This is a genomic window from Rhodococcus sp. 5A-K4, assembly GCF_046097995.1.
GTDB classification, from domain to species: domain Bacteria; phylum Actinomycetota; class Actinomycetes; order Mycobacteriales; family Mycobacteriaceae; genus Rhodococcus_F; species Rhodococcus_F erythropolis.
Map to the genome: position 1 here is coordinate 1 of NZ_JBJURM010000038.1, position 49784 is coordinate 49784.

General features: G+C 60.7%; 40 protein-coding genes. 19 read left to right on the top strand and 21 right to left on the bottom strand.

From position 1 onward, the window contains the following. Positions 1-232: 232 nt before the first annotated feature. From ACKAMS_RS30525 to ACKAMS_RS30535, 3 genes are all read right to left on the bottom strand, one after another. A complete protein-coding gene (locus ACKAMS_RS30525) occupies positions 233-1219 on the bottom strand; it encodes a DUF4192 domain-containing protein (RefSeq protein WP_118606251.1) in 987 nt (328 codons plus the stop codon). A 194-nt stretch (positions 1220-1413) separates the two neighbouring features. Next, on the bottom strand, positions 1414-1770 hold the full coding sequence (locus ACKAMS_RS30530; RefSeq protein ID WP_118606254.1) for a hypothetical protein: 357 nt from the start codon (positions 1768-1770) through the stop codon (positions 1414-1416). Beyond that, positions 1767-2774 (bottom strand): DUF3560 domain-containing protein, encoded by a 1008-nt coding sequence (locus ACKAMS_RS30535; RefSeq protein WP_118606257.1) that lies wholly within the window; start codon positions 2772-2774, stop codon positions 1767-1769. Before ACKAMS_RS30535 ends, ACKAMS_RS30530 begins: the two co-directional genes overlap by 4 nt. A 205-nt stretch (positions 2775-2979) precedes the next feature. On the opposite strand from ACKAMS_RS30535, the gene ACKAMS_RS30540 reads away from it, so the two are divergent. After that, positions 2980-5787 carry a DUF4365 domain-containing protein gene (locus ACKAMS_RS30540; protein ID WP_118606260.1) on the top strand — a complete coding sequence of 936 codons (2808 nt, stop codon included), beginning with the start codon at positions 2980-2982 and terminating at the stop codon, positions 5785-5787. Positions 5788-5850: 63 nt separating this feature from the next. Here the strand turns inward: ACKAMS_RS30540 and ACKAMS_RS30545 are convergent, their stop codons facing one another. From ACKAMS_RS30545 to ACKAMS_RS30585, 9 genes are all read right to left on the bottom strand, one after another. After that, complete coding sequence (locus ACKAMS_RS30545; protein ID WP_372581646.1) at positions 5851-6426, bottom strand: hypothetical protein; 576 nt, start codon at positions 6424-6426, stop codon at positions 5851-5853. Then, entirely contained in the window at positions 6423-6557 is a 135-nt protein-coding gene (locus ACKAMS_RS30550) for a hypothetical protein (RefSeq protein ID WP_274542433.1), read from the bottom strand. The genes ACKAMS_RS30545 and ACKAMS_RS30550 overlap by 4 nt, the downstream gene beginning before the upstream one ends. A 21-nt stretch (positions 6558-6578) precedes the next feature. After that, entirely contained in the window at positions 6579-7211 is a 633-nt protein-coding gene (locus ACKAMS_RS30555; protein ID WP_118606266.1) for a helix-turn-helix domain-containing protein, read from the bottom strand. A 7-nt stretch (positions 7212-7218) separates the two neighbouring features. Further along, the gene (locus ACKAMS_RS30560; protein WP_118606269.1) at positions 7219-7950 is read right to left on the bottom strand and encodes a terminal protein; all 732 of its coding nucleotides are present in this window, start codon (positions 7948-7950) and stop codon (positions 7219-7221) included. Next, positions 7950-13259 (bottom strand): telomere-binding protein, encoded by a 5310-nt coding sequence (locus ACKAMS_RS30565; RefSeq protein ID WP_118606272.1) that lies wholly within the window; start codon positions 13257-13259, stop codon positions 7950-7952. Before ACKAMS_RS30565 ends, ACKAMS_RS30560 begins: the two co-directional genes overlap by 1 nt. Positions 13260-13457: 198 nt before the next feature. Beyond that, a complete protein-coding gene (locus ACKAMS_RS30570) occupies positions 13458-13694 on the bottom strand; it encodes a hypothetical protein (protein ID WP_238704812.1) in 237 nt (78 codons plus the stop codon). Between the two features lie 577 nt (positions 13695-14271). Then, a complete protein-coding gene (locus ACKAMS_RS30575; RefSeq protein WP_118603961.1) occupies positions 14272-15012 on the bottom strand; it encodes a hypothetical protein in 741 nt (246 codons plus the stop codon). Further along, positions 15009-15974 (bottom strand): ParA family protein, encoded by a 966-nt coding sequence (locus ACKAMS_RS30580; protein WP_003942441.1) that lies wholly within the window; start codon positions 15972-15974, stop codon positions 15009-15011. Before ACKAMS_RS30580 ends, ACKAMS_RS30575 begins: the two co-directional genes overlap by 4 nt. A 687-nt stretch (positions 15975-16661) precedes the next feature. Next, complete coding sequence (locus ACKAMS_RS30585) at positions 16662-17336, bottom strand: hypothetical protein (protein WP_118603967.1); 675 nt, start codon at positions 17334-17336, stop codon at positions 16662-16664. Between the two features lie 436 nt (positions 17337-17772). Between ACKAMS_RS30585 and ACKAMS_RS30590 the strand changes: the two genes are divergently transcribed. Further along, positions 17773-18456, top strand: a complete 684-nt coding sequence (locus tag ACKAMS_RS30590; RefSeq protein WP_238704736.1) for a hypothetical protein — start codon at positions 17773-17775, stop codon at positions 18454-18456. A 264-nt stretch (positions 18457-18720) separates the two neighbouring features. Here ACKAMS_RS30590 and ACKAMS_RS30595 read toward each other — a convergent pair whose 3' ends face one another. The 5 genes from ACKAMS_RS30595 to ACKAMS_RS30615 all read right to left on the bottom strand — a co-directional run bounded on the left by ACKAMS_RS30595 (position 18721) and on the right by ACKAMS_RS30615 (position 23083). Then, positions 18721-19245, bottom strand: a complete 525-nt coding sequence (locus ACKAMS_RS30595) for a hypothetical protein (RefSeq protein WP_238704737.1) — start codon at positions 19243-19245, stop codon at positions 18721-18723. Positions 19246-19604: 359 nt separating this feature from the next. Next, complete coding sequence (locus ACKAMS_RS30600; RefSeq protein WP_118603970.1) at positions 19605-21041, bottom strand: PIN domain-containing protein; 1437 nt, start codon at positions 21039-21041, stop codon at positions 19605-19607. Positions 21042-21327: 286 nt separating this feature from the next. Further along, on the bottom strand, positions 21328-21525 hold the full coding sequence (locus tag ACKAMS_RS30605) for a hypothetical protein (protein WP_118603973.1): 198 nt from the start codon (positions 21523-21525) through the stop codon (positions 21328-21330). A gap of 165 nt (positions 21526-21690) precedes the next feature. Further along, entirely contained in the window at positions 21691-21981 is a 291-nt protein-coding gene (locus ACKAMS_RS30610) for a hypothetical protein (RefSeq protein WP_118603976.1), read from the bottom strand. Positions 21982-22000: 19 nt separating this feature from the next. Beyond that, entirely contained in the window at positions 22001-23083 is a 1083-nt protein-coding gene (locus ACKAMS_RS30615) for a DUF6973 domain-containing protein (protein ID WP_147343753.1), read from the bottom strand. 298 nt (positions 23084-23381) lie between these two features. Here ACKAMS_RS30615 and ACKAMS_RS30620 point away from each other — a divergent pair, with 298 nt between their 5' ends. After that, a complete protein-coding gene (locus ACKAMS_RS30620) occupies positions 23382-23846 on the top strand; it encodes a DoxX family protein (RefSeq protein ID WP_118603985.1) in 465 nt (154 codons plus the stop codon). 242 nt (positions 23847-24088) lie between these two features. Here ACKAMS_RS30620 and ACKAMS_RS30625 read toward each other — a convergent pair whose 3' ends face one another. Genes ACKAMS_RS30625 through ACKAMS_RS30635 form a run of 3 tightly spaced genes read right to left on the bottom strand, consistent with a single transcriptional unit; the run spans position 24089 to position 27209 of the window. Continuing rightward, positions 24089-26089: a cutinase family protein gene (locus ACKAMS_RS30625; RefSeq protein WP_118603988.1), complete on the bottom strand. Its 2001-nt coding sequence runs from the start codon at positions 26087-26089 to the stop codon at positions 24089-24091. Positions 26090-26112: 23 nt separating this feature from the next. Further along, a complete protein-coding gene (locus tag ACKAMS_RS30630; protein ID WP_118603991.1) occupies positions 26113-26370 on the bottom strand; it encodes a hypothetical protein in 258 nt (85 codons plus the stop codon). Continuing rightward, positions 26370-27209 (bottom strand): sigma-70 family RNA polymerase sigma factor, encoded by an 840-nt coding sequence (locus tag ACKAMS_RS30635; RefSeq protein ID WP_181991956.1) that lies wholly within the window; start codon positions 27207-27209, stop codon positions 26370-26372. The genes ACKAMS_RS30630 and ACKAMS_RS30635 overlap by 1 nt, the downstream gene beginning before the upstream one ends. A 340-nt stretch (positions 27210-27549) precedes the next feature. Here ACKAMS_RS30635 and ACKAMS_RS30640 point away from each other — a divergent pair, with 340 nt between their 5' ends. From ACKAMS_RS30640 to ACKAMS_RS30675, 8 genes are all read left to right on the top strand, one after another. Further along, complete coding sequence (locus ACKAMS_RS30640; RefSeq protein ID WP_118603997.1) at positions 27550-27804, top strand: hypothetical protein; 255 nt, start codon at positions 27550-27552, stop codon at positions 27802-27804. Continuing rightward, complete coding sequence (locus ACKAMS_RS30645) at positions 27801-29000, top strand: conjugal transfer protein (RefSeq protein ID WP_118604000.1); 1200 nt, start codon at positions 27801-27803, stop codon at positions 28998-29000. The genes ACKAMS_RS30640 and ACKAMS_RS30645 overlap by 4 nt, the downstream gene beginning before the upstream one ends. A 26-nt stretch (positions 29001-29026) precedes the next feature. Next, a complete protein-coding gene (locus ACKAMS_RS30650; protein WP_118604003.1) occupies positions 29027-29347 on the top strand; it encodes a hypothetical protein in 321 nt (106 codons plus the stop codon). A gap of 139 nt (positions 29348-29486) precedes the next feature. Beyond that, positions 29487-30092 (top strand): hypothetical protein, encoded by a 606-nt coding sequence (locus tag ACKAMS_RS30655; RefSeq protein ID WP_118604006.1) that lies wholly within the window; start codon positions 29487-29489, stop codon positions 30090-30092. 37 nt (positions 30093-30129) lie between these two features. Then, positions 30130-32625, top strand: coding sequence for an ATP-binding protein (locus tag ACKAMS_RS30660; RefSeq protein WP_238704739.1), 2496 nt, complete (start codon positions 30130-30132; stop codon positions 32623-32625). Continuing rightward, positions 32622-34970 carry a hypothetical protein gene (locus ACKAMS_RS30665; protein ID WP_118604012.1) on the top strand — a complete coding sequence of 783 codons (2349 nt, stop codon included), beginning with the start codon at positions 32622-32624 and terminating at the stop codon, positions 34968-34970. Before ACKAMS_RS30660 ends, ACKAMS_RS30665 begins: the two co-directional genes overlap by 4 nt. Continuing rightward, positions 34970-36685 carry a peptidoglycan DD-metalloendopeptidase family protein gene (locus ACKAMS_RS30670; protein WP_118604015.1) on the top strand — a complete coding sequence of 572 codons (1716 nt, stop codon included), beginning with the start codon at positions 34970-34972 and terminating at the stop codon, positions 36683-36685. The genes ACKAMS_RS30665 and ACKAMS_RS30670 overlap by 1 nt, the downstream gene beginning before the upstream one ends. 11 nt (positions 36686-36696) lie before the next feature. Further along, positions 36697-37377 carry a hypothetical protein gene (locus ACKAMS_RS30675; protein ID WP_118604018.1) on the top strand — a complete coding sequence of 227 codons (681 nt, stop codon included), beginning with the start codon at positions 36697-36699 and terminating at the stop codon, positions 37375-37377. Between the two features lie 258 nt (positions 37378-37635). On the opposite strand, the gene ACKAMS_RS30680 is transcribed toward ACKAMS_RS30675, so the two are convergent. Then, positions 37636-38499 (bottom strand): hypothetical protein, encoded by an 864-nt coding sequence (locus tag ACKAMS_RS30680; protein ID WP_147343754.1) that lies wholly within the window; start codon positions 38497-38499, stop codon positions 37636-37638. Between the two features lie 556 nt (positions 38500-39055). On the opposite strand from ACKAMS_RS30680, the gene ACKAMS_RS30685 reads away from it, so the two are divergent. From ACKAMS_RS30685 to ACKAMS_RS30720, 8 genes are all read left to right on the top strand, one after another. Continuing rightward, positions 39056-39835, top strand: coding sequence for a TnsA-like heteromeric transposase endonuclease subunit (locus tag ACKAMS_RS30685; RefSeq protein WP_202975881.1), 780 nt, complete (start codon positions 39056-39058; stop codon positions 39833-39835). Further along, positions 39832-41925, top strand: coding sequence for a Mu transposase C-terminal domain-containing protein (locus tag ACKAMS_RS30690; RefSeq protein WP_238704740.1), 2094 nt, complete (start codon positions 39832-39834; stop codon positions 41923-41925). Before ACKAMS_RS30685 ends, ACKAMS_RS30690 begins: the two co-directional genes overlap by 4 nt. Before the next feature lie 5 nt (positions 41926-41930). Continuing rightward, on the top strand, positions 41931-42971 hold the full coding sequence (locus tag ACKAMS_RS30695; RefSeq protein ID WP_372581649.1) for a TniB family NTP-binding protein: 1041 nt from the start codon (positions 41931-41933) through the stop codon (positions 42969-42971). After that, complete coding sequence (locus ACKAMS_RS30700; RefSeq protein ID WP_147343755.1) at positions 42958-43842, top strand: hypothetical protein; 885 nt, start codon at positions 42958-42960, stop codon at positions 43840-43842. Before ACKAMS_RS30695 ends, ACKAMS_RS30700 begins: the two co-directional genes overlap by 14 nt. 1162 nt (positions 43843-45004) lie before the next feature. Further along, positions 45005-45229 carry an ammosamide/lymphostin RiPP family protein gene (locus tag ACKAMS_RS30705; protein ID WP_118604027.1) on the top strand — a complete coding sequence of 75 codons (225 nt, stop codon included), beginning with the start codon at positions 45005-45007 and terminating at the stop codon, positions 45227-45229. Next, entirely contained in the window at positions 45226-47022 is a 1797-nt protein-coding gene (locus ACKAMS_RS30710; protein WP_372581650.1) for a tetratricopeptide repeat protein, read from the top strand. Before ACKAMS_RS30705 ends, ACKAMS_RS30710 begins: the two co-directional genes overlap by 4 nt. A gap of 284 nt (positions 47023-47306) precedes the next feature. Then, positions 47307-49418, top strand: a complete 2112-nt coding sequence (locus ACKAMS_RS30715) for a hypothetical protein (RefSeq protein ID WP_202975882.1) — start codon at positions 47307-47309, stop codon at positions 49416-49418. Next, on the top strand, positions 49415-49747 hold the full coding sequence (locus ACKAMS_RS30720) for a hypothetical protein (protein WP_408989976.1): 333 nt from the start codon (positions 49415-49417) through the stop codon (positions 49745-49747). The genes ACKAMS_RS30715 and ACKAMS_RS30720 overlap by 4 nt, the downstream gene beginning before the upstream one ends. The last annotated feature ends 37 nt before the right edge of the window (positions 49748-49784 follow it).

Here is a 49784-nt window from a genome sequence, read left to right on the forward strand (position 1 = left end):
CCGTCGGGAGGGGTAACCCGGGCTACGCCCGGGTCCCGGACGCGCGGGCGGCAAGCCGCCCTATAACGGAAATTCCCGCCGCTGCGCGGCCGGGGTTGTGGGCATTTCCGTTGCGCTAAAACGCAATTTAGAAAATCGAAGCGAAACGAAAATCAGCGCTCGGCTCCATTCGGTGCAGCGTAAGAAAATCGGTGGCGCAATCACGAAATGCATTGCGCCACCGATTCGTTATCTACTGCTCCTGGGTTTGATGTGCCAGAACTGCCGCAGTCCGCAATTGTTCCCAGATCGCGGGGTGCAGACCGTTGTCGAGAACCTGCTCGAACATCTTCCCGAAGCTGTGGGACGGGTCGAGTCGGAGGCCACTCGTCAATGCTTCACGTGCCAGCGCAGAGCGGCGATTCACCCAGTTGAACACTCCGGCGAACACCATCAGCGGACCGGCCAAATCCTCGGGCAACAGTGCGCCGACCTGCCGCATTACCTCGGCGGCTGAATCGGCATTGTTTTCGTCGATGTGTGCGAACAACAGATCGCGCACCGTCACGTCATGCATGGCAGCAGCAATAACGGCTGCGTGCTCATCGGTAACGGTAATGCCGTGCTGTGACGTGCCGTCCAGGTAGTGCGAAAGTGCCAGATCGAATACCCGATCGGCCGCTCGCTGTGGCTCCATGGCGCGTAGAACGATGCGCTTGGCGCCGAAGGCCCGTGAGGCCGACGCAGCGCGTTCCGGGCCGTGCTGTGCGGCGGTAAACCCTGCTCGGATCTCGCTGCGGGTTTTGAGAATCGTTGTTCCCTCAAACAGCGCTTCGGTGATCAGCGGGTGTGCTGCGAGATCGACGGGTGTACCCGACTGTGCGGCAAGTGATCCCGCGCCCGTCCATCGGCGTACCAGACCATCGGTGAAAACGAACACAGGCGGAACTGAATCGGGCCGAAATGCTTCGAGCGCTTCGGCTACGTCATTGCCCCGTTCGAGCGTGCCAAAGACAACCACGAGCATCGATTGGCACTCTTCCAGAGCTGGTGTCACACGCAAGGAACTCAAAATTCCCTCCGACACGCCAGGGAGCAGGTTGAGGAGGGGGAGCATGGCGACCCTGCACGGGTGCACATCGAGGGTGATGATGACCAACTCGTCCTCGGGAAGATGGCCACCCATAGCCACGGCACCGGCGACAACATCGGACGGGCTGGTCATTCGGAAAGCTGGCATTACGGAACCCCTTTGGGTCGGTGGGCGAACTGGTCAGATTCACCCGATGGATTGGACTGACGAACACTTGAAAGTTACCCCACATGTACGACAAAAAGGCGCTTTGACCTGTGTCTATGTCCCCGGCGCACCCGGTGCCGGGGACATAGACACAGGAGGCGGCGCAAAGCGCCGGCCTCCTGTGGTCCTAGGTACTAAGGGGTAGTGATCACCTCGGCTGTGAATCTGCCGATCGGCGTGCGTGACAGACGAGAATTGGTGCCGCGCACATGCTCGAACCAGGCTTCGCGCTGATCGTCCGGCAGAGCGTCCCACGAGCTCGCCGTCAGAGTTTCGTAATCGAGAGCGGCGACAGTCTCGAGCGGTGTGAGCAGGCGCCAGCTGGCGAGGCGGTACACGTCCGCGAAGTGGCCGTTAACCGGTGGCCACTCGGTGTCGGGGTGGAGTCGCATAAATGTTTGGGCAGCAACACGTTCCACGGAACGTGCAACCGGATAGTGGCGCGACTGCCGAAATTCTCCGCTGTGAATCTCGTCCCGAAGGCGGTTCACGACCGAACCTCCTTGATGGAAGATGAACTGGCCGAAGCTGTTTCGGCTTTCTTCGCCTGCCTGTGTCCAGCAAGTTTGTGATACGGAATAGTGTCCGTCCAATCACCGCCAATCCTCGCCGGAACAGTGACAGATTTCTTGTTGACCCGAACCACTGGATACCAGGCACCCGAGCACCTGACCAGATCTCCTTTCGCGATCGTCTCCGGCCCGAAATTGTTGGCCTGGCCTGACGCGATCTGCTGGGCGCGGATTCCTTCCCAATAGGTGATCTGTTCGGCCCGCTCGGCGATACGGGTAATCAGCGACTGACGGTAGGTGCCCTCGGCCGGAGGGAATTTCTCGATCTGCTTCACGCCACGCACCACGAAGAGCGTCCGCTCGTGGCCGTCGAGCTCGCGTTGGTCCGCGCGCTGCTCTGCGTGCATTTTGTCGATTCGATTCTTCACGGTCACGGGGCTGTAGCGAGCCGCTGTGGTCACCGCTGCCGCCTCTGCGCGCCTACGTGCTTCCTTCGCATCCCCCTCGGCTGACACGGCCTGTCCCAGGCGCTGATGGACTTTCTCGAGCGCTCGCCGATGCCGCCCCTCCGAATGGTGCCCGATCTTGATCGGCTCACCCCCAGGAGGAAGCTGGGCAGCCGCGCGCTGTTCTGCCTCCCACGCCGACTCCGCCTGTTCTGACCGGCGCCCTGCCTTCAGCTCGAGCGCTTCCACCCGAGCAACTTGACGATCAATGCGATCGGCCTCGACCTCGGCCGTCGGCCGCGCTGTCGAGTCGATATCAATCTCGACATCGAAACCACTCGCGCGCAACGCCTCTGCAGTCAACTCAATCAGGCGAACCTTCGGAGCCCGATCCCTACTGCTCCGGATCCCCCAGAAACCGATACTGCGAAACCACCTCCACCCGTGCGCCGCCAATACATCTCCGGAACCATCGCCGCGAGAGGTCCCGTCAATCAGCGTTCCATCCGCGGCAGTGTGCGAAATCGTCAACGTCACTTCGAATCTCCGACCTAACAATGGGGCAGGTAGTCAGTCCGCCCGTCAGCAATTGGACACCTCCAAACCTACCCTCGATATCCGACAAAAACATGCATTCACCTGCGTGTATGTCCCCGCCGCACCCGGTGCCGGGGACATACACGCAGGTTGTGGTTGTCTATAGACAAGAACCATCAGGGAACGCGGCAGATGAGGCGAAACAATGATAAAAGCCAGTAGTACCGTCCAAACCGGAAACATTGGGGAATTAGCCGTCGGCTACCAGTTCACGAAATTAAATTGGCACGTAGCGCACAACCCTTCCGGCGAAGTCGGTACAGATGTCTTTCTGCAGCCGCGGACAGCAACAGGCATTGATTCTGGTGCACTCATCGTTGGTCAGGTGAAGAACGGGGACTCGTGGTTCGACCATCCGGAATTCGATTCGGACGGAAAACTTGTTGGATGGTGGTTCCGTGATCCCGACAGTGAGCATTTGAAGTATTGGCTCGAATACTCTGTGCCGGTCATCCTGTTCTTTCATGATGAGTCCACCGAAAAATCGTATTGGGTTCATGTGACACAGGATTCAGTTAAAAGTACCGGCAAAGGTGCCAAGATTCTTGTCCCCCTCGATTCAACTGTCGACAAACATCACATAGGAGACATCCTGGAAATCGCGACCAAAGGCCGAATCAACTCACAATGGGAAGGAACTGCGTGGGGTAGTGCGGAGATCTTGTCGACTGATCGTTACCGCTATGCGATGTTGACGCCGCGCCTGGTGGCCCCCCACCCGAACTCGCCAGTGACGAAACTGGAACCCCACGAAGCCATCGCATTGTTGATCAAAATGCGGCTGAGGCACCTGACACCGCGCACGGCGGTTGACGGGCCGGCCAAAAGCACTAAGGATCCGGCACCGGACCTCGCGGAATGCCGAAGCTCGACCACGTGGGGGTGGCGATTTTATGCTGCAGCGCACGACATTCTGGGCGGTGACGCCAACATTGGCGCACTCGAAAAACTCGTCAAGGATGCCAAGGCGCCATCGGAACGGGCTGCAGCCGCGGTGCTCGCCTGTGCTCTTTCCGTCGAAGACGGAAACCCACAAGGCGGATTGGACGTCGTAGACGGCGCTCTGACCCACAGCGATTACAGCGATGTCGATCGGGCGTGGCTCCTCCTGCACAGAGGCCGTTGTCTAGCCGAGCTCGGCGATCTCGCGAATGCACGTCTCTGTGCCGTCGACGTCCAAAAAATTCGAAATGTAGCGGTAGATGACCCAACCGCTATGGCAATCACAGGATCGGGCATTGATCTCATCTTCAGACTCAACCCATGGTCGACTGATAGCAAGGAAGTTATCGGTGTTGAGGAAGTGATCAAGGGCCGTGACACCCTCGCGTCGTGGTGGAGCCGGCAGGAGGTAGCGGACGGCCTGGAGATTCAGTTCACCGACCAGTTCCAAGTATGGGTGGGCAATTCTGAGGGCCCGGAACTCGATCCGACCAGCTTGAGGCTCCGGTCGGCGGCGCTGCTTTCCGGGATCGCTGCGGATCATTCATCCTGGCGAAGATCGCACACACTATTGGCCCAGTACACGCTCATGAACGACAGCTCAGCTGAGGAGATCGCTAAATCGCTGGCTGCGCTGAGACACGCAGGTGAACACAAGCTGATCGAGGACACTGTGCGGCATCTACTGAGGGTGGGGCCCGCAATCGCGGTCCGTGCTGCAGCGGGCGTTGTGCGACTTGAACGAGGGACTCGAACTTCGCTACACGCTGACCTGCAAATGATTTCGTCTGCCTCCGATGTCCTTGAAACAGACTGGGCAGACACGCATGCACGCTGGATACTGGCGAGCTTGAATGATACTGGCGACTTGGCAACTCGGCTGCAGCCGACCTTTTCGCTGGAGCATGCACTGCTGAAGGTTTTGTCGAATCTTGTTTCCGTGATTTCAGCGCCGGTCCTGCGTGAGGTGATCGAACACATCAAAGAATCTCCACAGCAAGGGGATATCGGCTCCTCGTACGATTGGGCAAGCGTCGTGGAGAACGTGCCAATAAGTGAATGGACCAGCGACGACAGAACGGCGGTTGCCGTGCGCAGCAAGGACGGCCCGGCACTCAAAGAAGCGTTCGATCGAATCCTCGCCAAGCACGATCCCGCCCATCGGGAAACGATTCGGAAGCGAATTGAAGAAGGGAACTTGTCCGCTCTCAGTGCTTTTGGAGATGTACGAGACCTAGATGACGACATAGCGAAGGGCGTCATTGAGAAACTGTCCTCCGCGACCGTCCAGCGGATCTCCGACCTCAAAAGCGGCTCATTCGCCATGGGAGTGAAGGACTTTGCATCCGATCTGGTCACACTGAATGTCTGGTATCCCCAGCTCGCTTCGTGGGATTCCATCTCCGACCTATTGACGACGGAACTGCCTTTCGTCTCTGACCTCCAGGGAGTGCTAGCGAGGATCGCAATTCTGGGGAAAAAGATTCCTCCAGAGGTGGTCGATGTTATTGCAGGTCCGCTCCATGACTTGATGGTCGCTCTTCCCTCAGAGGGGCCTAGTTTCAGTGATGAGGACGTGCGAGGTTCCGCGGCAGCTGCATTGGCGGCTGTTCGACCTGACGCGATCTCGGATGAGGAGCTGTGGGACCTTATGCGCGGCAACGTATACCAGCGTGCAGCGGCAGTCGAAGTAGTGTCAGGTAAGAAATCTGCGAACAGATATGACGTCCTTGTTGCGATGTCGCGGGACATGGACCCGTGGGTGCGCGCAGTGATAGCGCGTCAGATAGCCCGTGAAAAGCCAGTCGGTGGCGACATAAACCGCGCAAATCTGCTGCGTCGGCTGCTGGCAAACGAAGGAACCCTGGTTGCGCGGATGGTGGCGAGCACGATCAATTCGTCGCCACCTGATGAGGGCACTGACAAAGTGGTTGGCATGCTCCGCGGAAACTTCTCTGCTGGAGTGCGACGAGCAATCGCTGCGTACGACGCAAAACGGAATCCTGAGTGATTTCACCAGCAATGTAGCGGAAGTGGTCGAGGGATCGAGTTTCTTCAGACCGATGGGGCTCCGTCACTCTCGATATTGAGAGCGACGGAGCCGCGGTGCGGACGTGCCTAGATCCTCAGTTTTGATGTGATCTAGTGTCGCCCAGAGGGTTTCACTGTCACCATCCCGGCGGTGCTGATCGATGGCTGAGATCAGCTTGTCGATCACGATCCTTGCGGCCGGATTGAACGATGCCGCAGCGGCGCCGGCCCAAGCCAGTGGTTCGTCGGCGCGGTTGAGAATGCGGTCCAACGCACCTTCGCATCGGTCGAAGAATTTCCCGGTCCGTTTGGACTGGTTGGCATCCTGATCATCTGCTGCGAGCGCAGACTCGGCCAGGTCGAGAAACCCATTGATGATAGTGGTGGCACGGTTTCGTAGAACTGGGTCGAAACCCAAGGTCGCCCAGAAACTGTTCCACCGCACCCGATATCCGCGTTCGGAGTCGAGCGGTACGAGGTGATCGCGGATCAGCCGGCCGAGCGCTTCGTCATCGAGGTCGCGCAAGTGCCCCGCCAAGAGTGCCGGCTTCGACGCCGTCGGCAGCGGTCGTGGATCTTTGACGCGTTGCCAAGGCTGTGGGCCTACGGATTCGATCACGACGGAAGGTTCTCCGCCGGCCACGACACATCAGTCGCGCCGGCCGGCGACGCCCCTGCCTGGTCATCGATCAAGAACTCGGACAGCACAGCGCTGACGCGAGCTTCGATTGCACTGCTGGTGGGATTCATGTTCATGTCCTTATCTGCCGTTCATTTCAGTTCTCTCGCCACAGCTAACACCGCAAGGTCGACAGCCGGCGCGTCATCGGACCAGACCTGGGTTCGGCCCTGAGGCAGGATTTCAGAGCGAGGGTGCACACGCCATGGCTCCACCTCTTGCAGGACCTCGTGGGCCAGTACAACACCATGGAAACGGGTAGGCAGCGTCGTGAGGTCGACGATGGAGCCTCTACGGCGGAACTCCTTCATCGACCGCGCTGAACCGTTACTGATGACAACCTGCCGCCACGGCTTGCCCGCGAGGTCCACGATCGCAACCACGTGCGTATCGAGCCATCCACGATCACGCCACGCTGGCAAAATGCCTCGACCTTTTGGTAAGGCGATCGAAGTTATGGCGTCGCGGGCGTAGTCGGCTTGTTGCTGGCTGCGCAGTTCCGAATCCGGCGCCGGCAGACGCAACTGCGCCAACCGAGGAGAAGGGATCGCCGCAAGCTGGCGGTTGGTGCCAGAAAGCCACCGTCGCACGGTGCGCGTTGAAACCCCGCAAGCCTCGGCGACGACCGCGACGTCCACTCCCCCGCGCTCGGTCTCGCCGTAACAAGTCCGGAGCATCATTTCGAGTCGCTTGCGTGTCCACCGCGGTCCTCGCCGAGAGGTCATCGCTCGCTTACCGTTCCACGTCGAAGCTATTGATTTGGTAGAACTCCCAGCCACCGACATAGTCTTGGGCTCGGCTGTTCATCCAATTGATCATTCCCTTGTCGCCCCCATTTTCGTAGGCGCTCCACATGGATTCAACCTGGTCGGGTGTCAGGGCCAAGGTGATCATTCGGTCCCGCGCATACTCCCGGGTGCCGGGCCCCTGTACTGCGTCGATCTTGATCTTCCCACCGAAGTTCGACAGTGCTTTTCCTCGTGCGCTGCTGCGTACGCTCGACATCGCTTCTTTACGTGAGGTTCGAGTGGACGCGGACTGTTTCGCTTTGCGGGCCAATGCATTCAAGGTTTCGGTGCGTGGCTTCGCAATTCGCTGTCGGCCCTCGGGAGCCAGCCAACGCTCGACTGTTCGTTTGGAGACACCTAAATCACGTGCCGCTGCAGCGGTGTTGATTTCGCTGCGCTTTCCCGGTCCGTAAGCGGCCAGCAGCTGAGCCTTCAGGTTCGACGCATTTGGCTGTCCGGAAAGGTCGGCCCCTTGCCGGCCGGTCAACTTCCCGAAGAACTCCCCCTGAAGTTTTCCTCGTTCCCCCCGCAAGACTTCTCGGATGGCAGTCTGAGTGACACGAAGCTCTTTGGCTGCTCGCGAGATGTTGATTCGGCCGGCCACGACAGACCCGAAGTCGGAAAGACTGTCTGCGATGCGCGAATACGACGCCCTACTGAGTGGGTTGCGTGCCATCAGGAATCACTCCCCTCCGCACTAGCTGCCCATTCGTTCGGGGCAATCAGCTCCGACTTTCCCCGATAGCCTTGGCCGTCCAAATACTGCAGGTGGTCGGATAACAGTGCCGATCCTTCCGGCTTGTAGTTCCCGAACCCTCGTCCGAACTGCTTCTGATCTCCAGGCCATGCCAATTGTGGATCGCGCTCGTCGGAGACGTACAGGACGGTGTCTTTGGTGACCGCTACAGGCCACACTCCGCTGTCCTCGCCGATCTTCGCGATCCGATACATGATGTTCGCGCGAGATTTGGCGACAATGTGGTGGTGCCGCTCGGGCGAGTAGCCGGGTCGCCCGGCCAAATGCATGTCGGAGTTGAGCATGCCAATGGTGTGCGTATAGATCACTTTGTTCTGCTCACGTGCCAACAGTGCGTCGGTGTCACCCTCGATATCCAAGGCGGTTCGCGCATCGCGAATGCGTTCGTACCAGGGCACCAGAACTCGCCCGTGATCTCGCCAGACGAACGCTTCCAAGATCTCCGGCTCGTAACCGAGTTGTGCAGCGCGTTCGAGAGTCGGAGTGGTCACCCACTTCGGTTCGGAGATAGACAGCCCCATCGGATTCAAGGGATTCGGGTAACGCCAGTCCGCTGCTTCGGGGATCTCGATCAGCCAGTACCCGGGAAGCTTGCGATCGAACACCATCCCATCTGGGTGATGCTCTGGCTCCCCGATCGGCAATTCGAGACCAGCAATACCGGCAGCATAGGAACCGCCGCGATCGAAGGCATGAACATAGCGGCATTTCGCCTCGGCATCGGACAGAGTCCGCGACCAGTCGATATCGGCTTCGAAGATCTGGAACTTCTTCGCAAAATCCGAATCGGACGGCGCGAAGATCCGCTTCCATTCCTTGGGCCGGGCAGCGATCATCAAGTCGATCCCGGTCGATGCGGGACTCACAGCCCACGGGAATCGGAGTGCCCCGGCCAACAACGCAAGCCGCCTTGCCAACGTTGCTGCGGTAGGAGAGTCACCAAGTACGGGCATCTCTTTCGGGTCCTGGCTCATCCCGGAGATCAGAGCTACCCACACGCCGCGTGCCTCGCCTCGCCACACACGAGTCCAGGTCCCTAGCCGGTCACCCGGCTGCCCGCCAAGCTGCCACCCCTGAGCCAGTGCATCAGTCACAAATGCAGATTCGGACGACAGCTCCTTGAGTCGATCATTCCTGTTGCGTTTCCCCAACGTGCTGGTGTCAATGCCAACTTTCTGGGCCATCGCATCGGTGATCCAGATCTGACCAGGCACAGACCACGTGTCAGACGTCCACGTCCCGAGATTCAGCGTCGTGACCAACTCGGCGACATCTCCGACATGAGCGATCGGAGTAGCCAGCTCGTGACGACTGCCGTCCGGCAGCCACACTCCGTCGACATCGAGTACTGCAGCAGGCGCAGTGAACGCGGCCGCCTTCTCCTTGCCGGTCGTCTTCACTACCTTCGTGCGAGTCTCAGTGTCTTTCGGTGCCGGCGCTACCGGCGGTGAAGGTTCGGGAGCTGGCGTGATTTCTTCCTGATTTCCGGTTGTGCCAGCTGCAATCGCCCGAGAAGCGGCGGTGCTCTGCCACCAGCACGGGAGGTGCATCACGAGTCCGTCGATCTCCCAGCCAGCTTCGTCGCCATGGCAGAGAGCGCAGGTAGATGTAGGTGAGATCTGGAACCCGTCTGCGGAGAATCCCTCTGCATCGGTTTCAATCGCCATTTCAGGCTCCTTGTCGGTAATCGAGCTGGTCAGGCTCTTTGCTTCGGTGGACGAATCAGTCGAAGCTACTCCGTGTCCTGGACTGGTTGGACTACTCAGCCAGCCCTCGAAGAGATCCGGAATCACGGAGTGGCTCGAAGTCGGCTGGTCGGTGGGCTGATCATCGGGCGTCGGGTCAGTTGGTCCGCCCCATCCGGATTCCGGATCGATATTGTCGGGGCCGTCGTTGCCGAAAAGTTTGTCCAGCCGGAGAGCGACCATGCGCTGACGCCGGTTCTCGCATTTGATCATGCGCTGCACGGTGTAGCGAGGCATCCGTCCTTTTCGCTCTTCCGCGATCAGCACACCTTCGTCGTACAACGCCCTCGACGCCGTACCGCGATCGATTTGCAGTCCGTCTGTCATCGTTCCGCCGGCGGCCTTGAGTACCTGCTCGAGTCCAGTCAATTCGAGAAGCAGCTGCGGGTCCCCGTCGCACGGCCGAGGGTTCGACACGACATAACCCAGACGGATACCGCGGGCCTCCTCGCGCCACCGCTGAGCTCCGTCATTGCTGACGCCCATCGAACTTCGGCGCCAACCCAGTCGGCTGGCCAACGGCCATTCCGGCGCTTCCCCGGTTTCGACATCTTCGACAAACGCCAAACCAGTCTGCAATGCGTGTACCAGCAGCTCGCGCACTCGTCCGCCGGTACGCATCGGAAGATCGGGGTCGGTCGAAGCTGTTGCGGCATCGGATAATCCGAGAGTGACAAGGTCGCCGGTTTGCGCAACTTCCCCTTCTGTCAAGGCGCCGATATCGACGAGAAAGCGTGACATCGCGTGCCATCCAGCCCACAAGGAGCCCAAAGCATCTGCCTGACGGACGCTTTCGCCACTATCGCGCAGCTGGTTGCCGTAAGCATTTCCCTCCGCGAATGCTTCTTCGCGAATTTCCTCCAGCCGTGGGCACAGCCACTGCAAGAAGCTCGCCATCAGGAGAGCCCGCCCGTGCCGAGAGTCGGCGCCGTCGAGCCGCTTGAGCTCTTCGAGGTCGATCTCGGCAGCCTGAAGGGGAACGACCAGCATTCGCTGGGCTCCCGATCCAGGGCGCGGCATGACTTCAGACGTGATCAGTGCTGACGCCCGCGGCGGTGTGCCATCGAGGACTCCGAGACCGTCTCTGGTGCTGCGGCTCCTCTGCTCGCCATTGTGAACGAGCCGGGCGAACTCTTCGAGAGACTTCTGTGCAGCACCAAAATCGCGTGTCGGAGCGACATCATCTGCCCAGTACAAGGCGTCTTTCGCGGCGTTGAGTTTGATGCGTAACGCATTCAAGGTGTCACCGTTGCCGGACATCGATGTCGCTGGACGCCGGCGGTCCCATTTTTCTCCCCAGTGGTGCATCACAAGGGAGGCGATCGAGGTCTTGTAACTGCCCGGGGAGCCGATCAGAGCCAGCACCCAAGGGTTCGGGCCGAGCGCGGACCGGAAGACGTGGCCGAGAAGCGCTGCCGAGACTCGGGTAGGTGTTCGTTCGAGCATCGAGGCGGAGTGCAGCAAAAACGCCTCCCGGATCCGCTGAGGATCCGGACTGGGTGCCGGCAAGTCGTACATCCTCAAAGGCCCGGTCAGGAGGACCGGCGCCACCCGTCCGCCATTTGCGTCGATAGCACCGCCGGCGTGTACGAAGAAGTATTTTCCTTGCTCGTCTCGCCGCCATCCGGTGGATCGATACCGTACAACGCGCCGAATCTCGCGTCCGCCAGCGCCTTTGAGTGCGTCACGAAGCTTTGCAACGCCGCTGGGACGGCTGTCGTAAGCAGGAGGGCCTGGCAGAGTTTCCACCCATGCGCAGTCCCTGTACTCCTTTGCCGGGATCCGGATCCGCAGAAACTCGCGGCTGTCCGGATGCGTGTATCCGATGATCACCGCAGTGAGCTCCTGCGGCGAGGCAGGGTTAATTTCGTTCTGACCGGCCATCGCTTCGCGGCCCATCAAATCAGGCTCGTCGACGTCCACCCCATCGTCGGTGACTTCGAGATATTCCATCTCGACGATGCGAGCATCGATGTCCAGCACCAGCTTTGCCTGCTGATCGCCGTCTTTCCTGGTGACGATCTCGACGAGGTTTCCTTCGATGATTCGATAGACAGGGGCGATGAAATTGGTCCCGCGGATGCCATTGAGAACCACGACCGACGTCGCCGCCGGACCGTTCGCTGCGGTGGCCTCGTCCGCGCCAGCTTCAGTGACTGGCGCGGGTTCGAGCTCCGGATCCTGCAGCAGCGGAGGGATCGCGACGCCTGCGATCTCGTGAGCAGCTCGCGCCGCCACCCGGGCAGCATTCCAAGCAATCGTCGCGGACTCGACGGCTTCGCCGGCCCACTCGGTGCCTTCCTCGGCTGCCTGCTGAACGACTTTGTCCACGAGCTCGCTCAGATGCTCAAAACGGCGCTCAGCCTCCAGAGCCCAGCGCTGAGCGCGTACCAACTCTTCGTCGGACTCGACCTGCGTGTCAGCTAGATCGACACGCGCTACGGCCTCGGCGAGTGCGACCTCGACAAGGGTCTGCTTTTCGACCACGTCAGCAGCGAAGCTATGTGCGGCGACTTCTCCTGGACGGACCGGAGTAAACCCACCCCACTCGTCCTCGTCCGACCACAGCCCAGCCTCGACGTGGTCGGTGAAATCAGACTTCGGGGTGACTGTCGCAGGGAGTAACAGTTGAACCTGGGCGCCGACTCCACCCAGCAATGACGCAAGTTCTATGCCGCGCTTCCATCCGGCGCCATCTCGATCGAGAACGACGCGGACCTCTGCACCTTCGAAGAGCTCAGCGCAGGCAACGGGAAAGTTCAGCCCACCCTGCGCATTGGTGGTCGCGACCTGACCCAAATTCTCGGCGGTCTCGACATCCTTCTCACCTTCGAGCAACCAGACCGGTGACCCGGCAGCCAAGGCGGACAACAGGGAGGGAAGCCGATAAAGGACAGATTCGAAACCGTCGGGCTTGCGCTTGAGTCGGGTGCCGTTGGCACTGACAAACAACTGCCGGAACTGCTTATGACGTGCGCCGTCACAAGCACTGCATTCCTCGCGAATGACTTCTTGGACGACGACGCCGTCCGCAGACACGTACGGGTAGACCTTGACTCGATCCCAACTGTGCTCAACCTCTGGGGCTGGCGCAGCTACGGCGATGCGAGCCGGCAACCGCCCCCCTTTAGGGCGTCGTCGACCCGCACTCCGTTGCTGAGCCGATCGTCCGACCCGAGTGAGTGCATCGCGCTCAGGAAGCGGTTCGTCGAACAGATCGACCATGGTCAGGCCAAGACCCTCGGCAATTTCCGTAGCAGAGGCGTTGCACCCGTGGCAGTGCAAAAGCACCATGCCGCCGCGATGACCATTGACCCAGCTCACTGACAAAGACGCATGTCGGTCCGCATGGACAGGGCACAAGGCCATCAATTCGTGAGGGCTGCGGTGTTGGACCCCGCCATTGGCGTCGACTGCGGTGCGTACGCGGTCGAATGACGACATAGGGCCCGTCGCGGCGCCGCTCGATGCAACCGCCGTCATGCGATTGCCTCAGCGACACTCGACGCCAAGCCTGGCGAGTGTGCGCGGGATTTGGTTAGAATGGCCATAAGTCCTCTGGACTTGAGTAAGTGAAGTTCGGAAAGTGACGTTGCAAGTCGCTTCCCGGGACTGAAATCGAATCGAAGAACCCCCTCCGGCCGGCAAAGCAGTGGGGGTTTTTCGCTGTCTAAGGCCAATTCATGCGGGAACCGAAAGTTCGCCGGAGGCTGCTTCGCGAGCAGCCTGCGTCCGATGAAGTGCGTAACGGGCGTCGTGGATCCGGAGTCGCTCCGGATCCAACTTCGTGAGGATGTAGTCAGGAATGTCGAGGTTCGAGGCGCGCGCCATGACGAGCACCCAGTAGTCCCCGAGATCGATCCCGAGTTCGTCTGCTCGACGCTCGTAGACCTCGGCCTGGTTGAGGGGTGCGCGCACTGAGAGGCACCTGCGCGCGCCTTTACTTGGTCGTCCCATGGGATGAGCGTAAATCGAAACTGATTCTGAAACGGTGACGCTGGCGGTGTCAGCGTGTCGTGCCTGGCGCTGCTCATGTCTGAAATCCCCTCAACCCTCGCAATGAATGCCTCTGATCAGAGGAAGATCCGCGCGACCCGCGCCGTGTGACAGATGGGGTCAACAAATCTTCGTGCGCATCATGTCGCGACACCTGGACGGGCTGAGTCGGAGCGGAGTCTGGAAGCCAACGGCGCGACCTCCCCACTACTACGTGTGACCTATGCGCGAAGACGGTGGGGAGTGGGGGGAGTGGGAAGAAACACCAGTTCAGAGGCAAAAAACCACTCCCCAAAAAGGTGGGGAGTGGGGTGGGGAGCGGGGTGGGGATTGGCTTCAAAGACGCGATTGGGGATTTGCTCGGGACAGATTTACGTTTTGGTTTCGCAGCTACGGAAAGCCTCGAATTCGATGACAGTCCCCAGGGTCGTTCAAGAGGGGCCGATGACGGAGACGACCTCCGAGGCTCACTTCTCGCGGCCGCGGAGGTCGTCCGCCACTACCGAGTGTGCGCGCCCAGGTGCAGCGACAAGACGCCCGCAAGCAAGCGGCTGCGCGATTTGGAACCGACTACCTTCACTTGCTCGTCAAGCCAGTCGCGTTGAGCGGTGGTGAAGCGGAACCATGTCTCGACAGGTCCCCTGACCGCGAACGGCTCTTGATGGACTGGAATCCCTGAGGACGATCTGCCCGCTACTGGTTGGAAGAGGCCTCGCAGTCGCTCGATACCTACTGCGTCGAAGGCTTCGATGGCGACGTCGGCGTGGTCGCATCTCCGTTCAGCTGCCCGACTCACCAAGGCGTCGCGAGTGGCACGATCCAGGTAGGCGGTGACAGTCACCTTCGAGGTATCGGCAGGCGGCAGATACTCGTCTTCCAAAATCTGGGTTGACGGCGCTCCGGCGGCAGTGGGTGCAGGTTCGACCACAAATGGAGGCGCCTGCGGTGGCGCGACTGGAGCGGTGACAGCTTCGGGTTCCATCGGCTGCACCCGCACTGGAGATTCAGGCGCCGAGACGGCGGGTTGAGGGGCGTCGGTGACTCGTTTGGGAGCCGGCGGGTGAGGAGCGGTGGAGTCGATCTCGGGTTGAGCCGTGTCCGGTGTCTGTGGGCTCGCGGCGCGGCGAGGCTGCAGACCGCCTGCCGGGGGCAAGAGACCAGCGAGTCCCTCTGCTCGGTTGGGCTTCGGGGCGAAAGACCTGGCAATGCTCTTGCGGTTGCGGACCTTATCTTCACTCATGCCGAAGCCCTCTCAGCGGTGATGGTTGACATCCGTACGAGGATCTCGCGGGTGAGGTTTGAGTAGTCCTCGGCCAGGCCAGAGGCGTTTCGCGAGAGCATCAGATCCTTCGGTTTCGTGCCTTTCCTCAGCGCTGCGATCCGTGATGCGGTTTCCCCGGCCGATCGTTCCTCGAGCTCATGCACCAGTAGTCCCTGGCGTCGCGCGTCGAAGGCGGTGGTCTCCATCGTGCGGATCCGAGATTCGAAGGTCGGGGCCGAATCGCCGATCATCTCCTCGACTGCTTCTCGAATCGTTGCGTCAAGTTTGGTTGCGCGTGAGCTGACGCCGAAGAGGCAGATCCCGCCGAGTTGGAGCTGGGGGTTCACGGCAGGAAGGTTTCGTTCCGGATCTCCGTCTCGTGCTGCCGAGAACTGGCCGGCGATCGTTTCCATGCCGTCGAGGCTGGCATCATCTGCGCGGATTGGAATGACCACAGCGTGGACTACTTCCATCACTGCTTCGATGATCGTGAGATCCGTCGGAGGGGTATCGAAGATAATGACGTCGTAGTCTGCGGCCACTTGAAGCAACATGGCCAGCAAGAGCTGTCCTAGTCGTTTGCCTCCCTGTCGTTGCTGCCTGGACACCATGACTGCGGCAAGGTCGAACATTGCCGGGCCACCTGGAACGATGTCGAGATTCTCGCGGCCACCGACGTTTTGGATGATCGGCGGCGCCGACCCGCTCAAGAGGGCTGAGAACAAGGGCACGCCGTCCTCCTTCACGAATCCGAGGTCGCGGCACAAGTTGGCCTGGGGGTCGAAGTCAAGCAGGAGAACCCGGTATCCGCCGGCAGCGAGTAGGCCTCCGGTGTTCGCGCAGAGTGAGGTCTTGCCCACTCCCCCTTTGCCGTTGAAGAATCCGAAGCAGGCAGGCAGTTGCTGATGGGTGGGCGTCGTTGGAACGGCATCTACAGACATGGTGGTTCTCCCAATGGACGTTGGTTTGTGACGAGTGGTCTGTAAGAAAAGTTAGCAGGGGTCCTGGACAACTCGCGGTATGCCACGCGTGCGGAGCCGTATGTGTTCAGGCATGTAGTTCAGCATGCGGATCGGCGTGGCGTACTGCAGGGCTACCTGCGTTATTGACTGCAGATAAACCCGCTGGTTGGAGCGCATGACCATCAACGTGATTGTATGCGTGAAGTTATGCGTGAAGTTATGCGTGAAGGTACGCGTATACACACGCGTGAAGTGACGCGGAATGAATGGCGGGTAAGTAAACGTGATGATCTGCGTGCGATCCCGTGTGAGGTAACACGGAGAACCACACGTGATGCTCTGCGTGTGAAACCGCAGGATGACGTGCGGAGCGTACAGCGGTTTGATACGCGGGTATGTCTCCGTGAAGCATCACGTGACTTCTCGCAGGATGAAGAGCGTGCACGAGGACGGGCAGTCGTGCGGGGTGCAGCTTCGGGTTCCTGTGCGGAATTGCGTGCGGACCGGCCTCCTGTGTCACAAGCGGAATCAGTTGGCGATTGACGTGCGGGTCGGCCTGCGTGCAGGTGTGTCTGACCACGTGCGTGTTCAGGATTCCAGACCCCGGCTTAACTTGCGTGATGCAACATGGATAGCAGTGCGTGAAGGTGTGCGTGAAATAGCTGTTTAGCTGTATTGATGGGGTGTCCTGCGTGGATCGCCGATGGTGCCACGCAGGACACGCTGCGATTTAATTCGATGCCCGAGGCCGGCGACGGTGCTCACATCTGCGGCCCGGGCGATGTCGTCAGCCCGGCGTAATCCGTCGAGTTCGACGGCGAGATCGACCAGAGTGTCTTCGAGGATGTCCTCTGCAGCCGCATAGAGGCTCCACAGTTGTTTGAGCTCCCATGCGCGGATTAGGGGGTTCGAGAAGTAGAGCCCGTCAACGATCTTCTGTACCCGCGCTACCTGGGCATTAGTGCGTTCATGTGCCTGCGACCAGATCGAGAAGTGGGAACTCGCCGAGCAAGTGACCACGGTCGTGTCTAGTTCGTGAGCAACTGTCGACCAGGATGTGGTCGTTTCGAGGCCTCTGCGCGCATGTCTGGCAGCCTCGCCGAATGCACGTTGACACACTGTGGCGTAGGCGGCGGCCGAGCGTCGTGCCTGGCTCAGTTCGCGCAGTTCAGACAGGGTGGTGAAACTTTGGCGTCCGCGAGTGAATTCGGTCGCGGCTAAAAGGGCGTCGCTACTTGTCCATTGAAAACGTGACTGTCTGTACTGGTCACGGTGCCAGCGAAGATCGTCGATCCATGCGGAGTTGAGCTTGAGGCCCATCTCGCTGTTGGGAACGGTCATAGAACAATGATGACACCACACCGGTGGTGTGTCATCAGTAGTCCTAGTTGCGTCCCAAACGGCGATAAATACTCTGGTGGTTCGAAATTAGGAGCCGATAACAAACGAGTGTTTCTCCTCGCGCAATAGCAAGTGTGCGAGTTCGAAGCGCACTCAAGATGGCATCAAAATCGTCCCAGTACCATCCCAGTATCTGTTTTGTGCAGGAACAAGCGTCCGGCACTATAGAATTGGGACGATACTGGGACGGCCCCGGTACGACTGTGACGTGGCTGTGAGTTTGTGAGGCCAGTACGCTTAAGCAAGCTAGTGCTCGCGCCTTGGTTGTAGCGGAATGATCCGATACGTTTCTCTAACGGCGACGACGGCGACTTGGGTGGAGGATTCGCGGGTCTTGGGTGGCTCGTCTTACCGAACCCAAGTTGTCCAGGGAGGGTTGTATAACTCTCAGCAGGTTCATTTTGGGTTTGAGCGAGCGCATCTCGTTCCCTGTTCAGTATCGGAGATTGACGTGACCAGCATGCACAACCAGGGCCCGACTGAGTTGACTGGCGGGCACCGGCCGCTCGCCGGCACCTTTCGCTCGGCAGCAGCCCGATCTCTCGAGGGCATCGCTACGGCGTACATCGAGGGTGACACCGACGAAGTTCAACACCAACTGGAAGCGCCCGCGCAGGCTGAGCGCCCCGCCGAGTTGGAAGCTCCTGAAAGTCAACAAGATCGGGAGCCAATCGACCGTTCCTCCGATCTGGAGGGGGGAGGGAAGTCCTCAAGTGTTCGGGTGCCGGCCAGGTGCTATGCGAAGCTCGAGGAATTGCGGGCGAGCACAGGGATGACGAACGGTCAGATCTTCATCGTCGCGATAGAAGCGACTCATGATCGGCTTCCGGAACTGCTCTATCCGGGCGGGCGAATCGGTGGCGGGTTGTTCGCGGCCCGAGGTATCCGCGCTAAAACGTCACGTGACGATAATGAGACGCAGGTGACTTACCGACTATTCCACGCGGACTTCGACGTTATCGATCACCTTGTCGCGGAACTTGGCGCGAAATCCCGCTCGCACCTGATCGCCGCGGCGCTGACCGGATACTTCTTCAAAGACGACGAACTCGGAACGTGACGCGGGGGAGTGGACGGGGAGAGCCTTCAACGTTTCCTGTTCGCTCGCACCCAAAGGGCAAGAACAAGCACGGGAGAGAGCGCGACGGGAACCGCAAGTACCCAATGAGAGGCCGTCCCAGCCTCAACCTCGCTGTTGATCAACGTCAGTAGCAGGGCTGCCACGAACCACAGGAACGCGACGTGGCGCCAGCGTAACCGCCGTAAGAACAGGATCAGGCCTGCAGGCATTTTCAGTTTCGACATTCGGTTTGGCATAGCTGACTCAATTCAGTTGGACATCGACCATGCGGCGTTGATCACCTGCTGAGAAGTAGGCGAGCGCGTCGAAGCACGCTGCCGCCGCTTCCGCCATGTGAACGGCGCTTTCGCGTGCTCGTACAGAAACACCCCACAGATTGCAGGTCTGTTCCGTGGTGGGCATATGGGTGGGTGGGATCCCCAATGCGCCGGCTGTCAGCTGACGGATATCGGAGTTCTGATGCCACGTCGGAGAAAGACCCAGTTCTACGAACAGACGTCTGAGGAGCCGGGTGTGCGCATCCGGGTAGAACCCCCCGGCGACCTGCCCTTCGATGTTGCGTGCCAGTGCCGCGAGTTCGGGGACTGCTGCAGCGTCGTCAGCGAGTGCGCCTTCGCCCGCCAGGATGATCTCCCACGATCGACCGCTACTCGTATCTATCGCTGCAATTTCCCGCACGCGCTGGTCGCCAGTGCTCGTCGCTGCCGTATGGAGATGGACGACGAACAAGTTGCGGTCGCTGTCGATGAACGGTGAAGGGGGAGCCATGTGGGGAGGCTATCTGCAGTCATGGACTACCCACCGCACTGAACTACCTCAGCTGGAATGACAGGGCGGCGGGGCACGATCGGGTTGGTCCGCGCTCATTCATCGCCGCAGTTGAGCACAGTCGTCTGAACGAGGACTTGGTTGCGGTAGGACAAGCAGCGGATGAGCACTGTTTTTAAGCGGGGAGAGACCCCCGATCGTGCCTTTGCCGGCGCTCGCGATGGTGGTGCATCGTGTGGACGGACATCGGCGGGGGCGCCGGGTGCCCCTGCCAAACCGCCCACGAACGGTGGAAAGGGCTGTCACGCAACAATGACTCCGGTGAGCAGTAACTACCGATTGATGGACACCACCTTCGTCTAGTCGCCGGGTTTCACACCAGGGGAATCATCCGGCTCCTCCGGCTTGTCAGGTGTCGTTCCGGATGTAGCACGGTATTTATCGGGCGGCCGATTGAACCCGTCGAGAATTTTTTGGTAGATGCTGCTCTGGTTGAAGTCGGAGATCAGACTTTGGTGGACGTTGGTCCGGCTCAAGTCGGAGATCAGATTGTGGTGGACGTTGGTCCGATTGAAGTCGGAGATCAGATTTTGGTACGCGTTCGGCTGGCTGAAGCCGGAGATCAGATTTAGATAGGAGTTGGCCGGCGGGTTGAGGTCGGCGAGTAGCTTTCGTGCGAAGAGCTCGCCGCTATCAACTCGCTCCCATGCCCGTCGCTGTGGATCATCCGCACTTGCGTCGATGGCGTCGATCGTCAACATTGTCACTTCATTCTGACTATTGACATCGATGCGACCGGAAATGATCAGCAGCTTCGACTCCACAGACACATCACCTTGAAAAGTCGTCACCTCGACGTCGGCCACGATGGTGCAGTTGAATCGTGCAGTCCAGGTGTTCGCAGCGCGCCGCGCAGCCTCGGTGAAACGAACTGCGTCACTCGCCCGAACGCTGGAAATGATTGTCGCCGAATATGTGTCCAAGGGAAGGGCGGCCGCGCGTGGTTCGACTGATGTGGTGAATAGCGTTTGAATCAGGCGATGATCCAGTTCGCTCCGATCGAGAGCCTCCCACAGCTCCTCACGTTCTGCATCGGAGAGCGGCGCGAACGTCGCAAGCAAATGTTCCTCAAGACGCCCCAATCCGCGCGCGTAGAACACCCGATCGATCAGGCCCTTAGAGACCAGCTCGGGGATCAACTCCGAGTGCCAAGCGAGCGGATAGTCCGATGTATCCCGCGTGTCCTTATCCTCGCGCTTACCGCCGAAATCGGTGTAGTTGTCGCTGACGAACCAAACATCGCAATTTGGGTGGTTCTCGGCCACTTTCAGCACGGTGAGCCAGATCAGGGTGTCGCGATACCCATCTTTCAGGTACTCCTCTTTGCCGTTACCGGCCCTTCCATACGGTGCCCGTCGCTCGGACGCTCTACGTGCGATGTCCAGGTGATCGATGATTGTTGGCAGAGGAGTGATCCCAATCTCCAGCTCTTCTAGCCTGCTGTGGAGCGCACTCTCGTAACTTTCATTACGCTCGGCGGCCGCATCAATTACTGCTTGAAGCTCTTTGTCGAGGCGACGGCCCCACGAGGAGGTAGAGATCTGTTCTAGCTGACTGAGTTTTGGCTCCCACTGACGTCGTACGACATTCACCGTTTCCATGAGCACGACCTCGGGCACCGTGAAACTGAGTCCCCAGTCAGTGGTGTGGGCATGAAGTTGAGTCCATTCTCCAGAATCCAAGAACGGACTTCGCGTCAGGATGTTCGTATCGAGGATGATGATCGATGTGCTCATGCCGGATGATTCTGCCTGACGTGCATTGATCTACCTCGCACACTGAGCCAAATCTCAAGACCAACGCCCTCGTACGTCTTCCCTTTGCGATCAGAACACAAGGATCGCATTCGAGCCTGGTAGATCCCCATCGACCGAGCGCTGCGAGATCCGGCCGATCTCATTCTTGGCGATACCGATACGTTCTGCGACCGCCGCACGAGTCCGTCGGCTAATAGTGCATAGACCGCTTGCTCTCTGACGAGTTCTGCGACGAGGTTGGCAGCCGCACGTGCGCCGTGAGGCGTCAGTCGATCAAGTTCGGTACACCCAGTATCAATGTCGCTCCGAAACCGAAGTATCCGCAGAGAGTGATGATCGGGATCCATGCGAGCGGAGCTGCGATCGAGCGTCTTCGCTTCCGCCGACGGATCGCTGCCCATATACAGAAGCTGATCGCGATCAGTGCCGCCGCGATGACCGCGTACCCGATTGACTCTCTCATGTCTTCGCCGGATGGCTGAGATTTTTCAATGTTCCGTCCTTCGGAAGTTGCCGACACAGGGCATATCGCGGAGATGGAGAAGGTCCGCATCGCAGATTCGGTGCGGACCTTCTTGCTGTTTGACGAGGGCGGCGCTTGGGACGGCGTCCGATTAGTTCTTCATGGTCACAACATGATCCACGCGAACGCTGCAAATGCGAGCACTGCACCGCCCACGAATGCGACGGCAAGGTATCGAAGGGCTGGAAGTAGGGCCCATACCGTCGCCGAGAGCGCGGTGAACGCCAGTATCGGCACCAGGAAAAGTTGCGGGAACCAGTGCCAGGACGACGGGACTACTCTGCCGCTGAAATTCCAGGCGATGGCCCCCAGCGCGGCGCCGACCAGGATCTGGGCAAGTGCGGTGACCACGTGCGCGGACCTGCGCATCACGGTGTTGCCTGTCGGTGATGTCATCGGTGCTCCTAAAGGTGGTCTACGGTCCATTGAAGTACAACAACGCGTTGCCGTCAGTATTGGATGACGGCGAGGGCACGCCAGTCATCGGAATCTTCGTCGCTGCGCGCGCTCTGGTCACACACTCGTTGATGATTCCGGCGGTGTCGTCATCATGGCGCAACCCGACTGCGATGCCGGTCTCGTTGTTGTAGAAGTCCATGTCTCGAGAGGCTTGCGAATACGCCGGATCGCTTGGTGCCGAGGGGCTGTCAGTTTCGTGAGCGTCGGCGAAAGTACGGGCGTAGGTTTCCGTCGACCATGCTGTCATCATCCCCATCCATATGCAGTGACGAGCCGCATCGCGGCGATCGTCGACCCCGTTGTAGCCCTCGGAATCAGGGAAGTACTTTTCGGATTCGTCCCAGGGGACAGAGTCCGCTCCTCGGCGACTGACATTGAAGCAGTAGAAGTAGTTGCTGTCGCAGGCTGCTTGCTCATTCGGACCGAGATCGTCGTACGCGTCGATGCGATCGCTCTTGTACTCCCGATCGACCGGCCGGACCAAGCCCGGAACGGGAACAGGCCCGATGATGGAAGGCGCGGCCGGAGAGGTGCTTTCAGCAGTAACCTGCGACGACTTCTCAGTGTCGTCGAGTACATCGACGCTGGCCTCGTCGAGTGGGCGTGAATTGTCTTCCCGCTGAACGCCCGGGGACGACGTCGACGGCAGCGATCCAGGGACCGAAGGAACGGTCACGATGGGCGTTCCGTTGTAGGTCGGGAAGTTCGTCGGCGCATTCGCCCCGACGTTCGGGCCACCGCCCGGAGACTGCGCAGTGGGCAACCCTTGCGTGGTCGTGGGCGGGGATGTCGTAGTCGTCGGTGCCGTTCCCGGATCGACGCACACGTACGGGACCGGTGGGGCCGGGGCAGGGCCGGGATTCCCCGGATGTGAGGCAGCCCAGGTCGCTGCCCACGCACTGTTGTACGCGGATGTTTCCCGGGCACAGCGCTCCGCCGGGGTTTCCGCGTCGGCAATCGAAGTCGACACCCCGACGATCAGTCCGGCCGCCGCCGCAATCGCCAACACGGCCGCCGGCGCTCTCGAACTCCACCTCATCCGGTACCCCTCATTACAGATAGCTGCAAACTAACTTCGAATGGAAGGAAACGTACCAACCGGACCGGAAAACTATGTCTCCGAAAGTCGCGGAAGAGTTCAAACTAGGGTCCTCACAAGCGTGTTCGCTCTCCCTGTACGTCGCTCACCTGCTTGTTTCGCATGGGAATGGAGGGTGACGCGGAACACCATCACAACCCGGTCACGGATCGCTGATTTGTAACCAGACAGATCTCCCTAGGCGCAGCGACGACACCATGTATCGCAAGTTTAGGCTAGCCATGCTTTACTTTTTCGAGTGACAACAACTCTCAGTGCTCGCCTGTCCAGCACCAGCGACTATGCGATCGCGGCCTTCCGCATCGTCATCGGCTTCCTCTTCTTCTGCCACGGCACCACGAGCCTGTGGTCGTGGCCGACCGAACCCTATGGCGGAACCAATGCAGCGTTCGGCGCCTGGCCGGGATGGTGGGGAGCCATCATCCAGATCGTCGGTGGCATCGCTCTGATCCTCGGCATCGGCACCCGACTCGCCGCCTTCGTCAGTTCCGGATCGATGGCCTACGCGTACTTCTGGAGCCACCAGGAAATGGGTGCGCTACCGATGCAGAACGGCGGAGAATCCGCCGCCCTGTTCTGCTGGGCCCTGTTCCTTCTGGTTTTCGTCGGTGCGGGAACTCTGTCCGTCGACCGCGTCCTGGAGCGTCGCCGCAGTAGGTTGCACATCGCCGACGGTGGAAGCTCCGCACTGGTCGACGCCTGACCTTCCCGATCCCGTCCATCAAACGAACGTCAGACCTTGGCGCGTCGACGCCGGCCGAGTCATAGAAACCTTCCACTACATCAGCGCCGACGTTTACGACGCCCGCAAGCACGGCGGGGGACAACCGCTGGCCAGTATCCGCGTGAACGGATCCCACGAGACTAGCGGTGTAGACAAGCGAAAAGGGTCCCACCGGGTGACGGTGGGACCCTTCTCTGGCCATGCGGATCTTTTGAAGAATGTCAGGCGGTCACTTTTGCGATGGCGTCGCGGAAGTGGTTCGTCAGATCCTGGAGGGCGGTCGTGCCGGCGGAGTCGATGACCATTTCGCCGTAGCTCTGATGAGCTCCGGAACCGATGAACGAAGCGAACTTCAGTCCTTCAGTCCCGATCTGTGCCAGTGCATCGGCGCCGTCAGAACCTGCCAGTGCGGTGAGGTTCGAGGCGAGACCACCAAGGTCCCCGGCCTGGGACTGCTGCGTGAGCTGCTGGCTGGTCACCGACGATGTGGACGCAGCTCCCAGTTTGGCCGGATCAGTCTTCTGTCCACCCCCGAGCGTGCCGACTGCGATCTTCGCGAAGTCGAGGATGTGGGGGAGTGCACCGAGACCGGCTCCGATGACATCGCCGGTTTCGATCGCATGCCAGAGCTGCTTCTGCAGTTCGCCGGCGGAGTTGGCCAATCCGATGATGTCGAGGTTGCCGACGAGTCCAACGATCATCGACACGATCTGAGCGGTACCGGACGGATCGGGGATCATCGCGATGAGCGATGCTGCGGTCTTGTAGTCCAGCCCGGCAGCGAGCTTGACGAGTGGTTCGAAGAGAACATTGATTCGGTCGAACTCGGCGTGCACGGCCTTGACCTTCGCCATGGGATCGAGTGCGGGGTCGAGAACGATCTGCGGGATACGAGTGACGAAGATGTCCGCGACAGCAGGGATGTTGTTGGCCAATGCGAAGGCATTCGTCCCGATGTGGGTGACCTGATCGATCAGGACGCTTGGCTTGATGATCGAGAGCGCGTTCGCGGCAATGGAGAGTCCATCCGCCGGGGTAGCAGTCAGAGGTGAGACCTGATTGGTGAGAGTGTCGACGGAGGCCTGCAGCTGCGGTACCTGCGCCGCGCCTGTGGCTCCCTGGACTGTCTTCGCGATCGTGTCGGCAGCCTTCAATGCGCCGGCTACATCGATGCCCTTGACCGTCTCGACGATTTTGCCGGCCGCGAACTCAGGCGTGGATGCGTCCGCTGTCTGGAGTGACTGCTCGACAGCGGGATTCTGTGTCACCCACTTGGTCGTATCGGCAACAGGGACCAGAGTGTTCGCAATGTCGGATGCCGCTTGGCCCACGCTGGCAAGGTCGGGGGAGCCAGATTGGAGCTGCTTCTGCAGTGTGTCGACGTTGCCGGCAAGGCCCGGGAGGTCGACCTTCGAGTAGTCCGAAACCAAGGCGTTCTGTAGGGCCGCGGTGTTGGGCTGAGAACCGTCACTCTGCTGTGGACCGGATGCAGTAGGAGGCTGGGAAAGCACTCGGCCGAGCCCGGCGAGAAGCCCGTCCTTGTTGCTGTTCGTCGAGCAGTAGAGATCGTCAGGTGCGCAGTACGACCGCGTTACCGCCGCGGTCTTTCCGAATCCACCTGGCCGAGCCCCCGCAATACCAACTCCGTCGACAGGTGGACCAACGAGAGTGTTGTCGCCGTTCGGACTCTGTCGGGGATCGGCAACCAGGCCGACTGCGATCAGCTTCTCCGAGGGAATCGGCCCCTTGTCGTGACCGATCAACCACGTCAGATCGCCCGCGACATCGGCACCCTGGCTGTAGCCGCCGAGAGCGAAGACAGTGTTGGCACACTGCGCTGCACGTGTCTGCATAACTTTCGCGGCGGCCTCTATTCCGGTGGCCTTACTGGTTCCGTAGGTCTTGCCCTTGTTGAACGCTGATGCTTCGTATGCCGGGTAGGTGACTTTGATGGAGCTTCCGAACTGCTGCACAAGTGGGTCCGTTACTTGCTTGAGAAGACCAGTCGCGACTGAAGGATCAGCAGCCGAATCTGTCTCGAAGGTTCCGGTCAGCATGACCACCTCTGCGGTGGGGCATCCTTCAGAACCAGGTGCCGCGTGAGCGGTCCCCGGCGTCGAAATCATGAGCAGAGTTGACGCCACGGCTGCTGTGAGGACGGCTGCCGATCCGGTCGAGAATGCGCGTCGGTAGCCGGCGGATGTGGAATCGGTAGTCATCATTACGGGTCTCTTTTCGTGAGCGATTACAGCGAGGGAACGGTGGAAAGCCCGCCGCTCGAATGTGCGGTCAAGGTGTTCGGGAGAAGATCGACCACGGTGAAGACAGCGCGGTGAGCGAGCGACATCGCCTGTCCAAAAAATTCGGGATGAGTCGCGGAAGGAATACGTAACGCAGCGTCGAAACTCCCCGCATTCTCGAGCAATAGGGACGATTCGCTCAGAACGAAACCAGCGATCAGGAAGCACACCACCAAAGAAAGTGTGTCGAGGGTTCGAGTCATCACAGAACCAGTTCGACCGGTCGAGCGCTGCGCGATGCACGGGCGAAGCGCGCATGATCGGTCGCCTGATTCGAAGTTCCCATGCTCTTCCGGATCTTCGACACCGCTCGATAGAGCCTCTGACGAAGTGCGGCCGATGTCATGCCGAGCTCAGTTGCAATCGATGTCAGATCGGTGTCTGTCTGGTCGAGATATGCGCGTTGAATGAGATCTCGGTCGACGCCGCTGATGACTCCGTTTCGTACCGACCATGCGAGCAAATCCTGGGCGAGAAATGGGCTCTCGATCTCAGCCTCAGGAGCATCTGAACGATCCATCAGATCGGATGCGGGGATCTCGCCGGCGAAGGTGTTTTCGTGTGCGATCTTCTTCAAAGTCCGCAAGAAGAGTGCTGCATAAATGTTCTCTCCGGACGGGCGATAGTCGGCGATCAATGACATGAAGGTTGCGATGGTTGTGGCGGCGCGCTCGTCGTAGGCGTGGTAAGAATCGAAGCCCGTCACTCGTGCGTGACGGGTCAACGAGATGAGCTTTCCGAGCATCAGCTGCAACAGCGCTCGGCCGGCAAGAACGCTGCCTTCCTGGTGGAGGGTCAGCAGTGCCAGCAGTACGGCGTCGCGATCGAGGCGATGGGCGCCAGCCAAGTCGTTGAGTTCTTGCACCTGCTTCAGGGCCGACTGATTGACCGACCATGTGAGCACCTCGGCCGCTGCTGAGGGTCGTGCGCACAGCTGCATCCATTCGGTGTTCAGGCGGCTGTAGAGGTCGCCTCGAGTCGCGTCGTGGGACGGCAGGGCGGACGACGAATGGCTGGGTGCGGTTGCTGCGTGGGTGGACATTTCCACGGGTCTCCTCTGTGCGCGTGCGAGGTTGGTCTCGCGCCCAGTAGAGCAGCCCTATATTGCCTCTGAACTGCATGTTTGTTGTTGCCCGAGGTGTGTTTGTTGTTGCCGGAGATGTTGTTGCCGCGCGCTTTGCCGTGAGTGGATGCGCATGCATCGAGGGCGCCGACGTGCACGTTTGAACCTCTGGCAACAAGCACCTGGCCGCCCTCGAAAAAAACTTAGAAAAAAGTTTGGCGAGCTCTGTCACTCAGGTCTTCGCGCCCGGATCTTCCTACAAGTAGAAGCCCACAAATTCGGTGCGGCTTTCACACTCGCCAGTCGCCAGGAGGACCGGATGCACGACTCGATGCAAGCGCTACTGCACGATCTCGGCTACGCCCATGCCATTGCTGAGGAGATCCGTCGAGTCGCCGCGGCTCTCACACGAAACCCATTCGACGAAGAAGCCAGCGCCGCGCTCTCGTTGTTGGTATTCGCAGAGGCGCCGGCCGCTCGTGCAGCGCTTACGCGGGCAATGAGCGCCGACATCTCGGACGGCAAATCAGACCACGACTCGTCCGAGCAGCCGTCCGAGGCAGGTATCCGATGAACATCGATTGGAAGAAGATCAACAACTTCGGACGCACTCCGAAAAGGAAACAGGAAGGCTCTGTCGCCGCAGATTCCGCCGAGACGATCGTTGATGAAGTCGATGAGATGGAGGAGCGTGCCCGCGCCGAGAGGGCTCAATGGGGCCTCCGGCAACAGTGGACAACCCGCGCAATTCGCGCAGCCATCATCGCCGCTCTGATCGCAGGAATTGCCTCACTGCTGCTCGTCGTATTCGGCTCTTCTTCAACTCCGGCAATCGTCAAAGCAACTGAGAACGGAGCGCAAAACATTGATACCGCAGCACAAGCCCAAGCCGAAGATGTAGCCCGTCAACTGGTCGTGGCGTGGCTTCAAGGAAGCCGAGGAAACGAACGCGAAATTGAACGATTTGTTGCCACGCCACCGAACCTCCCGGCATCTGCGCTCTACGTCGCGACGGACCCCGCCATCGCGTCGATCGCCTTTGATCGCGACGCACGAACCTACGCCGTGACGGTATCGGTCTCCGTGCGCCCCGCCGCCGACACCTCAGCAACGACCGTTCGGCGCTACTTCCAAGTTCCTGTTGTTGTGACCGAATCCGGTGCACGCGCCGCCACGCTTCCTTCCGAAGTCGCGCAGCCATCGACAGCCGTGGACGTCAAACTCGGCTATAAATTCCGCGTCGCGAATCACCCGATCGGAACGTCGGCCAACCAGTTTCTCTCCGCCCTCCTGACGGGCAACGGCGAGGTTGCCCGGTACCTGACGCCGGGGGTCTCCATCGCGCCGATCGTCCCGGCGCCATACCGCAGCATCGCACTCACCGATGTGCTGTCGTCAGTCGATCTCAGCGCCTCGAACTCGGCAGCACCGCGTTCTGACGGCGACGTTGTGCGCCTGTTGATCACTGCATCTTTGAAGATCACCGATTCTGAATCCGTCAACGGTCAATACGCGCTGACGATGACTTCCCGCGGCGGCCGCTGGGAAGTCAGCGCCATCGACTCGACGCCGCTCTTCGCTACTGCTCCTCGCCGCGAGGCCGATTCGTCGCCCACGAGCGCTCCGAGCACGTCGACCCCCAAGAGCACTCCTTCTACTTCCGCATCGACATCCGGAGTGCCGACTCAGGCCCCGGCACCAAGCCAAACACCCGGATCGACGCTTCCAGCTGTCGGCGAAGTCCCACTGTTTTCCCCTTCAGGAAATTGACTCCTCGAACCGAAAGGTGACCCATCATGTTCATCGCACTCGCCGCCGCTGACCCCAACACCGCGATCGTTGCAGCCGGCGTCTTCGACAAGATCGGAGAGCTGACCGAGAACGGAAAGCTCGCCCTCCAATCCGCAGCCAGCTGCCTGGTCCTGTTCTTCCTTCTCCGGAACTTGATGCAGTCCTTCACCATCGCTCGGCTGGTCGTGACTTCCCTCATCGGTGCTGTAGCGCTCTGGGTGGTCTTCAACATGGATTCCCTCAAAGACCGAACTGGAGAGGACCTGGCCATCTCTGTCGTGCAGGTCGTAGAAGCACCGGACCCTGGCCTGGATCTGCCGGTGTAAACGGCGACTGGAGACCAGTCGAATCGCCCTTCACCGACCCTGACAAAGGAGGACTGCAGATGTCCGAGGTAACCACCGCGGCAACGGACGCGACCACACGAGCACACCGACAGAACTCCTCACGCGAGTCGGTGCACGCATGAACGACGACAACAACGTCGAAGTCATCAAGGACTTCACAACAGCTCGAAGTATTCCTCAGCTGATCGGCCGCACACCCGACGGTAAGAAGCTCCCTTTCGGCCCCTACACAGTCCCTCAAGCTGTTAGTGGCGCCGCTGTCGGAGCAATCCTGTGGCTCCTGCATCCGTTGTGGCTCGGCGACAGCATCACGTGGAACGTCGGATTTTTCGTTGCATGCTGCGGCGGCACGGTGTTCGTCGTCGGCAAGCTCCGATTGGCCGGCCGCAGCCCGGCATCTGTCGCTCAAGGGGTCAAAAAGGCAGTCTTCGCATCGCCTGAGGCCAAGCTCAAGATCAACGGAAAACGCGTGAATATCCGAGCACCGCACCTTGTTCACGCCGGCGGCTACATCACTGCCGATCCGCGCATCGAGGACCAACTCGTCGCTGCTGTAGAACCCGAATCCCCTTCCGAATTTGTACCGGTCGCACCCAACGCTGTCGGCACTCGGTCGCGACCTCAGGAACTGCCCGTCCTCTCACCAAACGATCCCGCCCCGCGCCCCGGCCGTTCGAGCGTCAAGGAACTCCTTGCGCTGGCCACCGCCGGAAACTCCGAGTAGAAAGCGATTCGCCGCAATGGAACAGCCAACTCTGTCAATGGCAGCAAATATCCGGTGGACGAAATCCGGTGTCGTGTGGGCCGACTACGTACTGAGCGGGATGGACTACGGCTACCGACCCAACGTCGACAAGCGCACCGCCCGGACTCTGCACACGATGCTTGTGCGCGCACTGCCCGGCGAGTCGATGTTGATGGGCATCGCCTCATCGCTGAGCGCCGAAGCGGTCGTGGCGAGGATGACCGAGGGCGTTGATCTTGACGTCCACACAGACTGGGCGATCGAATGCGAGGCCACCCTCGACTCCATCGAGCTCTATCGCCCCGGCCAACGAGTGTTCTATCTGAGCATCCCTCTGACAACGACAGGACTCGCCGGACAAGCAAAAGCCGCCACGCACGCGGCATGGTCGTCGCTGTCGGACTTCATCGGACTCCCTCGAACTTCCGTCCCCGAAGATGAGGTGCGGGCGCGAATTCGTCAGGCGGATCTCATCATCGCCGACATCCCCGCAGTCTTCGAGGCTCGGCCGGCAACACCAGCACAGATGGTTTGGCTCTGGCAGCACTCCATGAGCCGCGGCCTCCATGTCGATCGAGACATGCCTGGCGCCGCGTCCACGCCTTCCCCGAAATCGGGAGCGGCTCTTGCCCCAGCACGACTCGACGAAGGCGCGCAATCAGATCGTGATGAGCCCACGACTTGGTGGCGTCCGAAGGTCCCCACATTCAGTCGAGTTCTCAAGATCGATCAGCCCTACGACATCGATGATCGACCGGCGTCGTACCAAGTAATTCTCGCGCTAGCGGACATGCCCTCCGGTGGTGTCCTCTTTCCCGGCTCGGAATTCTTTTCCCTGGCGGACGACTTCGGAGACATCGACGTCGATTTCGTTGCTCGACTCAAGGTGACAGCAGGCGCTGACGTGATGCGCGCGAACAAGCGTGCGCTGGAAAACCTCAAAGAGCAGTACGAGCAGCGGGAAGGCGAGCTGGCAGGTGGACAGGGCGCCCTTGATATCGCAGCCTCTGCACTGACCGAGTACAGCTCGCTTCTCGAAACCAACCGTGACGAGGTCGAAGTCGCCTGGACAGCGCTTTTCGCCGTAGGCGCGTCGACCGAAGAGCAGGCCCTCGCTGATGCCCAAACAGTGAAGAAGTCCTTTGAGCATCAGGACTACAAGCTGGTCGCGCCGCTCGGTTTTCAAGAGGACCTGTGGTGGGCGATGATTCCCGGCGTTCCGACGTCGAAGATCGTGCGCGAATTCGGGCACATCACCACCTCGACACATTTCGCGGCCTACATGCCGTTCACTCGCAACGATCTGGGCGACAGTTCCGGACCCCTGCTGGCACTGAACATCACGGCAGCCCGGATCGGTGCGGTGTTCAACGACATACTCGGTAAGTCCCTCCGGGACCAGTCCTCTTCGTGGGCTGTCACCGGGGAGCTCGGATCCGGAAAGTCCGTCACCATGAAGGTGATCGCCGGTCACGTCGTCGACTGCGGCGGCCAGGTCATCGGCATCGATCAAAGTGACCTCGGCGAATACGCCAACTGGGCTCGGGCGGTCACTGATGCGGTCATCGTCGATCTGGTCGAACCCGATTACAGCACCGACCCACTGCGGATCTTCCCGCCCAACATCGCGGCGGAGATGACGCAATCGGTGATGCTGGCCTTGCTGCGAATCCAGCCGACATCAACACACGGCAAGGCGCTGGCCAAGGTGCTCGAACCGTCCTATCGCACCAGTCACCCCTACGCAGGGCTGGGCGAGCTCACCGAGCACCTCCTCTCCGACGACTGCCTGATCGCCGGCGCCCACGACCTCGGCGAGGAGATGAACGTCTACGCCCGATTGAGCTATGCCGCAGCGCTCTTCGCGAAGGATCTTCCGGCGTTGCCGATCACCGCACCCGCGATCATCTTCCGAACCCACCGCGTCGAGCTCCCCACCCAGCTGCAGACAGAGAAGCAGCACCTGTACGACAATCTGCCGCTCGAGAAGCGATTCGGTCACGCCGTCTACACACTCATCGCGAAGATCGCCCGCGGGCAGTGCTTCGCCGACTCCGATCAGATGGCGCTGTTCCTCGTCGACGAAGCCCATCACCTTCTCAATGCCGACGACGGTATCGACATCATCGAAGATTTCGTTCTTCAAGGCCGAAAGTCCTCTGCAGCAGTGGGATTAGGTGATCAGGACTGCGCCTTCGGAACACCGAAACTTCGTGGCCTCATCAAAACCCGATTTGTTCATCGCCACACCGACGAAGGCCTCGCCAAGCGCGCGATCGAGTGGCTGGGCCTGGACCCAGAGAACCGAGACCTGGTCAAAGAGCTCACGGAGCAGACAGCGCCGGTCACAGGCCAGGACGGCTACGTCGAGCCGCATCGCCGAGGCGAGGGCTACATGCGCGACGGCGGGGGAAACGTCGGCCGCATCAAGACACTTCTCCCCGCCACCGAATCGCGCCGTGAAGCCGCACTGACCACCCCGAAAGACAACAAGAAGCTGGTGAAGGCATGACCTCGACCGCGGCGCACCCCCTCGACCAGGACGTTGTCGAGGGCCGTCCCGAAGCCCGCGAGTACTTCAGCGTCCGCGCCGCGGTCACACACTCACTTCGCTGGCTCCTGCACTTCGCCGGCAGGCTCGCCAAAGCCTGGATTCCCGAATCCTGGTTGGTCGTCATCATGTACGTGAGCAAACCGATCTCTCGCTGGCTGTGGTCACGCTGGTGGAGCCGCCTGCTCATTCGGGTGGCCGCTGGATGGCACGCCCTTGGTGCGCTATTGCTGATTTTCGCAACGCCCGCGGCCGCAGACCCCAGCGGAGGAGGAGGTGCATCACCGTTCTTCGCGTGGATGGCACTCAAGGACACGCACGGAATCGACGCCTGGAGCTACTTCCTCTCGATCGACAAGGGCAACGCCTCGATGGGCGGCGGCTGGAGAATGATCTGGGCCTACATCATCACCCTCGAATACGAGATCTTCCGATTCCTGATGGCGACCGCGATCTGGTTCATCACCTACGCGTTGTCCTTCGACTGGATCGAAATGATTCTCACGCCGATCCGCACCATCGCAGACTCCGTCACTTCGATCACCGACCAATTCGCGCTCACCCCACTGATGTTGACGATCGCCGGATTCAGCGTGGCCGTGTGGTTCGTACGCGGCCGCTTCTCCACCGGCATCTACGAACTGCTCATGTCGTGCGTCATCGCGGCCGCGGCCGTCGGATTCCTGGCCAACCCGCTCGACCGGGTCGTCGGGAACGACGGCCTGGTTTTCGCTGCACGCGATGCCGGACTCGAAGTCGCGTCGGGACTGGCGAACGGTGGGAACACCAGCGGCAACGCCGATCAACAGATCGACACCATCAAATCGACCCTCGTAGATACCTTCCTGCGCCAACCCACCCAGCTGATCAACTTCGGTGTCGTCCTCGATGCGCCGGACAACAACGGCAAGTGCGTCAAGGAATTCGACGAGGCGTACGCCGCAACCCCGGACGGGCCCGGGGTCATGGACAAGGTGGAAGAGAAGGTCGGTGACATTCTTCCCGGCGCGGGGGCAGCCCTGGACCTGATCAACCCGGACGACAAGCCCGAAGACCGCATCAAAGACGCGATCGCGGCATGCGACGGCGATGACGGTCCGATGAAGCAATACGCCGACAACCCGGGCCCGGGTCAAGCTATGGGCCTGCTCTTCTTGATCTTCGCCGGCACCCTGCTGATGGCCTTCGCGATCTACCTGGCGGGCAGGCTGGTACTCGCGGCCGGGGTGTCGATCGGCAACGCCATCAAATCCATCCCTGGCATCGTCGTCGCCATCGCGCCGTCGATGCGTGGACAGTTTTGGCGCACAATCGCCAACGTCGCGATGGCGCTGCTGCAGATGATGTTTTCCATCGTCTTCCTGGTCGGATACGTGCTCGTCGTCCAAGACCTTTTCGCTTCAGACGAATCGAACCTCATCCGCACCGTCTTCTTCGTCGACATCTTCCTGATCATCGCGCTCCTCCTCTTCCGCCGCGCGATCAAAGGACTGCAACGGATGTCGGACAGTCTGGCGTCGATTTTGGCGAAGCGCCCCGATGCCGCACCCACATCCATCACCAGATCTACCCCGACGTCGGGCCGCGATATCGCGTTGATGGCTGCACAGGGCCGACAGATCTACCGTGGCGGCAAGGCCACGGTCCAGGGTGCAGGCAAGATCGCGAAGAAGGCGACTACTTCAACCAAAGCCGTTGGCTCAGTAGCTGGCACAGCGACATCGACTGCGGTTACGGGAGGCGTCGCTGCCGCAGTCTGGGCGGGCACGAAAGCAGTCTCTGGAGCGAAGAAGGCCAAGAAGTCGATCGACAATCTCTCCGACCCGGACACGATGGCCCGTTCACAGTCCTCGGGCTCACGGTCCTCTACGAGCTCACCGAGCCGTGGAACCGGTACGGATAGCGCGGCGGCCGCGGTGCGCAGTCGACTTTCGAAGGCGGCTGTTGCAGACAAACCGGGCATCAAGAAGTCGATCGCCACAGCACCGTCGGGGCTTGCTCCGGAGCGCGGACAAGTTCGCAGTTCAGCATCAAAGACCGTTGCACCAGACGGTCGGGCTTTCCGCGAATTCACCACCGATTCCGGCGCACCGCTGTTGTTGCCTACTACTCCTACCCGCGCTCCGAAGGCGCCGAAGCCAACCGCCGCGCCGGCACGTCCACCAGCTGCTCCAGTTGTTCCCGCCGTCAACATTCCCACCGGTTCCGGCTCGAGAACCGCAGGACTGATTGCGGCGGCAGCTCAAGCCGGAGCAGGTAACGCGAGGACCCCGCAGCCGAGCTCGCTGACCCGGCGGCCGCGCTGATGACGCTCCTGGCGGCACCACCGTCCCCTGATTCGGAAAGTTCGTCGAAGAAGTGGTGGTGGATCCTCATCTCCGTGCCGATCGTGTGCATGGTCGTGTTGATGGCGCCGGTTCTCGTCATCTTGTCCCTCACCGGTGAGGACACCACCTGCGGACAGCCGACCGGTACCGACATTCGTGCAGACGGATCCTTGGTAGGTCTGAAACCTGGATCGCTGGCAGTTCCGATGGCCGAAGGTACGTACACGATCAGCTCGCCGTTCGGCATGCGAGAAGGCGGAATGCATGACGGACAGGATTACGCCGCCCCATTGGATACCCCCTTCTACGCCGCAGGCGACGGCGAAGTCGTCGTCGCCGGACCGGCCTCGGGCTACGGACACTGGATCCGCATCCGGCACACCATCGATGGGCAGACCGTCGAATCTCTCTACGGACACATGACCGCAGCAGGAGTGCTCGTCAAAGCCGGCGACAAGGTCACCGCAGGCCAACTCATCGGCAAAGTCGGCAGCGAAGGACAGTCCAGCGGCCCGCACCTGCACTTCGGTATCTACCCAGGACAATGGTCGATGGGCGGTGGAGTGGACCCGGTTTCCTGGCTCAAGCAACGAGGAACCGCCTCCCCGGCAGCAGCCTCCGTCCCCGCTCAGCCCGACGCAGAGTTGGTGGCGAAATCCACCCCGGCCGGCACGGGCGGTCTCAACGCCAGCCAAACAGCGCTGGCGAAACAGGCTGTCGCCATAGGTGAGTCCATGGCCGTTCCTGATCAAGGAATCGTGGTTGCCCTGGCCACCATGAGCCAGGAATCGACCTATCGAATGCTCGCCAGCTCCAACGTGCCCGAGTCGCTGCAGTATCCCCACGACGGCGTCGGAAGCGATCACCTCTCGGTCAATCAATACCAACAGCAAGTCGGCATCTGGGGTACCGCGGAAGAGTTGATGAACCCCGTCACGGCGAACGTCAAATTCTTTGACGCGTTGCTCAAAGTTTCGGGCTGGCAAACCATGCCAGTCACCGTCGCCGCCCAAACCGTGCAGGGATCGGCTCACCCGGAGGCATACGCCGACGACGAAACGCTCGCTCGGCAACTAGCTTCGCAGTTCAAAGGTTCAGGCAAAGACCTGACGCCGCAGGAGCTGGCAGACATCGTCAAGGGTGGCGCCGCAACAACGATCATCGATGGCGGCGCTTGCGCGCCTGGGACCTCGAACCCCGGTGGACCTCAGTTCAAGCCGGGTGGGCCGTTCGGAGCGAACGTGATCGCTGCTGCCTCCCAATGGATCGGAACAACGTACGCGTGGGGAGGCGGAGATCAGAACGGTCCAACGAAAGGCATCAGTGATGGTGGCGGGGCAGGAGATGCGAACGGCGATTCGAACAAGGTCGGCTTCGACTGCTCAGGCTTGACGTTGTACGCGGTTTACCAAGCCTCCGGTGGCCAAATTTTGCTCCCTCACTTCACCGGAAGTCATTCCAACCCCGGCCAGCTGTATGACTCCCGCGGCCAAGACATTCCGTTCGACCAGAAGCGTCCAGGTGACCTGATCTACTTCGGCGCAGGTGGCGATACCCATCACGTCGGCATTTTCTACGGCACCGAAAACGGTCAGGACATGTTGCTCAACGCCCCGGAATCGGGGAAAAGCGTCTCGATCATGCCGCTCTCCGGCTGGGCCGGCGAAGAGATGTACGTCAAACGATTCGGATAGGAACCTTCATAATGATTACTCGAAATCGCTCGCTCGCTCTTGCTGCTCTCACATCTGCCGCGTTGGTACTGACAGCGTGCGGAGGAAGCGACGAACCCGAAGATCATCCGGTGGAAACGAGCGCCGAAGCCGACAGCTCGTGGACGGTGCCCCCACTCCCATCGACAGACGTCTTCGCTGAAAGTGGCCAGTCCGGTTCGGCGTCGACGACAGTTCCATCGCCGTCGACCGCTCCTTCAGCACTGACCACCACTCCGCCTCCAGTGCTCCCCGACACACTGGCCGGAGCCAACGAGAACGACGCGCAGTCGGTCATGCTCGCCGCCGCTCGTACCCTGCTCTCCTACGCGCCAGGCAAGGACGTAAACCAATCCGCGGCAGCGCAACGGGCGGCGCCGCTCCTCGACGAGAGGTACTACGCCGCGAACGCCGACTCATTCATTGCGCTCGCACCCATCACCGGCAAGCAATGGCAGAACTGGGCAGACGACCATGCGATCGTCATTGCCACAGCGAGTATCGCCGGCGACGAACACCCTGCTGATCAACCCGAAAAAGTTTCCCGCGTTCTAGCAGTGACGCAGACTGCCACCGGACCGGATGGAAAAGAACTGAGCAAAAACACCTTCGCCGTCTACATGAGTGCCATCAAACTCGGCGTCTGGCGTGTGAGCGCCGTAGCCGTCCGATGAGCCAGGAGTGGTCCACTCATCTCCCACAGCACAAGCCTGCGCCGTGGCAGATGAGTGGACCACGCGAGAAATTCGGCCCGATTCGGAGTCGAAACATGTCAACGAGGCTCGTCCGGTGTTATTGCCACAGTCCCGGCGAGGTGTGTTCACGTCAACCGCGGACCCAACATCCCCTTTTGCAGGAACCTGGCGTTGAGCAGCAAGAACGACCGCTTGGCAACAACGCGCATCGATCGAATTCGGATCACTGACACCCCTTTATGAATCGCCAATCCTGGTTGGCCTCCAAAAAGGTCGACGCGCTGGACCGAGAAGGTTGGCGGCTTCATTCACTGCGTCGCTCGTGTGATCGGACTCGGTCAGTAGAGCGGTCGATGTCGGACCGTTGCGCCCTCGTCCACTGGAGACCGCAGCGACTTCGGAAACTGTGGGAACTCCTCGCACTCCGTCCGGCTTCATGACAACGACGACGTTGACGACCTCGTGAATGAATTTTTCGATGTCCTCGATTCCGTCGGCACGCACACGAGTGGTCTCTGTGACTGGTAGTGCCGCGAAGTTCGCGGCCATTCGCGATAAGGCCTCGTCGGCAGTCTGCCCCTGAATCGTCGCCAGCGCCCCGCACACATTTTCGGAGACGAACCGAGTGAAGAAATGCCCATCACCAGGCTCGATGATCTCGTCCACGACCAGGTACTCGAGTTGTTGCCGACTCAGCGAGAACTCCCAATCCAGTGATGGAGTGAGACCTGAGGGAACTTCGGCAACGACCGCATTGTTCAAGTGAGGAACGAGCTCGTCGAGTCCTTTCCAGCGCGCCACGATGCCGACTCGTGCATCCTCACGGATACCTCTGACCAAGGCGTTCAACAGGGCGTTGCGCCCGCTGCCGATCGGTCCGGCGATGACGACAACTCGGCCCACGGCAACGCAATGCTCTAGAAATGCTGCGGTGCCATCGCTGAGCACGCCGTCCTCGATCATTCGAGACAGGGTCCACGAGGACAGACTTGGGACTGAGGCTTCGATCTTCTTCACTGCAGCGAGCGCCGATGCGTAAGTCCCGCCGTGCAGTATCTGGTGTTCTCGGGCAGCTTTCTTACGAGCCGAATTCGAGACCATGAGTGTGCTCCGATCACTGGGCGCGTTGACGGGTGCCCCGCATGTACCCATCAAGGGGTCAGTGTCGAAAAGCATCCGCGGATCCGGAGGACCTTCCCCAACTTTGTGCCGAAACGACGATGCGGGCGCCTGCTCGAACATGGGTGGGAGTCACGCGAAACGACTCGACACCGAACATATCGCAGACACCGGACAAGGACAGGCTCGCGACGTTGATTCCCTCATGGGAGGGGCGTGGGTGGTGATCGGGAGAAGACACTTCTGCGGTTGTCTGCCTGGGTGCGACGAGGACACAAGGGCCGGTTCGGGCCCTCGTTTCCAAGGCCGCAACCAGCTGAACAGCGCGAATTTGATCTAGTTGCCGGGGAGAGAATTTATCCCCTACGCGGGGGGTCGCTCCGATCCATGCTCACTTCGTTGCGCTGTTCGGAGCGTAACCCACGTGTCAAGGGGTGACGGTGTTATTTCGCGATTTGTTCTGGCTCATAGCACCTGATGTGGACTCATCGAATCTGATCTTTCGATACGTCAATATGATGCAGACTCAGGGCATCTGATGCGGTGTGTCATTATCGCTGCCCCATGGGGTTGGCTGCGGACGAACGGGAGCGCGGAGTTGTCGGTCGGGTTGGACGCATTCGAGGTCGGCTTCGTGGGCTCGGGTGGGGTCGAGGTTCGGTGCTCGTTGGCCGACGCGGCGGCGGTGCGGTTCGAGCGGGTTCCGCCGATCCGATCGATTCCGTCGTATCAGGGCCAGCGGCACAATCCTGGCTTGTACTGGTCGGCGACGATGTCGGCGCATGTGGAGTTCGAGTCCTGGTTGGAGCGTGACGAGGCGTTGGTGCTGGATTTCGATCCCGACGTGACTGGGTTCGCGGCGCAACCGTTCTGGCTGTTCTGGCGCGATGGGCACAGAAGTCGATCACATGCACCGGATTTGTTCGCCCGCCGGGCCGACGGCACCGGGGTAGTGGTCGATTGTCGACCTGCGGCGCGGATCAAGCCGCGGGATGAGGCCTCGTTCGTAGCGACCGCGCGGGCATGCGCGTCGATGGGCTGGATCTCTCGGCGAGTGAGCGAGCACGATCCAGTCTGGTTGACGAACGTGCAGTGGCTGGCAGGGTATCGACACCCTCGTCACCGAGTGGATTCGACGGCGGCGGCATTGGTGGCGGCGTTCGCGAAATCTCGGCCGATGATCGAGGGCGCGCGTTCGGTAGGCGATCCGGTGGCTGTATTGCCGGTGTTGCATCACCTGTTGTGGTCGAAGGAGCTGATCGTGGATCTGTCACAGCGGTTGGAGTCGGTGTCGATCGTGTCGGCGGCGGCGAGATGATGAAGCTGCTGAAGGTCGGCGACCGCGTATTTTTCGACGACGACGAGCATCTGGTGGTGGCACTGTCCGGTGTGCGGGTGAGGTTGGAGGCAGCCGATGGGGCCGCGTCGGTGGTTCTGGTGTCGCATCTGGTGGACTCGCCAGGGTTCGCGATCCTCGGCCAGTCCGACGCCGGGTTCGGGTCGGGTGGACTGGCTGGGCAGAGCCTCGCCGACGTTCCTGCTAATGCCGCCGAGCGAGCTCGTGACTGGGAACGACACGTGGTCGAGGTCCAAACCGGGTTGCCGCCCGGAGCGGATCCGGGAGCCACTCCTCGACCCGAGTACGACCCGGCGCGGACCACCATTCGCCAGCGCGAGGCAGCCAAGGCCGCCGAATTGACTGCAGCGGGGTTTCCGACCAGCGCGATCACGGTTCAGCGGATGCGCAGCCGCTATCGTTCCGGCGGCGTGCGCGGGCTGGTCGACGGCAGGGTGACACGGCCGTCGTCGACCTATCGGCGCACTGACGAGCGCGTGGTGGCAGCGGTCCTGGATGCGTTGGACGGGGAAACGAAACGGTCCACCGGAACCCGGGATCGACTGCGCCGGCAGGTAGAAATGCTTCTGGTGCAACGGCACGGTGACGGGGTGGTCGCGATGCCGTCGAAGGCGACATTCAACCGACTGGTGACAGCGCTGTCGACGGGACAGTACACGTTCGGTTCGGCGAAGACGCGGCGATCCGCGGCCAATCGGCCGACCGGTCCCTTCACCACGACATGGGCGTCGCGGCCGGGACAACACGTTCAGATCGACACGACGCCGTTGGACGTGTTGGCGGTCTTCGACGACGGGATCGCCCGACGAGTCGAGTTGACCGCAGCGGTCGATGTCGCAACGCGCACGATCGCGGCGGGAGTGCTCCGCCCGGTCGGTACCAAGGCGGTGGATGCATCGATGCTGCTGGCGCGGATGCTGGTACCTGAGCCGATGCGACCGGGTTGGGCAGACGCGTTGCGGATGTCGGTGTCGCGGTTGCCATATCGAAGTCTGGCAGACATCGATATCCGTATGGAGCAGGCTGCGGCGAAACCGGTAATCGTCCCGGAGACGATCGGCTGTGACCGCGGAAAGGTCTACCTGTCCGAAACGTTCCTGCGGTCGTGTCAGGCGTTGGGCATGTCGGTTCAGCCGTCCCATCCGCGCACTCCGACCGACAACAGCGTGATCGAGCGGACATTTTCCTCGATCAACACCCTGTTCTGCCAGTATGTCGCCGGTTACGTCGGCCGCGACGTCAGCCGCCGCGGCGCGCATGTCGAGGACGAAGCTGCGTGGTCGCTGGCGCAACTGCAGGATCTGTTCGACGAGTGGGTGATTCACTGGCAGCGCCGTCCACACGACGGGCTGCGCAGTCCCGACAGCGGTCAGGCGGTGTCACCGAACGAGATGTACGCGGTGCTGGTCAGCGCCGCAGGCTATCTGCCGTTGATGCTGACCGGTGAGGACTACATCGAACTTCTGCCTTCGCAATGGCGCACCATCAACGATTACGGGGTGCGCCTCGACCGGCGCACGTACGACGATCGCGCGTTCAATCCCTATCGGCGCCAGCATTCCGGTGTCACCGCCCGCAACGGGGCTTGGGAAGTCCGCTACGACCCGTACGACTTGTCTCAGGTGTTCGTCCGCAACCATCACGAAGGTGGTTGGATCCGAGCGACCTGGACGCATCTACCGATGGTGTCGGCTCCGTTCGCGGACTTCACCTGGCGTCACGCCCGCCAGACCGTCGCCGATGCCGGGCCGACAGATGAACCGGTGGAGACCGCGACCGCGCGGGCGCTGGCAGACCTGCTGGATCGAGCATCCGCCGGCCCGGATACACAGCCAGCACCCAGGAATCGCCTCAGGACCAAGGTTGATCGCAAGATCGCGGCCCGTACCCGGGCTGCGACACCTCACCGAGCCACGGTCGCGCCGGATGACCTGCGAGTGCTCGACGGTGACGACTTCGACGAGGGCAGCGGTGGTGACGAAGGCGAGTGGGGCACGGTGATCCCGTTCGGTGTCTTCGACGCCGCTGCGGAGGCACAGCGGTGGCCCTGACCAGTATGAGTAAATTCGACCCGCCACCGGACGCCCCACTCACCACCAAAGAAGGCTGGAAACGCTGGGTTGACCGTGATCGCTCTGCGCCTGAACTGCGCGGAGACTGGCGCGAGCTGGCACCGCCCGAACGTGCCGACTACGACGATACCCGGCTGGACTACCACTCTGAACTGATCGTGGTGAACACCCCGACCATCCAAGACATCACGAAAACCGTTCGGCGGCTGTTGATTCTCAATCGTCGCCAGATATCGGCTCGGCGCGGGCTAATCGTCACCGGTGGCGCGGGCACGGGCAAGACCACCGCGTTGACTCAGTTGGGGCTGGCGCACGAGCTTCGAACGCGGTTGCGCACTCCTGTTCGGGGGACACGGATTCCGGTCGTTTACATCACCTTGCCCCCGGCTGCGACCGCGCGCATGGTCGCGGTCGAATTCGCGCGGTTCCTCGGTCTTCCACTCACGGGACGTGCCAATCTCACCGACATCACCAACTCCGTCTGCGCGGTCCTCTGCGCCGTCGGCTGCGATCTGGTCCTCGTCGATGAGATCCACAACATTTCGCTGACCACCCGAGCGGGCGCAGAGGTATCCGATCAACTGAAATACTTCTCCGAGCGCATTCCCGCGACATTCGTCTACGCCGGAATCGACGTTGAGCACGCCGGCCTGTTCTCCGGCATCCGCGGCCGCCAGATCACCGGCCGCTTCGCCACCATCTCCTCCCACCCGTTCGCCTACGGCAGCACGGCGCAGCGCGAACACTGGAGCGCTCTCGTCGTCACCCTCGAGCAAGCGCTACGCCTGCACCAGCACAAACCCGGCACCCTCGCCCGGCAGGGCCAATACCTCTACCAGCGCACCAACGGCATGCTCGGCAGCCTCTCGCACCTCATCCGCGGCGCTGCTATCGACGCAATCCTCGACGGCAGCGAAAAGATCACCAAAGCCCATCTCGACGCCCAGCGCCTCGACCGCGCCGCCAACATTCAGCCGGAGTTGGCTCCCAGCAAGGGTTCGGCCAAACGAAGTGGCGTTGCATGACATCTCGGCGGCGCCCGAGCGAGCAAGCGCGCCCACTGCCCATTCCCATCCCGCCCTCGATGAACGAAACGATCGAGTCTTACCTATACGCCGACTCGCCGTGGTCAACCACGTCAGCTACGGCACGCTGCAGCGTCATCTCGGGCTCGATCCCGCGCGGTTGGGATTGCGCATCCGGCCCGGTAACCTCGTCAGGCTCGTCGCCATCACCGGCTATTCGCGCGAGCAGCTCACACGCACGCTTCCTCAGCTGTCGAACCGGCACACCGACACTGCCCGCCTCGCGGACTGGCCGCGACCGGCCTGTCCTGCATGCACGAACCGTCACCGCGGTGGCGCGGTGACCCGTTACTACCCGTCGTACGTTCACGCCTGCCCGAAGCACCAGATCTGGTTCAGCGGCGGACGATTCGATCGCGGCCGCGTGCTCGATATCAGCGGCACGCCGGCAGTCCTGGCCGCTCATTCCAGACATCGGCGCTTGGCGGAACGGCGCGGACCGCAACCGACCCAGTACGCCTTCAACGTCGCTCGCGGAGTGTGGAACAACCTCCATTCGTTCCCGGCGTACAGCGGCGTCAAGGAAAGACTCGGCATCCTCGAGCCGAATGCGAGGCGGTTCATTGCCCTCGACGACTGCGAATACTTGGCAGCCAGCTATCCCAACGTCGTCAACACCGCTGCACTGCTCGTCTCACCGCATTGGCGTCGGATCGCGTCCAGGCAGCGGACGTGTACTCAATTCCTCACCGAGCTCGGATGGCGGACAAGCGGCGAACGGCATCCCTACTGGCCACACGGCAACAGCGACCCCATCGTGAAATGGATCAGCGGACTTACCCGTGTAGGCATCGACTGGAACAAATTCTGACCACAGTCGATCGGCTGCGATGGAGAACCGTCTGTGTGTGCGGGCGATTCGCTAACGGGACTGCTACACGGTGGTTACAGCCAAGTGTTCGCAATTGAGCGAGTCCCCGTGAAGAAGTAAATAGATGGGAGTACGGCAGAGGAGGGCCCCGGTCGAGCAGTTTGCGGGGCGGTCGTCGAGCCCACCGCGACTGCCAAAAGGACAACTCAGGTTCGCGAACCGCGCCCGTTGATCGAGTGCGCGCGCGGTGGGTGATCCGGTGGCGGCACTTCCGGTGCACTATCACCTGCTCTGGCGGCGGGAATTGATGACGGATGGTGGTGGAGGCTGGCCCACCTGCCGGACAACATTGCGATTCGGCGATGTTTAGTCGCAACACTATTCCAGGGCGAGACGCTGCGAACCTGAACTATCGGTCCCACTCTGCAAATAGATCGTTCCCCAATCGACGCCGGTACGGTCGTGGGCATCGGCCTCCCTTCCCTCCAGCGAAGTTTGTCGTCGGTCTCGGCTGGAGCCCCGCAGGCCTCGGCTCGGCACATGCGCTACCTGAGGGTGGAGTTGAGGCATATTGGCACGCTCCGTAAAAGCATACGGTATCGACGTACGGTATGGCAGATACGTATTTAATATTGACAGCGGGGGTGGGTGTCGATAGTTTGTGTTTGGAACCAGGATGTGCGCTGTCGGACCAAGACCCAGGCCAAGACATTGGCGCGTTTCTTAAATTTCGTCATGGCGCGAGGGGGCTCGAATTCAGGAACGCAGATAATTTGTTGGTCGACTGCCACTGCTGCGGTCAGCTTTAATTCTCCCGAAATGATGCAATGGGGCGCCACATTCAGGGTGTGGCAGACGGTCACAGTGCAGGCTGAGGCCGTGGGCTCAAAGTGTTTGTCGTGTCCGGTATTTGGATTTAGGCTGAGGAGACCTTCCGCTCTATGTGTATCTATCTCGGTGCCGGTTTCTAGGTGGACCTAATGGTGTAAAACGGTTGCGTTCCAACCGGTTACAGCATGAGCCAAGTATATTCTCTTGTGCGTCAACATGTTTCTGTCACGAATCAATGCGAGAACCTCAGAGGGGTAAGTCGCCTCGTATGGGCTGTTTTGTGTGCAATTCATCCAATGCCTGAAATTTCGACAATGAATGGAGAGTTTCGATGGACAGTGAAGTGCAGAACAAGTATGTAGCTGACGACCACGAAGAAGGCGACCAGGCGGTTGAGGCACCGGCGGACACCGAGAGTGTAGACGCGGGAGTGATCGCCGATGATGCACTCGAGGACCTCGATGACCTGGACGATGTGGACTTCGATCTTGACGAAGTCGAGAACAAGATTGCGCCACTCGCTCTTGCCGAAGCGGAATTGGTGGGGTACCTGTGACCGTCGGATCCGTGACCGCCGATCATCCAGTCATCTCCGAGGTCGCGACCGGACCGGCTGCATCCTATGCCGGTCTCCGGCAAGCGATTTCCGACATGCGTTCCAGCGGTGCAACGTTTGGCTCTTTACCGACGGACTATGCCGCTGAATGGGCGACCCTCTTCCCCGGTGAGGTCACCCCTGCCCTTCCTCTGCGCGACATCGCGCTGGCTGCTTCCGAACGCCGTCTGCATAGGGAAAGTGAACAGGTTTACAGAACGATCGCGGTCGCAGCCGCAGCATTGTGTGCCGGGATGATCGAGCTCGATCGGCCACTGGTTCTTCGCGGCCTCAACCAGACCGATCTCAGCTCGTTGCGAGGATTCATGCGGGCATTCGAGTTCGCGCGGATGGATCCATCGGCGCGGATCGTTATCGACGATATCGGCGCGGTGCGTGTCCCGAAGGGAGTCGAGGCTGATTTTCGTGCAGACCGGCGACGTTGCTTGGCGAGGATGGATGCGTCAGTGGCTGAATCAGGGTGGATGATCGACTCAAGCCCTGCGGTACCCACGAGCGGCGTCGGGCAAGAGGCGGGCCTTTTCGAGGCGGCGATCGGCGATCAAAATCAATTAGTCGACCGGCTTGCCGCGGCGCTGTCCTACTGTCAGGCTGGATTCTTCAGCGCCAACTGGGAGGGTATGGCGATCGTGGCGCTCGAATCGCTGCATCTTCTGCCTGATCTCAGTGAGGCCCGAGTCACCCAAATTCTCGACCAGGCGATCCGCAGTGGCGACGACCGTGAAGCCGCCATCGAATTTGAACCCGGAATCTTGCGCACTGCTACTGATCTCGGTGCGTACTTCGCAAAAGTTCTCGGCATCCAGGCAACCTTCCGCGGCGATCAAACCTCTGCCTTGAACTGGTTCCGTCGGATGCGTGAGGCAGAGGAAGGGCTTTCGCCGGAGGTCCGAGCTCAATCACATCTCTACAGTGCGCTGACCTTGACGAAACGAAAACGCGAACTGCCAGCAGCCGTCGGTGAACTGGAAGCTGGTTTTGCTGCACTCGCCCCGATTCGCGGTGAGCCTGCGAGTATGCGTCGCGAGCGAGGATGGTTGCACAATCTTCGGGGTCTCACTTTCTTTGCCGAGAAGCGGCACAAATCCGCATTCGAGCAGGAGAAGCAAGCGCTCGAATGCCTTGCCGATCTAGATGACGCGAGTTCGACGCACCTGCGGATCAATATCTATTCGAACATCAGTGTCCTGCAAGAGCGTTCGGGTAAACCCGAAATGGCGCTCCGTACCTGGGAGAGGTTCGCTGGCGTAGCGGGTGCCGACAGCATCAGTTTCCGCAAGCATCACTCCTACCGTTCAGCAGGGTTGAAACTGCTGGTGGGCCAAAGCGACGTCGCGGTCGCTGAACTCGGCACTGTGCTCGAGGCCGCGAGAGCGGGCACCGACGATTTCCATGAGTGTGAGGTAAACCTCGAGCTCGGCGGTCTTCACCTGCGGCTCAGCAACACTGACGCCGCTGAGAGTCATTTCGTGCGTGCAGAGGCTGCCGCACGACGGATCGGCGACCCATATCGCACCGCGCAGGCGATGGCTGGCAGAAACACAGCAGGTGACTCGACGGTATCCACCAAAACTGCCATCGATATCGCGAGAAGAAGCCTCACTCATCCGCGCGCTGCGGCCGAGTTGGCTGCTGAGCTTTCGAACGGATGCGTTGCGATCGACTCGCTTCCGCAACCGCGCACGAAACTGAACCGGCCATTCGACCTTGTCAATTTCCAGGACTGCGGATGACAGGACAACTCCCCTGGAAAATGGGATCGCGTCTACTGCTACGTCGGGCAGGATTTCCGATCGATATGTGGCATGAGCTCGGCCACGAAGTTACCGCCGACGCATCGGGGCACTATCGAGATTATGTTCGACAGCTCGATGCAATACGGGCAGAGCTGCTGGAGAAAATTGTTGGTGCTGTGGCCCAGGCTGCGGCTGAGGACGACAAGACTAGGCTGCGCGCCTGTTCTCGGGTGCGAAGTCGAGTCAATAGATACCTCGATATCGAGCCAACCGCGGAACTGGTGTCGCTCGGCAGGCAGATCGACGACTATCGCACTGCGCTACGTAACGCGACAGCCGCATCAGAGCTGTTGCTCGAAGCCGGCACCCAGGAATTGCGGGACCGTCCCCATCGGGTACGAAACATGCTGCTCGACCCACGGTTCCGGGACGCGGTGCTTCAGCTCGCGCCTTCGGCCTACGCCGAAGTCGTGCGATCGACAGCACGTCCGGCCGAACGGGTACAAAAGGCCAAAGACCGCGCTTTTCATCGACGCATGTATCTCTATGCGCAGCGGCTCGCTGGGAAGAACGAAACAACCAGTTTCTTTGGACCACTTGTCCACGGTCGAATCGATGTCGGTATCTCCGGTATCAGGCTGGGCCCAGAGACTGAGGGTGGGGTGCGCGCGGTTGAGGCGTTCTTCTCCTTCTGGGCGGTCTGTGCTCTTGCCGAATGCATCGCGTCTGAGCCTCTAGTGGTGGATCGGGTGCCGCTGACATGGGTACCTGCATGCAGACTCGAACCCGGCGCTCTACACCTATCCGATGGTCGCCGGGTTCGACTGACCGGTGAGCGGGCGCTAGTTGCCGATGCAATCGACAACGAACGCGGACGTGCAGCGATAGCAGAAAAAACTGATCTCGATGCTGTAGTCGTCGAAAGCATTGTCGAGCGATTGAGCCGTATCGGTGCGGTGCGAACAGTCCCGGAACCACCGTCGACATCATCACGGCCGCTGGACTGGCTCATCGCGTGGACAAATACCTACGCCGCGGATACGCGCTGGCCCGGCATCCTCGCCGAATTGAACTCGGGCGCTAACAGATACGCCGAGGCGGCCGACGACATCGCGCGCCACAACGCGCTGGAGGAATTGGAAGCAAGATTCGCTGCCGTGTCTGGTGTGGAGGCTCGGCGAGCGGCCGGCCGTATGTATGCCGACCGTGGCATCGTATCGATCGATGCGTGCGGAGATCAGACTCCAGTGATCGTCGGACACGATGTTGCATGCGACTGGGAAGCACAGCTAGGCCCCGTACTCGACGTTGCCATTCATTATGGTGAACTGCGGACGTCAGCTGCGGCCGGACTCGTTGCGGAGCTGATGCGGTCCCGGGGAGTTACTGATATCGCCTACGACGAGCTGATTCGTTGGACCCAAGACCTCAGCCAGGAGCAGGTCGTGGCGTTGGACGCGCCGTCGGAGGCCTTCCGCGACGAATTCACCGCGTTGGTAGCGGGTTCCGTTGACCGCCGCATCCCCCAGAACGCTGTACTGGAGCCAGAGCAGTTTCGAACATTGTTGCCGCCGAACGCATCCGGGGCGCGTTTCGTCAGCCCTGACATCATGATTGAACTCGACTCGTCGGGACGGCAGCGGCTAGTGCTCGGCGAACTACATCCCTACGTCTTCAGTTGGGGTTCGCAAAGCCATTTCTCCGAGGAACAGGACCTACCGGACGTTGATCTGGCACCCTGGGGCGGCGCCGGCCGACTGGCCACTGTGATCCGTAGACGCCAGCACAAAGGACTGGTTTCCGACATCTTTCCCGGACACTTCATCGAAGTAACCGCGGTAGCGACCGATAACCCGGCACGGTCGATCCCGTTGTCGCAAGTGCGGGTGCTGCTGACATCGGGTGGACCGAAACTACGCTGCCCGACCGGGGAACTGGTGCTCTATGCCGGTGAGGACGACCACCTGCACTTGCGTGCATTCGCCGCGCCAGCAGCATCCCTGCCCACAGTGCGCCTCGGTGAAGCAGCACCGAGAATCTTCGTCGGTGACGTTCTCGTGCAGCGAGCTCGATGGTGGTGCCAGACAGTGGATCTGATTCCAGACCGAGGTACGCAGTTACCCGAAATCGTGAGGCGTGTCCAGTGGATGCGAGCTCTGCGCGGTGTGCCTCGATTCTGCTTCGCCGGAGTTCCTCAAGAACCCAAACCGATCGGGATTGACTTGGATAACCCCCTTGCAGTCGACGCACTCGCCGCGATATTGCGGTCGGCAGATGCACAGCAATTCACGTTGACCGAGATGCGTCCACAGCCGGACCAGCTGTGGTTGCGTCACCATGGAAAACCGACGACCTCGGAATTTCGTGTCACGTTCACCCGGAGCGATCCATGACGCACAGCTGGAACATATTGTCGACGCTGGTGCTGCGTAGCGCGGGCTTTCCATGGCAGCTGGTCGAGTCGCTTCGGTACCACCACAGCGGGGAGCTGGTCGCTGAGATCATCGACCTGGAAGACCACGCGAGGACTCTCGCGGAGAACCTGCCCGGCGTCCGGCTAAGCCGTGGTGACCGAAGCAAACTGAGGACATTACGTCCACTCGCCTCCCGCGAGGATAATTTTCCTGAGCAGTGGCTGACCGAGTGGAACAAGCAGACCTCGGCATTAGCTGACAAGCACGAACATCTCGCTGAAGCCATCACAGTTGTCAACGTCGGATGAAAAGTGATCGGTGATCGTCGGACGAAAATTCACCACC

What these genes read in the sequence shown, in the direction of transcription:
- ACKAMS_RS30610 (WP_118603976.1), bottom strand. Translation starts at nt 21,981, where the DNA reads ATGACATCACCGACAGGCAACACCGTGATGCGCAGGTCCGCGCACGTG.
- ACKAMS_RS30670 (WP_118604015.1), top strand. Translation starts at nt 34,970, where the DNA reads ATGACGCTCCTGGCGGCACCACCGTCCCCTGATTCGGAAAGTTCGTCG.
- ACKAMS_RS30690 (WP_238704740.1), top strand. Translation starts at nt 39,832, where the DNA reads ATGATGAAGCTGCTGAAGGTCGGCGACCGCGTATTTTTCGACGACGAC.
- ACKAMS_RS30635 (WP_181991956.1), bottom strand. Translation starts at nt 27,209, where the DNA reads ATGTCCACCCACGCAGCAACCGCACCCAGCCATTCGTCGTCCGCCCTG.
- ACKAMS_RS30565 (WP_118606272.1), bottom strand. Translation starts at nt 13,259, where the DNA reads ATGACGGCGGTTGCATCGAGCGGCGCCGCGACGGGCCCTATGTCGTCA.
- ACKAMS_RS30665 (WP_118604012.1), top strand. Translation starts at nt 32,622, where the DNA reads ATGACCTCGACCGCGGCGCACCCCCTCGACCAGGACGTTGTCGAGGGC.
- ACKAMS_RS30680 (WP_147343754.1), bottom strand. Translation starts at nt 38,499, where the DNA reads ATGGTCTCGAATTCGGCTCGTAAGAAAGCTGCCCGAGAACACCAGATA.
- ACKAMS_RS30650 (WP_118604003.1), top strand. Translation starts at nt 29,027, where the DNA reads ATGTTCATCGCACTCGCCGCCGCTGACCCCAACACCGCGATCGTTGCA.
- ACKAMS_RS30595 (WP_238704737.1), bottom strand. Translation starts at nt 19,245, where the DNA reads ATGGCTCCCCCTTCACCGTTCATCGACAGCGACCGCAACTTGTTCGTC.
- ACKAMS_RS30540 (WP_118606260.1), top strand. Translation starts at nt 2,980, where the DNA reads ATGATAAAAGCCAGTAGTACCGTCCAAACCGGAAACATTGGGGAATTA.
- ACKAMS_RS30685 (WP_202975881.1), top strand. Translation starts at nt 39,056, where the DNA reads ATGCGGTGTGTCATTATCGCTGCCCCATGGGGTTGGCTGCGGACGAAC.
- ACKAMS_RS30615 (WP_147343753.1), bottom strand. Translation starts at nt 23,083, where the DNA reads ATGAGGTGGAGTTCGAGAGCGCCGGCGGCCGTGTTGGCGATTGCGGCG.
- ACKAMS_RS30550 (WP_274542433.1), bottom strand. Translation starts at nt 6,557, where the DNA reads ATGAATCCCACCAGCAGTGCAATCGAAGCTCGCGTCAGCGCTGTGCTG.
- ACKAMS_RS30575 (WP_118603961.1), bottom strand. Translation starts at nt 15,012, where the DNA reads ATGAGTGAAGATAAGGTCCGCAACCGCAAGAGCATTGCCAGGTCTTTC.
- ACKAMS_RS30580 (WP_003942441.1), bottom strand. Translation starts at nt 15,974, where the DNA reads ATGTCTGTAGATGCCGTTCCAACGACGCCCACCCATCAGCAACTGCCT.
- ACKAMS_RS30605 (WP_118603973.1), bottom strand. Translation starts at nt 21,525, where the DNA reads ATGAGAGAGTCAATCGGGTACGCGGTCATCGCGGCGGCACTGATCGCG.
- ACKAMS_RS30720 (WP_408989976.1), top strand. Translation starts at nt 49,415, where the DNA reads ATGACGCACAGCTGGAACATATTGTCGACGCTGGTGCTGCGTAGCGCG.
- ACKAMS_RS30705 (WP_118604027.1), top strand. Translation starts at nt 45,005, where the DNA reads ATGGACAGTGAAGTGCAGAACAAGTATGTAGCTGACGACCACGAAGAA.
- ACKAMS_RS30600 (WP_118603970.1), bottom strand. Translation starts at nt 21,041, where the DNA reads ATGAGCACATCGATCATCATCCTCGATACGAACATCCTGACGCGAAGT.
- ACKAMS_RS30560 (WP_118606269.1), bottom strand. Translation starts at nt 7,950, where the DNA reads ATGGCACGCAACCCACTCAGTAGGGCGTCGTATTCGCGCATCGCAGAC.
- ACKAMS_RS30630 (WP_118603991.1), bottom strand. Translation starts at nt 26,370, where the DNA reads ATGACTCGAACCCTCGACACACTTTCTTTGGTGGTGTGCTTCCTGATC.
- ACKAMS_RS30660 (WP_238704739.1), top strand. Translation starts at nt 30,130, where the DNA reads ATGGCAGCAAATATCCGGTGGACGAAATCCGGTGTCGTGTGGGCCGAC.
- ACKAMS_RS30525 (WP_118606251.1), bottom strand. Translation starts at nt 1,219, where the DNA reads ATGCCAGCTTTCCGAATGACCAGCCCGTCCGATGTTGTCGCCGGTGCC.
- ACKAMS_RS30585 (WP_118603967.1), bottom strand. Translation starts at nt 17,336, where the DNA reads ATGACCGTTCCCAACAGCGAGATGGGCCTCAAGCTCAACTCCGCATGG.
- ACKAMS_RS30655 (WP_118604006.1), top strand. Translation starts at nt 29,487, where the DNA reads ATGAACGACGACAACAACGTCGAAGTCATCAAGGACTTCACAACAGCT.
- ACKAMS_RS30640 (WP_118603997.1), top strand. Translation starts at nt 27,550, where the DNA reads ATGCACGACTCGATGCAAGCGCTACTGCACGATCTCGGCTACGCCCAT.
- ACKAMS_RS30555 (WP_118606266.1), bottom strand. Translation starts at nt 7,211, where the DNA reads ATGACCTCTCGGCGAGGACCGCGGTGGACACGCAAGCGACTCGAAATG.
- ACKAMS_RS30645 (WP_118604000.1), top strand. Translation starts at nt 27,801, where the DNA reads ATGAACATCGATTGGAAGAAGATCAACAACTTCGGACGCACTCCGAAA.
- ACKAMS_RS30675 (WP_118604018.1), top strand. Translation starts at nt 36,697, where the DNA reads ATGATTACTCGAAATCGCTCGCTCGCTCTTGCTGCTCTCACATCTGCC.
- ACKAMS_RS30625 (WP_118603988.1), bottom strand. Translation starts at nt 26,089, where the DNA reads ATGATGACTACCGATTCCACATCCGCCGGCTACCGACGCGCATTCTCG.
- ACKAMS_RS30695 (WP_372581649.1), top strand. Translation starts at nt 41,931, where the DNA reads ATGAGTAAATTCGACCCGCCACCGGACGCCCCACTCACCACCAAAGAA.